Raw genomic sequence first — 44,340 nt, 5'->3', positions numbered from 1 at the left:
GAACGACAGGCCGGAGACCCGGCTGCCGCGCATGCCCGGGGTGAGGGCGCGCGGCAGCCGGTGCAGGCCGCCCGGCGGCAGCTGCTCGGGGTCGAGCAGCAGTACGGAGTGGCTTCGTGGGCCGGTCGAGGTGGCCGTGCGGGCATACATGACGAAGGCGTCGGCCCGGTCGGCGTTGATGACGACGTCTTTGCGTCCGTCGAGTACGAAGCCTCCGCCGGGGGCGGAGCGTGCGGTGAACTCGTCGCGCAGGATGGCGTTGGCGTGGGCGAGTTCGTGGTGGAGGATCGGGGTGCGGCCGCCGGCCAGGAGCACGCGGGCGGCCTGCCGGCGCTGGTGTTCGTCGCCCGCGGCCCATACGGCGGAGGCGCCGAACAGCGAGGTGATGCCGTGACCGAAGCCGAGGGCGACGTCGCGCCGGAAGACGGGGCGCAGGACGCGGGCGAGGATGTCGGGGCGTACCAGGCGGCCGCCGAGTTCCTGGGGCACGAATTCGGCGGTCAGGCCTGCCTCGGTGAGCAGCGCCTCGGTGGCGGCGGGTACCTCGCGGCGGTCGTCGGCGGCCAGCAGGGCGCCGTAGCCGTGCGGGTTGTGCAGGTCGTCGGGGTCGCCGAGGAGCTTTTCGAGCCAGTCGGCGCGTTCGGCGGCGCCGGGCGGGGCGCCGCCGTCGGGGCCGGCCGGGTGCGGCGCGGGTGCCGGCCGGGCGGCCCGCGGGCCGGGCCCGGCCGGTGCCGTGCCCGGGGCGGGCGCGGTCAGGGGCGTGGTCACAGGACGCGGACCGCGCTTTCTGCGTGCTTCTTGGCGAGGTTGAGGGTGGCGGAGCTGTTGCGGCCCAGTGCTTCGCGCACGTAGCGGCGGGCCGTCTGCACGTCGGCGTCCGCGCCGAGGACGGACTCGATGTTCTCCGGGCGCAGCACGACGCTGTGCTGCGAGGTGACGGTGACGCCCGTCTCGTCGGGGACGACCGACCATTCGCCGGTGTGGGCCGACATGAGCAGCGGGGTGGCGGTCTGCTTGTAGACGATGCGGCCGGCGTGCGGGAAGCAGATGCGCACGGACTCGGTGGTGTGGGTGGAGCCGTCGGAGGTGACGGTGTCCATGGCCATGATCTGCACGCCGGGCTGGTCCTCGGTGAGGTCCAGGCGGGAGACGTGCGGGACGAGTTCGGGCCAGTCGCCGACCCGGTAGAGGAAGTCGTAGACGAGTTCGGCGGGGCCGTTGACGCGGACGGAGTCCTCGAAGGACAGGACGAGGTCGTCGAGCTGGGACCAGCGTTCGGCGAGCTGCTGCAGGTTGGCGAGTTCGGCGCGGCTGTTGGTGTCGGTGGCGCGCTCGACCCAGGCGACGTCGTCGGGTGCGTCGTCGGCGACGGTGAAGTCGTGCAGCAGGGTCAGCTTGGACCGGTTGGCGCCCAGGGATTCGACGATCCAGGTGCCGCCCATGGACTTGACGGGGGTGGCGGGCAGTTCCTGGCGGAATTCGACGCGGCGCTGCTCGGGGTCGAGGACACGGCGGGAGGTCCAGGACTTGACCTGTCCGTTGGCGGTGGCCCACATGCGCAGGCGCTCGCCGGCGCCGTCGAACTCGAGCCGTTCCACGTGGACGTTGGGCGGGAAGAACAGCGGCCACTGGACGGCGTCGGAGATCAGGCCGTAGACCACGCCGGCGGGCGCGGCCACGTTCACCTCGTGCGTCGTTGCGTGCACTCGCTCAGCGGACATGTCTCATCCTCTTTCGGAAAGGTCACTGTTCACGGGTCGGGGGCGGGTTTGCCCGGGCGGGTGTTCCCGGGCGGCGGGTCAGAAGTGGCCCAGGCCGCCGCAGACGTTGAGGGCCTGGGCGGTGATGGAGGCGGCGTGTTCGGTGGTGAGGTAGCCGACGAGGGCGGCGACTTCTTCGGGGGTGGTGTAGCGGCCGAGGGGGATCTTCGCCTCGAACTGCTCCTGTACGTATTCCTCCGTGGTGTCCCAGGCGGCGGCGTAGCCCTGGCGGACCCGTTCGGCCAGCGGGGTCTCGACGTAGCCGGGGCAGACCGCGTTGACGGTGATGCCGGCGGGCGCGAGTTCCTTGCCGAGGGCTTTGGTGAAGCCGACGACGCCGTGTTTGGAGGCGGTGTAGGGGGCGCCGAGCAGGACGCCCTGTTTGCCCGCGGTGGAGGCGATGTTGATGATGCGGCCCCAGGAGGCGTCGGCGAGGCCGCCGTTCTTGAGGACTTCGCGGGTCAGCAGGAAGACGCTGTTGAGGTTGGTGTCGATGACGTCGTACCAGAGGTCGTCGGCGATGTCGGCGGTCGGGCCGCCGCCGCTGCGTCCGACGTTGTTGACGAGGACGGTGATGGGCCCGTAGGTGTCCACGGCGGTGCGCACCAGGGCGGCGACGGACTCGCGGCTGCGCACGTCGGCGGCGGTGCCCTCGGCCTCCACGCCTTCCTCGCGCAGGTCCTCGACGGTCTGTTTGACCTCCAGTGCGGTGCGGGCGCAGATGAAGACGCGGTGTCCTCGGTTGCCGAGGTCGCGGGCCACGGCGAGGCCGATGCCGCTGGTGGCGCCGGTGACCAGGGCGACCGGCGACGGTGCCGGCTGTGCGCTCATCGGGTCGCCTCCTTCTGCGGTGCGCCGACGGTGGTGTGAAGGTTGTCCCGGTCCGCTCGACGGCCGGAAGAGGCCCGCTCGAGGACGGCCTCAGGTGCGCTGTGGGGCGGCTGTCCGGGGGGTGGGGAAAGGGGGCGCAGCGCCTCGTCGAGGGCGCGGGGGGTGAGCAGGCCGCCGTGGGCGGCGAGGTAGCCGTCGGGGCGGATCAGGGCCCAGGCGCCGGCCGGGAGGCCCAGGGCGCGGCGCAGTGTGCCGTCGGGGTCGGGCAGCGGGCGGGGGCCGGGGGTGCGGGTGTCGCCGACGGTGCGGACGGACAGCCAGGCGCCGTGGCGGGCGGCCGCGTCGGTGGCGGTGCGTACGGGGGTGCCGGTGGTGTCGTGTGCGCCGGGTGCCACGAGCAGGGTCCAGCGCACGTCGCGCAGTTCGGCGGCGAGGGCGCGGGGGCCGGGCGAGTCGGGCCGGTGGGCGGTGGCGGTGGCGACGCGTTCGCCGGGGGCTGGCACGTGGCGGCGCCGGGGCACGAAGACGGGTGCGGCGACGGGGGCGGCGACCGGGACGGGTTCGGGTCCGGCGCCGGTGGTCAGCGGGCTTGCGGCGTAGTCGATGCGCAGTCCGGACATGCCGCCGAGGACCTTGCGCTGGATGGCGCGGCGCAGCGCCGGCACGGCGCGTACGACGGTGAAGACGGCGGGCAGGGCGAGGGAGGCGAGGGCGTTCTTGAGCGCCACGAGGAAGGTGGCGGTGCGGGTGGAGCCGAGGAGCGCCTTGCCGATGGGGACGCGTTCGGTGCTGTAGGTGTCCAGGAGCTGTGCGGGGGCGTGGCCGTGGTGGACCATGGCGAGTTTCCAGGCGAGGTTGTACGCCTCCTGGATGCCGGTGTTCATGCCCTGCCCGGAGGCGGGGCTGTGCACATGGGCGGCGTCGCCGGCGACGAAGACGCGGCCGTCGTGCATGCGGGGCACCATGCGCTGCTGGAAGGTGAACACGGAGGTCCACTCGGGGTCGCCGACGTGGACCGGGTGGCCGAGGCCGGCGGTGAGGCGGGCGGCGATGCGGTCGGCGGCGCCGGCCGCGTCCGCGGTGGCGGGGGCGGTGTCCAGCAGCCGCCAGTGGCCGGGGCGGGCGTAGGGCACCATCATCAGGGCCTGTTTGCCGGTGTGGACCCAGTAGATGCTGTCGGGTTCGAGGTCGGTGCGTACGGGGGCGTCGGCGAGGATCCAGGTGTCGCGGCTCTCGCCGATCAGCGGCAGGCCGAGCTGTTTGCGTACGGCGCTGTGGCCGCCGTCGCAGCCCACGAGCCAGGGTGTCTCGCAGATCTCGTCGGTGCCGTCGGCGTGCCGCAGGGTTGCTCGTACCGTGCTCCGGTCCTGCTCGAAGCCGGTCAGCCGTACGCCCCATTCGATCTCGACGCCGAGCCGGGCGACGGCCTCGCGCAGGACGGCCTCGGTCCGGGTCTGTTCGATGATCACGGTGTAGGGGTGGCGGGTCGGCATGCTGCTGTAGTCCGCGTCCAGGCGCACCAGCCGGCGGCCCGACGCGAACATGGTGAACGCCCGGTTCTTGCGGCCGCCTTCGATGACGGGGCCGACGGTGCCCATCTGGTCGAGGGTTTCCAGGGTGCGCGGGTGGACGGCGACGGCCCTGCTGGTGCGGGCGGGGCCGGGGGCGGCGTCGACGAGGCGTACGGCGAGCCCCCGGCGGGCCAGTTCGTGGGCGGCGGTCAGACCGACCGGGCCGGCGCCGGCGACCAGGACGTGGGGCCGCAGGTCATCGGACACCGGCCGCCTCCAGCGGGGTGTCGGCGCTCTCGTCGACATACATGGCCGGCTCGGCGGTCACCAGCGGCTTGAGGTCGGCGACGATGGCGGCGAAGCCGTCGCTGCTGACGGCGGCGCGGTGGTCGGCGGCGCTGTTCCACACGGCGATCTCCAGGTGCACGTTGTCGGCCCCGAGAGCGCGCAGGTTCTGGTGGCTGATGTAGCCGGGCTGGGCGGACATGTAGGCGGTGAGGCGGGCGCGGACGGCCAGGAAGGCGTCGTGGTCGCCGTGCACGGTCAGCTTGTTGACGAAGGTCACCATGGGTCTGCCTCCTGCGACAGGGATAGGGAAGGGGACGGGGCAAGGCGGGCGGGTGCGGCGGGCCGCGGGTCAGGCGGCGGCTTCCGCGGCGGCGCGGGTGCGCAGTCGGCTTCGCAGTTCCTGGCGGCGGGGTTTGCCGGTGGGGGTGCGCGGGACGGCGTCGAGGGCTTCGACGCGGCGGATGCGTTCGAAGTGGGCGAGGCGGGAGTTGGCCTTCTCGGTGATCGAGTCGAGGACGTCCAGGACGGCGTGTGCGGCGTGCTGCGGGGGGCCGGGTGTCTCGCGCAGCACGATGCCAGCCCATACAACGGCGCCGTGCACGGCGTCGGGCCAGCCGACGACGACGCATTCGGCGACTCTGGGGTCGTCGGCGAGGACGCGTTCGACGGCGGTCGGCGAGACGAGTTCGTTGTCGTACTTGAAGACGTCGCCGAGCCGGTCGACGAGGTACAGGACGCCGTCGGCGTCCTCGTAGCCGATGTCGCCGGTGGAGAACCAGCCGTCGGCGTCGATGCGGGCGGGTTCGTCGTCGTCGAGGTAGCCGGCCATCACCTGCGGGCCGCGGACCTGGACCTCGCCGGTGGCCCACACGTCGACCGCCTCGCGCGAGTCGAGGCCGACGATGCGGCTCTCGGTGCCGGGCAGGGGGCGGCCGACGGCTCCTTTGCGGGAGTGGTCCTCGATGCTCTGGTTGTGGCACAGCGGGGAGAGTTCGGCCATTCCGTAGCCCTGGATGACGGGGACGCCGAGGGCCTCATGGAGTCTGCGGGCGGCGGCGGGCGCGAGGGCGGTGCCGCCGGACATGACGGCCGTCAGCCGCGGGGCTGCGGGGATGCCCTCGCGGGATGTGGTCAGCCGCGGGTCGGCGGCGAGCCGGTGCAGGCGGGCGGGCAGCCCGTAGTAGTGGGTGGCGCCGGTGCGGGCGGCCAGGGCGAGGGAGGCGATGGGGTCGCCGTCTTGGCACAAAACTTGTGAAGCGCCCGCGTACACCGCCGAGTTGAGGTGCATCACATGGAACAGCGGCAGGTGATTGAGGGTGACGGACGCCGGTGTGAGGCGGTGGGCGAGGGCGATCTGCGCCGCATTGGCGACCAGGTTGCGATGGGTGAGCCGCACGCCCTTGGGGCGGCCGGTGGTGCCGGTGGTGAACTGCAGGCACACGACCGCGTCGAGGTCGGCGGGTCCGGTGCCGAGGCCGGCCGGGCCGTCGGGGACGCCGTCGAGGGCGACGTGCAGGGGCAGCGCGTCGGCGGGGACGACGCCGTCGTCGGCGTCGGTGACGACGATGGTGTGCAGGTCGGGCAGCCGCTCGCGCATCTTGGTGAGCAGTTCGGCGGTGGCCGAGGGCACGAACGCGATCTCGATCGCGGCGGCGGTGAACACGTGGTGCAGGGCGCCCTCCCCCACGAGCGGGTTGACCAGGGCGATGGTGTGGCCGCTGCGGCTGGTGCCGTAGTAGGTGGCGGCGAAGACGGCGTCGAGGGTGTTGGCGACGCCGACGGTGGTGCCCCGGCGGCCGGTGGCGTGCTGCAGGTAGTGGGCGACGCGGTCGGCGCGGGCGTCGAGTTCGGCGTAGGTGAGCGTCTTCTGCCCGCAGGTCAGTGCGGTGCCGTCGGGGTCCCGGACGGCGGCCCGGCGCAGCAGTGCATCCAGGGGCAGTTCCGGATGGGTGAATCGCGGCACGGCGGGCCTCCTCCGGGTGGCTTTGCGCTGGCGGGCCGATCGGGTTGTCGGGTGCCACGCTGTGCGGCCGTGCTCGAGAAACCGTCGAAGTCCGCTCGACGGGTCCTCGGCGCGGCGCGGAGCGCCGGCCCCGGGCGGCGTGGTGGGCCGTCGGGGGCGAGCACGGCTCCAGCGGGATGCGGGTGCGCCTCCATCGGAGGCGGCCACGTTGGGCCGCGTTACTCACTGCCTGCGCACGGAGCTGGGTCGTGTCCCGAGCCCTGCGTTGGACCGAATCGTCACCCGATGGGGGTTTCACCAATGACGCAGACGACGATCGACCGGCCGGGGGTCTCGGCCCTTCAGCAGGCCGTGCAGGGCGCAGCGGACCGGCTGGTCGCGGCCGGGGCCGCCGGCGTGCAGTTCCGGGTCGCCCGGGGGGACAACTCGTTCGTCGTCACCTCCGGGATCGCCGAGCTGGGCTCGGACCGGCCGGTGCCGGAGGACGGCCGTTTCCGCATCTCGTGCATCACCAAGCCGTTCGTGGCCGTGGTGGTGCTGCAACTGGTCGCCGAGGGGCGGCTGGAGCTGGACCGGACGGTCGAGAGCTACCTGCCGGGGCTGCTGCCGTACGGCGAGAAGATCACCATCCGGAATCTGATGCAGCACACCAGCGGCCTGTACAACTACATGGACTCGTTCCAGAAGCCGGGCGACCGTTTCCTGCGCGACCGCTACAAGCACTACGAGCCCGAGGACCTGATCGCGATCGCGGCCGCCAAGCCGCTGGAGTTCGAGCCGGGCACGAAGTTCGCGTACTGCAACACGAACTACTTCATCGTCGGCCTGCTCATCAAGAAGATCACCGGTCGCTCGTACCGCGAGGAGATCACCGAGCGGGTGCTCCAGCCGCTGGGTCTGTCGGAGACGACGCTGCCGGGCGACGACCCGAACATCCCCGGGCCGCACGCCCGCGGCTACATGCAGATCGGCGGCGAGCCGGTCGACGTGACGCTGATGAACCCGTCGGAGGCGGGCTGCGCGGGTGAGATCATCTCCACGACCGCGGACCTGGACCGGTTCTTCTGCGCGCTGTTCGGCGGAGAGCTGCTGAACGAGCCGGAGTTCACCGAGATGACCACTCCGCTGCCGCCCGAGATGATCGAGAACCTGCCGATGGGCATCGGCTACGGGCTCGGCATCATGAAGCTGGAGAACGACGACGACCTGGACCTGTGGGGTCACGGTGCCGGCATCCCGGGCTACGCCACGTTCGCGGCCACCACCCGCGACCGGTCCGCGCGGGTGCAGCTGTCGTTCACGATCGGTGACAAGGACTTCGGCCCGGAGGCCGAGCAGGCCGTCATCCGCGGTGTGAACACCGCCCTGTGCTCGTGAGGCCCGGATGACGAATACGACGCCCGCCGGGGCAGTTCGCAAGGCCGTCGTCGTCACCGGCGGCGGCACGGGAATCGGCGCGGCGACCGCCCGCGCTTTCGCCGACGACGGTGCGCATGTTCTCGTCGTGGGGCGCAGTGAATCGACGCTGAAGGAAACCGCGGACGGTCACGAACGGATTCATGTTCTGACCTCCGACGTTCACGACCATGACGCCCCGAATGTCATTGTCGAAACGGCGCTCGAGAAATTCGGCCGGCTTGATGTGCTGGTGAACAATGCGGCCGTCACCTCCTTCTGCGGGCTCGAGGGTCTCGAGCGGGAATCGGTCCGTGCCCAGCTGGGCACGAACCTGCTCGCGCCGCTGTTCTTGACCCAGCGGGCGCTGGACGCGCTCGAGGCCACGGGCGGTGTCGTGGTGAACGTCAGCTCGGCGGGTTCGCTGGGCCTGCGCGCCTGGCCGGAGAACTCCGTGTACGGGATGGCGAAGGTGGCGCTCGACTTCCTGACCCGCACCTGGGCGGTCGAGCTGGCGCCGCGCGGGATCCGGTCGGTCGGTGTCGCGCCCGGTGTCGTGTACACCGGTGTGGGGGTGCGGGCCGGGATGCCGGCCGAGGCCTACGAGGCGTTCCTGGCGCAGATGGCGGAGCGCATTCCGTCGGGCCGGGTCGGCCGGCCCGAGGACATCGCCTGGTGGATCGTGCAGTTGACCCGGCCGGAGGCCGCTTACGCCAACGGCACGGTCGTGGCGGTGGACGGCGCGCTGTCGGTCACCTGACCGGGTCCGCGTGCACATGGCTGCGGCCCCTGGGGAATCCTCCCGGGGGCCGCAGCCATGTGTGCGATCGGGGCGTCAGCGGGCGACGGTGGCGGTGACGTAGCGGACGGGGACGTCGATACGGATCGGGCCGTCCTGCTCGCGCAGCGCGTCGAGTTCGGCGATCAGGCGGGCACGCAGGGCGGCGGCCTCGTCGGCCGGCAGGTGCTGCCACAGCAGCCGCATGCCCTGGGTGTGTGACCAGTCGACCCAGGCCTCGCCGCTCTCGGCGGTCATCTCGACGCTTTCGTCGGCGATGTCGACCGCCTCGAAACCCGCCTGGTGGAGGGCGGCTTCGAGGTCGGCGGGGTCCTCCAGCCAGGAGTGGAGCTGCCGGTGGAGCTGCTCGGGGTGCCAGGCGGGTGGCAGGTGCTGCAGCAGCGACATGGGGATCCAGCGGCTGAACAGCGGAGGCAGGAAGGGGAAGGTGTCGCGGCTGAAGACGGGGCTGGTGAAGGCGATACGGCCGCCGTCGCGCAGCAGGTCGGCGTAGCGGGCGAGGGCGGCGCGGGCGTCGGGCAGGAAGATCACGCTGTAGCTGCCGAGGACGAGGTCGAAGGTGCGGGCGGGCAGGTCGGGGTGCTCGCCGTCCATCACGCGCAGTTCGACGTTGCCGATGCCCTGGCGCTCGGCCTCGCGGCCGGCCTGGTCGATCATGGCCTCCGCGATGTCGATGCCGAGCGCGTGGCCACTCGGGCCGATCCGGGTGGCGGCGGGCAGCAGGGTGGCGCCCAGGCCGCACCCGACGTCGAGCACACGCTGCCCGGGCCGGGGCTCTGCGCGCTGCACGAGCCGGCGGCCCATGGGGGTGAAGAACTCGACCCCGAGCCGGTCGTAGGTCGCTGCGGCCCCGTTGAAGGCGGCGGTGACTTTCGTCTTGTAGGTGGTCGCGGTATCCACGGGTCAGCTCCGAGGGTGGTGGCGGCGGTGGGGATGCTCGGCTCATGCTGCGGCGCGTTCCACGGGCCGTGGTGGAGGACCGTTCGAGAGCCGGTCGACGGCCGCAATTCGCTGCTTGCCCGGCCTCTTTCGTCACCGCACACTTATCGCCAGTGTCCTGAATTCTGCTGGGCCCCCCGCGTGAAAGGGAATGCGATGAGCAGTCATATAGCGGCGGTACGCCGCATGGTGGAGGCGTACAACACGGGAAAGACCGATGACGTCGCGGAATTCATCCACCCGGATTATCTGAATCCGGCGACGATGGAGCACATGGACCTGCGCGGTCCCGACTCGTTCGCGATGGCCGTGAAGTGGCTGAAGATGACGTTCTCCGAGGAGGCGTACCTGGAGGAGGTCCTCATCGAGGAGCGCGGCGACTGGGTGCGCGCCAATCTTGTCCTGTACGGCCGTCACGTGGGCAACCTGGTGGGCATGGCGCCGACCGGCCGCCGCTTCTCGGGTGAGCAGATCCATCTGATCCGCCTGGTCGACGGCAAGATCCGCGACCACCGGGACTGGCCGGACTACCAGGGCACGTACCGCCAGCTCGGGTCGCCGTGGCCGGAGCCCAACGGCTGGAGGGACTGACATGATTCTTGTCACCGGAGCGACCGGCAAGGTGGGCCGGGAGGCTGCTACGCAGCTCGCTGCCGCGGGCCGGCGGGTGCGTGCTTTGAGCCGCACCCCCGAGGAGGCCGGTCTGCCCGGCGGTGTGGAGGTCGTGGCGGGCAGCCCGGCCGATGCCGCGTCGCTGGCCGCAGCCTTCCAGGGCGTCACCTCGGCGCTGGTGGTGCTGTCCGGCGATGTGGCCGGCGAGGCCCGCAACATCGCTGCGGCCGCCGCCGCGTCGGACGTCGAGCACCTGGTGTTCCTGTCGTCGGCGAGCGTGCTGCACCCGGTGCCGCACGGCATCGCGGACGAGCACCGGGCCGCCGAGGAGGCCATCACGGGCAGCGGCGTCGCCACGACGTTCCTGCGTCCGGGCCCCTTCCACGCCAACACCTCGTGGTGGATCAAGACCGTGCGCGAGAGCGGCGCGGTGCGCTGCTGGATCGGCAACAACCCCGGTGCGCCGATCGACGAGTACGACATCGCCTCCGCCGCGGTCGCCGCGCTCACCGACGAGCGTCACCGCGGCATGGCGTATGTGCTCACCGGCTCCGAGGTGCTCACCTCCAAGGAGCAGGCCCGCATCCTGGGCGAGGTGCTCGGCAGGGAGCTGGACTTCTCGGTGGCGCCGCAGGAGGAGGTCGTGGACGTCTTCACGGGCATCACCGGCGACCGCCCGGCCGCGGAGACCAATGTGGCCGCGCTGCACAGCCCCGAGGTGCCGTGGGCGAAGCCCACGAGTGCTGTGCGGGAGCTGACGGGCCGCGAGCCGCGCACCTACCGGCAGTGGGCCGCCGCCAACGCGGCGCTGTTCGCCGCCCAGGAGGTGGCGGTATGACCGCGGCGATCGACGGCACGATCCTGGTGACCGGTGCGACGGGCCTGCAGGGCGGGGCCACCGCACGTGAACTCCTGCGCCGCGGGCACACGGTGGCGGCACTGGTGCGCGACCCGGACGCGCAGGCGGCACGGGCGCTGGCGGACCTCGGGGTGACGCCGGTGCGCGGCGACCTGGACGACGAGGCGTCGCTGCGCTCCGCCATGGAGGGCGTGCACGGCGTGTTCTCCGTGCAGACGTTCATGACCCCCAAGGGGCTGGGCGGCGAGGTCCGCCAGGGCCGCGCGGTGGCGCGGGCGGCGAAGGCGGCCGGCGTGGCGCACGTGGTGTACAGCTCGGTGGGCGGCGCGGAACGGCACAGCGGTGTACCGCACTTCGAGTCGAAGCGGCACATCGAGCGGTACCTGCAGGAGCTGGGTGTGCCGGTGACGGTGCTGCGTCCGTCGTTCTTCATGGACAACTTCGCCGCGCACGGCCCGCAGAACGTGGACGGGACGCTGGTGGTGCAGCTGGCGCTGAAGCCGGACACCCGTGTGCAGTTCATCGCCGTGGAGGACATCGGCTTCTTCGCCGCCGAGGCCTTCGAGCAGCCCGCGAAGTACCTGGGCCGGTCGGTGGAGCTGGCGGGCGACGAGCTGAGCGCGACGCAGGTCGCCGAGGCGTTCGCTGCGCGTACGGGCCTGCCGGCCAGGTTCGAGGAACTGCCGCTGGACGCGGTGGCGGGCAACCCGTACATCCCCAACGCGCCGGAGATCTCGCTGATGTTCGAGTGGTTCCAGGAGCACGGCTACCGGGCGGACATCGCGGCGCTGCGCGCCGAGCATCCGGGGCTGCTGTCGTTCGCGGCGTACCTGAAGTCGCTGGAGCTCTGAGCGGCCTCTGGGTCGTACGGCAGAAGGGGCCCGGACCGTATCGACGGTCCGGGCTCTGCACTGCCCAAACGTTGGGGTCTCCTCCGGGCTCGAGGCCCCGCTCTTCCACCACGGGCGAAGACGAGCGGGGCCGGCCTGGTGCTACCAGCGGAGGGTCTGACCCCGCGGGGTGAGGTGCACGGTGAGGTCCTCGGCCACCGGCCTGCCCGCGGCGTGCCAGCGGCCGAGCATCTCCTCGACAGTGTCCCAGAGGGTGCCGGGACCGTCCTGTCGCACGATCCAGCGGCCGTCATCCTGGTAAAGGGCGGCCCATGACCCGGATTCGACGTCGATCAGAACGTCCTCGGTGTGCCCGTCGCGTTCCATCGTCAGGCGCTGCGCGTGCGGTGCGGCGAACTGGACGATGAAGCGGGCCGTCCAGTCGCTCAGGACCTCGGCCCCGATGAGCGTCTCGCGTTCCTTGCCCGCGCCGAGGTCGGGAAGCAGGCCCAGCGGGGGCGGTGTGTGCGGACGGGCGAGCATGAAGCCGACCTGCCCGCTGAGCAGAGGCCCGGACGCGGTGCCGTCGTCGTGGACGGTCAGGCGTGCGAGCTCCGAAGAGCCGAGCCATCCACCGACGGTGGTGAGGATCATCCCACCGGGCCGGGTCTGTTCGATCCAGGCCACCGGCACGGTGTGGACACCGCACGTTGCGATGATCCTGTCGTACAGAGCCCCGTCGGCGTAGCCGAGCAGTCCGTCGCCGCTGATGAGCGTCGGGTGCAGGCCCAGCCGGGCGAGGGCTGTTCGTGCCCGTGAGGCCACGTCCTCGTCGTACTCGATCGAGGTGACGTTCTGCTCGCCCAGTCGCCTGGTGAGCAGCCCGGTTGAGTATCCGGTGCCGGTGCCGATCTCGAGCACCTTCATTCCCGGCTCGACGTGGAGGTCTTCCAGCATGCGCAGGACGAGGGAGGGAAGGGTGCTGGAGCTGGTGGGCTGGCGCATGATCTGGCCGCGGATGTCGGCCGGCACGATGGTTCCCGCGATCTGGGTCACGAGCGACTCGTCCCGGTAGCAGGCCTCGAGCCAGTCGTCCTCGCCCTCCATGACGGGCGCCCATGCCGTGGGCCCGGCTCCGTCCACCCGGCGGAAGAACCCGCCGCGGAGGAAGCCGTGCCGCGGGATCGCCTCCGCGGCCTGCTTCCACGGCGCCGTGCGCACGCTGCCGTTGGCCGTCAGCGTGTCGACGAGCTGATTGCGGAGCTGCTGGGCTTGGTCGGTCACGACTTCTTCCTCTCCAACAGGTCGGCCAGGGCTGCGCACATCGGCAGACCGGTTTCTGGCTCCAGCCAGTACCACTGGCCGGAGGGGTTGCACTCCAGGAACCACCATCGCCCGTCTTCGCCTACGCAGAAGTCGAAAGCCCCGAAGACGAGTCCGAAGTGGTCCATGTAGTGGTGGAGTGGCCGTTCGATGTCCGGAGGTGCCTCCACGGGGGTGTACGTCAGGCGGCTGTAGTCGGTGCGCCAGTCCAGGAGGTCGGAGTCGATCCGGACGCAGAACAGTTTGGAGCCGATGACGGTCACGCGTACGTCGCCGGTCTTGGGGACGCGCTTTTGGAACAGGTGCGCCGTACCGGTCACGCTGTCGTCGATGTCCTCTGCGGCGACCTCGGCGACCTTGACAACGGACGAGACGCCATCGACCAGGTACACGGGATTGTGCAGCGGTTTGTAGACGACAGAGCCATGCTGCTTCACGAACGCCCTGGCCGCGTCCGGGTTCGAGGTGATGAGTGTGGGCGGCACCAGAAAGCCGACCGCAACTGCTGCGGCCAGTCCGGAGGGCTTGAATTCCGCGTCCGCGATCCGGTGCGGATGGTTGACGTAGAGGCAGCCGGGCAGCGACGCCAGCACCCCGCCGAGGCCGTACCGGGCCTGGGTGACGGCGAACCGCGCGTCCTGCCCGCTGAGATGCGGAAAGGCGAACCCGGTCGGGCGGCGGTAGTACAGGGACCGGATGTTGGCGAGATCGGCGGTACGGGACGGGGTGACAAGGCGGCCCTGAAGGCCCTGCGAGCTGATCTCTGCCTCCACCGACAGTGATGCGGGGAAGTCCCCCGAGTCGAGCCGCACGACCGGGACACCCCGGTCGTGCAGCTCGCTGATCACCACGTCGGCGGTGGGGTCGTGCAGGCTGGTGACGACCGACACCGGACGTGGGTCGATCACTGGTCCCCGTCGCTCCCCTGGTCGGTGTCGCTGCTTCCCGCTTGACCATCAGGGCTGGTGCCCGTGGACGGAGAGGTTCCGGTGCTGGTGCCGTGGCCGGGCATCTCCATGACCTGGTCGGAGCGGTCGTAGAAGACGGCGGTCTGGGTGGCCGGGTCGAGCGCCACCCTGGCGTACTCCGGCGCGGCGGTGGGGTACGGCGCCATACGGCTCACGCCCCACGGGCGCGGGGTGACGGTTGCCTGCGGGACCGGGCCGCTGGCGGGCAGGCGGTCGGAGTGAACGAACATGGGTCTCCTTCGTTTCGTTGTGACGCACTCCGCCCGTTCGGCGGAGTGGCGCTGAAGCTGCCGGCTCCGATCGACGCAACAGTCCTGCCGCGTCGCGCGCCGTTCTGGATGCCGGAGCCGGGGGTTCAGGTGGCGTCGACCGGGTCGCGCGGGGGCACGAGCAGCCCCAGCAGGGCCGGAACCAGGCCCGGCCGTGAATGGGGTGCGGCCCGGCTCACCACCGGCTCCGCTGCTGGGCGGCGGCCGCGTAGCGGGACAGGTGGTCGACGGACTTTGCGAGCAGCCGCAGGTTCGCGGCCAGGTCGTGCGCCTCGTCCTGGGCAACCGCGCGAGCGTGCCGGACGGTGTTCGTCGCAATGTCGCGGGCGCGGAGGTCGGTAAGGCCGGCCGCGTGAAGGTCGGCCCCATCCGCCAGGGCGACGATGTAGGTCCGTAGCCGGGCGCGGACCGCGTCGGCGGCCTCGCCCGTGGCACGGCCGTTCGCGAGGTCGAGCGCGAGGCGGACGTCAGCGGCCATGACGGCCGGGGTAAGGGGCTCTTGGGACAAGCGTGTTGGGAAAGCCTGGATGCTTTCGGTGGGGTACACGGGGTGGCCACCTTTTCCGTTCGATGCCGTCGAGTCTTCGGTGTGGTGTTGAGTCAACGGCCAAGCACGGACGGTGAGGAGGTGCCAGGCTGTAGACCAGCTGTAGGCCCGTGTAGGCCAGCCGTGAGGGCCCGCACGTCCTCCGGCTACGGAGGAGGGGGCGGAGGTGCCCGAGATCCCGGAGATCGGCGAGCTGATCCGGCAGGCGTGCAAGGCACGCGGCTGGGGACCGACCAAGCTCGCGCGCGAGTTAGGGATCGCCGAAGGGCGGGGCCCGCACGGGCTGGACCGGCAGTCGGCCCGGCGGTGGATGGCTGGCCGCCGCACCCCGGTTTACTGGCTGCCGTACATCGTCGATGTCCTCGGCCTGGACGCGGAGTCGGTGCAGGCCGTGCAATCTGTCGGGCCCACGGGCGCGGACGTGGATACCGTGGCGTCAGTCCTCGAGTTGGGAAGGAGCGACGTGCTTCGGCGGAACTTCCTCGCCGCGACGAGCGCATACGCCCTCGCCGCTCTGAACTTGCCGGACCCGGAGAGCATCACGCGGCGGGTCAACCGGACCGGTGCCGTGCGGGTCGGGATCGGCGAAGTGGCCGCAATCCGGCAGATGACGAAGACTCTCGGCGATGCGGCGGCCGAGCTGGGTGGTGGCCACGCGCGGCACCTGGCCGTGCGCTACCTGACTGAGGACGTCGGCCCGTGGCTGGAAGGCGCGTACACGGAGAGGATCGGCCGGGCCCTGTTCGCCGAGACGTCCCAACTCGTGCACCTCGCGGGTTGGATGGCTCAAGACGAGGGCAACGAAGGCCTGGCTCAGCGGTACTACGCACACGCCTACCGGCTCGCGGCGGAAGCCGGCGAGTCCGAGCTTGCCGCGACGGCTCTGCGCGGTCTGGCGGTGCAGGCGATCGAGCTGGGTCCGAGGTACCACGCAGTGGCGCTGCGGCTGTCCGAGCGGTGCGTGGAGGAGGCCCAGACGCTCGACGACCCTCGAGCTGTGTCCTACTACCAGACGACGTTGGCGGACGCGGCCGCGCTGGACGGCGACCGGCGGCTTGCCACCCGGGCGCTGGCGGCCTCTCAGACTGCGATCGAGAAGATGCCGGACGCCCCGCCCGGTGACTCCTGGGCGTCGCACTTCAGCATCGGCCGGTGGGCCCACCACTCGGGGATGATCCTGTCCCGACTCGGCGATATGGACGGTGCGACGGTGCATTTGCACCAGGCGCTGGAGATCCACGGGCTCGATCGTCGTCGCAGCCGGGCGATCGTCCTCGCCGACCTGGGTCAGGTTCAGCTACGGCAAGGCGACCTCGACGCGGCGCTGTCCACGTGGACGGCGTTCTTGGACTGCGCGGAGGGCATCCGATCCGTGAAGATCACGGAAGCCACGAACGGCATGCACGTCCGGCTGGACCGGTACCGGCATGTGCCCGAGGTCCAGGAAGTGAGGCAGCGGGCGGAGGTGCTCCTGCCCGCCCAGGACGTCTGACGGAACACCGCCTTCGGGGGTGGACCCGCCGCGAAGGACCGGACCGTGTCGGCGCCCGGTCCGGCCCCCTCCGTGGTGCGGGCGGGGTCAGCCGCCCAGGACGCTCTGGTCGACGAAGCCCAGCTCCTTGAGCATGGGCAGGTAGTTGAACACGTCGTAGTGCTCGATGATCTTTCCGGCGTCGTCGAAGCGCAGTTCCTCGAGCATGAACCAGGTGACCTTCTTGCCGGTCGCGGCCTTGCCGAAGAAGTCGCCGAGGTGGGTGGCGGTCACGGTGATGCGCAGGATGACGCGGTCGCCTTCGGAGACGGCGCTCTTGACGTCCAGGTGCAGGTCGGGGAAGGCGGCGAGGCCGCCGCGCATCGCGGCCTTCATGAGCTCGGAGTCGACCGGGCGGTCCTCGGAGAAGTGCCTGATGTCCGGCGACCAGTGCGTGAAGATGCCGTCCAGGTCCCAGCGGTTCCAGGCGGCGGCGCAGTCGAGCGCGATCTGCTTGTTGCGCTCCTGGACGCTGAGGGCGGGCTGCTCGGCGAGTGTTGCGGTCATGGGATGCGGATCCTTACCGGGTGTCAGGGAATCAGGACGTGCTTGCCGACGGTGGTGCCGTCCAGCAGGGCGCGTACGGCGGCCGGGGCCTCGGTCAGCGGGTGACGGCCGGCGATCTCGGGCCGCAGGACGCCCTCGTCGACCAGCCGGTACAGGGCGGCGAGGTCGGCCCGGAAGTCGTCGCCGGGCTTGACGTAGTACATGGTCTGGCGGCGGCCGCGGGTGAGGCGGAGCTTGGCCGCGATCCAGCGGGCGGCGGTGCGGCGCAGCGCGGGCACGTGCGGCCGGAACCACTGGCCGGGCCGGTAGCCGGCCACCGAGGAGTCGAAGGAGACCAGGGTGCCGCCGTCGGCGAGCATCGCCCAGCCGGCGTCGAGGCCGCGGCCGCCGATGTGGTCGAAGACGGCGTCGACGCCGTCGGGCGCCGACTCCCGTACCGCGGCGGGCAGATCGGGGGTGCGGTAGTCGAGCGGCTCGGCGCCCAGCGCGCGGACGGCGTCGTGCTTGGCGGGCGAGGCGGTGCCGATGACACGCAGCCCGGCGTGGACGGCGAGCTGGGTGAGCAGGGTGCCCACGCCGCCGCTGGCGCCGTGCACCAGGACGGTGGATCCGGGGGCCAGGGCGGTGAGCCGGTGCAGCATCTGGTAGGCCGTGACCCCGTTGGTGATCAGGGAGACGGCGACGGCCGCGTCGAGGTGCTCGGGTACCGCGGCGAGGGCCTTGGCGGGCACCTCGACGTACTCCTGCCAGGCGCCGTGCCGGGGCATGGCGGCCACCCGGTCGCCACTCTGCCATCCGGTGACGCCCTCGCCGGTCTCGACGACGCGGCCGACCAGGTCGTAGCCGGGCACGAAGGGGAACTTGGGCGGGAAGGGGTGCAGGTGCTGGAGCATCTGCACCTCGGCGAAGGACACGCCGGCGGCCTCGACCCGGACGACGACCTTGCCGCGGCCGGCGACGGGGCGCGTGCCCCGGCCGGCGACGACGTGGTCCTCGGGCCGGCCGCTGCCGGTGAGCTGCACGTGCGCGTTGCCGTGGGAGGCGGAGCCGGTGGCGGCGGTGGCGGCGGGCTTGGTGTCCGCCGCGGTCCGCTCGTCGGTGGCGGCGGGGCCGGTGGCGGTGCTCACGCCGCCACCGTCTCGCGCTGGGGGGCGAAGTCGCCGGCGTGGTCGGCCGCCCACTGGGCGAAGGTGCGGGCCGGGCGGCCGGTGACGCGCTCGACGGTGTCGACGGGGACGGGCGGGTTGTCCATCGCGTCGGCGAGATAGCCGAGGATCATCTCGACGACCGGCGGCGGCATGAAGTGGCCCATCTGCTCGCGTGCCTGGTCGGGGGTGATCTCCTCGAAGGTGATCGGGGCGCCGGTGGCGGCGGCGATCGCCTTCACCTGGTCGGCCTGGGTGATGGCCTGCGGTCCGGTCAGGACGTACGCCCGGCCGGCGTGGCCGTCCTCGACGAGCGCGGCGGCGGCCACGGCGGCGACGTCGGCCTCGTGGATCAGGACGCGCGGCGCGCCGCCGTAAGGGGTGCGCACGACGCCCTCGGTGCGGATGGAGTGGCCCCACTTCCACAGCAGGTTGGTGGCGAACTCGTCGGGCCGTACGAAGGTCCACGCGATGCCGGACTCCTCGACGGCGCGCTCCACGGCGCGGTGGTGCTCACCGCTGTGGTTGTCACCGGAGGTGTCGAGCACGGAGGACGAGGAGAGCACGACGATGCGCCGCACACCGGCCTCCTTGGCGAGGGCGACGACCTCCTGTGCGGTCTCGGGAACGGGGAAGAGGTAGAGGCGCTCGACGCCGTCGAGGGCCGCGCGCAGCGTCTGCGGCTGCTCGAGGTCGCCTGCGAACACCTCGACGCCGTCGGGAAGCCCCGCGGTCGCCGGGTTGCGTGTCAGGGCCCGCACCTGCTGCCCCGCCGCCACGAGGTGGTCGACCACATGCCGGCCGACGGATCCTGTCGCTCCTGTCACCAGAACTGTCACGCCTGCTCCACCCTGTCGGTCTCGGCTTCCCCGAGACTCCTCGGACCTTGGTGGTGCAAGGCTGAACAGACCGGCTGGAGGGCCCTTGGAGACTGGCTGGAACGTGTCCGGAGGCGGGAGGCGGGCGGGAGGGCGCTCGAGTCGTTCTCGAGCGGCGGCGGGGATGCTGCCGGCGGAGGGCCTCGCCTGCATGCGTCCGTGCGCGCGCCGGACCTGTCCCGGCGGCTGCGGAGCCTTCGTGCGGGCCCCGGCCCACCGGGCCGCCCCACTCCCCCTCGTCCCCCCTTCGTCCCCCACGAAAGGTCGCCGCCTTGTCCGCCACCGCAGTAGGCCAGTCCCCCACCAAGCGGGGCAGGACCAAGAAGAAGTTCGAACTCTCCCGCAGAGCACGCAAGTTGACGCTCGCCATCCACGTCGTCACCTCCGTGGGCTGGGTCGGTCTGTCCCTGGCGATGGCGGTGCTGGCCGTGATGGGCTACACCACCGAGGACGCCGCGGTCGCCAAGGGCGTCTACTACGCGATGTATGTCTTCGACGACACCTGCGTCACGGTGTTCAGCATCACCGCCGCGCTGTCCGGCATCCTGCTGTCGTGCGGTACCAAGTGGGGCCTGCTGCTGCACTGGTGGATCGTCGTCAAGTGGGTGATCACGCTGTTCATGACGATCTTCGCGTGGTTCGTGATCCACCCGATCGTCATGCAGGCCACCGAGAACACCGCGAAGGCGGGCGGCGCGCCGCCGAAGCCGGGCTGGCCGGCGGACTTCCTGCTGTGGAGCGTGCCGGTGCTGTTCGCGCTGCTGACGGTCGCCGCGGTGGTCTCCGTCTACAAGCCGTGGGGCCGCACCGCGCGCGGCCGCCGCACCACGCCGCGCGGCGGGCGGGCCTGACAGCTTGCAGAACCTCACGCGTTGCAGCGCCCCGGAGCCGGAGGTGAACCGGCACGGGGCGCTCGCGTGTGTGGTGTCGGGCCTGCCCGAGGGGGCTCGGTCAGGGGCCGCAGATTCGCTGGGCCTGGGAGGCTATGGCGTTGCGCTGCGCTTCGGCGTCCGCGAGCGCTTGCAACTCGGAGGCGTCCGGGTTCCCGCCTTGCGCGATGCGGTCCCGGAGGTCCTTCATCAGCGCGTCGTAGTCGCTTTCCGCCCTCTCGGCGGCCGCCAGCGCTACGGCGCAGGCGTCTTGCGTGGGGAGGGGCGCGGCGTAGGCCGCTGAGGAGAGCGCCAGGATCACCGCGGTACCGGCCGCGACCGCCGGCAGACGAATGGACACCATGCGAGACCTCCAGGTGTGGATAGGGAAGGGTCAGGACGTGAGTGTGACCCGCTGACCGCTGTCACGTGTGTTGACGCATGCCTGATAGGGGTTGGGGTCGCCCTGGAGCTCCTGACAGCTCCACGTGGCTCCCTGCGCGTGGACGGTCGTGGCTGCGCCCCCTGTGCTGTGCCAGACCTGGGTGTAGGCGCCCGCCACCTGCAGCGCGGTGGCACACGTCTCGGCCCGGTCGGCCGACACCGTGAGTCCGGAGGCGCTGTCCGTTCCGCAGACCGTGGTGGGCGCCACCGTCACGCTCTCGGCGGCGGTCGTTGCCGGGGCCGAGAGGCCCAGCGCGGCGAGACCCATCAGGCCTGCCGCCAGTCCCGTCCTGATCGTGTGCATGGTCGACCTCCCGTGGCCGTGGCAGACGACGGCGTTCCTGCGCGGTCCGTGCCGGGCGCGGGGCACCGGTGAAGTGGCAGGGGTGGCGGACCGGCCGAAGGCTCAGGACGGCGGACCGGGGACGGCTCAACGGCCTGCTCGCAGCGGAGACGCTGTCTCGAGTCCTGGCCCCTGTCTGCAAGGAGTCCGCCCCTCGGACCGGCCGGTGTCTCGCCGGTACCAAGGCCTTCGCACCCCCCACCATGACCCCGGGGGGCTGACGCTGCCACTGGAGGGGCTGCCGCCCCGGGTTCGCCGTGATGCCGCGCCGGAGCAGACGGTCCGGTCCGCTTCCGCGGGGTGGGGCCGCAGCGGAGGGGGAAGCGCGCGAGCGGGTCGGGCCGGTCCGGGGCGGGACGACGGTCGGTCTTCGCGCGTGCGCGACAGTGAGGAGGCCGGGCGGCAGGCCCGTGGGCCGCCGGGTGGCCGGCGGTTCAGGGGCGCCAGGCGCGGGTGACGGCCGTCGCGCGGGGCGCGTTGAGCAGGCCGTCGTCGCCGCGGGCGGCGGAGTCGACGTCGATGCCGTGGAAGCGGGGATGGGCCGTGGTGGCGGGGAAGTCGCCGTGGTTGTCGGGGCCGAGGCCGCCGGCGAGGAGGAACGGCAGGCCGGTGGCGTCCGCCAGCTTCGTGACGGTGGTGTCGTCGAGGCGCTGGGCGGTGGATCCGACGCGGCCGTCGCCTGTGACGGCGTCGAACAGGAAGCAGTCGGCCCCGGCCCGCTCGTAGGCGGCGGTGAGCCGGCCTTCCAGGCAGGTGTCGTCGCGTACGTGCAGCACTTTGGCGATCTTCAGGCCGTCGGGGCATTTCGCGCGCAGGGCGCGCAGCACGCCGGGGGGCTGGAAGCCGTGCAGTTGGACCCAGGGAACGTCGGCCGCGTGCACGGCCGCCGCCAGTTGCTCGGAGTCGGCGGAGAAGGTGACCAGGACCGGCGCCAGGCCCGCGCTCAGGGCCCGGGCCGACAGCGCGGCGAGCTGGTCGAGGGTCAGGTCGGCGTGGCCGCCCGGCACCTGGTGCCACAGGCCGATCAGGTCGGCGCCGGAGGCGGCGACGGCGTCGACCTCCGCGGTGGTGGTGGCGCCGCAGAACTTGACGAGCATCAGGCGGCCGCCGTCCGGTCGGCGTCGCGTACCAGGGAGCCGGCGGCGAAGCGGTCGTCGCCGCCTCGGAACAGGCCGGGGTGTGCGGCCCGCAGGTCGGCGAGGACGGCTTCGTAGGGAAGGTCGTCGAACTCGCCGTGGAAGCGCAGGAACTCCATCTGGCGGCGGCCCTTCAAATCGAAGGGGTGGTGCACGCTGTCGGTGGTGCCGTCGAAGTCGAGCGGCGCCATCCGGTACAGCCTGCACAGGGTCTTGTTGAACACCGGTGTGGCCCGCACCCATTGGCCCTCGAGGCGCAGCGAGGTCAGGCAGTGCTGGTGGAACACGTCGCCGCCCAGCAGGCTGACGAGTTTGTCGGAGGCGAGGTGGTTGCGTACGTCGGTGAGCACGAGCCGGGCGGGGATGCCCAGGGAGCGCAGGCCGGCCGCGTAGAGGACCGACTTGTGCAGGCACATGCCCGAGCCGGTGGCGGCGACGGCGGAGGCGCGCAGTCCTTCGCGGGTCAGGTCGGCGCCGTAGACCTCGTAGCGGACCTGGTCGCGGACGGCGTAGTAGAGGGCGACGGCCTGTTCGGTGGGGGTGGTGGCGCCGGGCGGCAGCGCGTCGGCGACGAAGGCGCGCACCTGGTCGCTGGTGTGGTCGAGGAATTCGGTGGCCGCGAGGGCACCGGTGCTCAGGGAGGTCGTCGTCAAGGCAGCTTCCAATGGTCGGGCGGGTCACAGGCCGAGGAGTGCGGCGATGCGGTTGCGCTGGGTCTCCGAGGTGCCCGAGTAGATCGTTCCGGCGACGGCGTTGCGCAGCTGGCTCTCGATGCCGTACTCGGCCATGTAGCCGTTGCCGCCGAAGATCTGCACGGCGGCGAGGGCGGAGGCGACGTTGGCCTCGCTGGTGACGAGTTTGGTCATGGCGATGTCGCGGGTGACGTTCTCGCCGGCACTCATCCGACGGGCGGTCTCGTACAGCCAGCGGCGGGAGGTCTCCACGTCGGTGGCCATGTCGACGATTTTGTGGGAGACGGCCTGGTAGGAGCCGATGGCCTGGCCGAACTGGGTGCGGGTGGTGGCGTATTGGACGCAGGCGTCCAGGCGGCTTTTCATCTCGCCCGCGTTGATGACGAAGGAGCACAGGATCTCCCAGCGCATCACGTGGTCCAGGACGAGGAACCCGCCGCCGGGCCGGCCGATCACCCGGTCCGCCGGGACGCGGCAGTCGTCGAGGAACAGTTCGCACAGCGGGGAGGTGCGCAGCCCCATCTTGGCCAGTGGCCGGCCGCGGGTCAGGCCCGGGGTGTCGGCGTCGACGAGGAAGGCGGTGATGCTCAGCGGCCCGGGGCGGTCGCTCGTGCGGGCGTAGACGGTGAACACGTCGGCGACGGGTCCGTTGCTGACGAACGCCTTGCTTCCGTTCAGGACGTAGGCGTCGCCGTCGCGTACCGCGCGGGTGCGCATCGCCAGCGCGTCGGAACCGCTGTCGGGTTCGCTGATGGCGTGCGCGCCGATCAGTTCGCCGGTGCAGACGCCGGGCAGGAAGCGCTCCTTGAGCGCCTCGGAGCCGAAGCGGTGCAACGGTACGCCGACGGAGACCAGGTGGGTGCAGGCGGAGAAGTTCAGTCCGGCGTCGCGGCAGCCCTCCCCCAGGCCCTCCAGGACGTACATGGTGGTCGTCAGGGACTGGCCGAGGCCGCCGTACTGTTCGTCGAAGGGCAGCCCGAACAGGCCCGCGGCGGCCAGCCGCCGCCACGCGTCGCGTGGGAACTCGGCCGCCGCGTCCCGTTCGATGTGCCCTGCGTCGAGGTCGGCGAGCAGGGGCGCGAGGCCGTCGCGCAGGGCCTGCTGGTCCTTCGTGACGTCGATCATCAGTAGTGGGAGAACTCGGGCGAGTCGAGGTTGTGGCTCTCGTCGCCGCGCAGCGCGGGCGTGAACATGCACACCAGCCGCAGGTCCTCGTGCGGGCTCGCCACCAGCCAGTGGGCGTCGTGCCGGTCGAGGGCGTACAGGGTGCCGGGGGTGATGGGGTGGGCGACGCCGTCGCTGTCGATCACCTCTCCGCTGCCCTCGATGCAGTAGCAGCTCTCGAGGTGGTTGCGGTACTCCAGGCGGGACTTGGTGCCCGCCCGGACGATGGTGTCGGTGACGGTGTAGCCGACACCGTCGGCCTGGGTGAGGAATCTGCGGCTGAGGCCGTTGCCCCAGTCGACACAGGTGACCTCGTCGAGCTTGCGGACGATCATGCTGGTTCTCCCTTCGAACGGTGGTGTTCGCTCCGGTCGTTCACCGGCCGCGCAGCTCCCTCACGAAGGAGCCGAACTCCTCGACGGGGTCGCGGCCCTGGGCCAGGGCGTCTGCGATGCGGGCCACGCCGACGCTGCCGACGACGGCGGCATCGGCGCCGAGCTCCTCCAACAGCGCGATGTCGGCGCGGGACTTGACGCCGAAGCCGACGGCGACGGGCACGGAGGCGGTGGCGTGCAGGTCGGCGATGGAGCGGGCGAGCCGGTCGCGGTCGAGGGCGGCGGCGGTGCCGCTGCGGCCGTAGTGGGCGACCAGGTACAGGTAGGCGGAGGCGTGTGCGGCGGCCTCTGCGACGGCGTCGGGTTTGGAGACGGCGTAGCAGGTGGTGACCAGCGGCAGCCCTGCGGTGTGCGCGGCCTCGTAGTGGGCGCCTCGTAGCCTGGGCGGCACGCCGTGCAGCAGCAGCCCGTCGCAGCCCGCGTCGCGCACGGCGGCGGCGAAGTCGCCGGGGGCGGTGCCCTTGACGGTGTGGCTGAAGTCGGCGAGCAGCGCGATGCGCAGGTTTTTCAGGCCGGGGCGGATGCGGGCGACTGTGGCGAGGACGGCGGGCAGGTCGGTGCCGGCGGCCAGTGCCCGGTCGGCGGAGGCGCGGATGACGGGCCCGTCGGTGACGGAGCCGGGGAACGGGACGGCCAGTTCGAGGCAGTCGACGTCGCTCTCGTCGAGCAGGGCGGCCAGGTCGGGCAGCCGCTCCAGCGGCGGGTCACCGGCGTTGAGGAACAGGGCCAGGCCGGGCCGGCCGGGCCGTACGCGGGTGAAGAAGCCGTCGGCGTCGGGGCCCGGGCCGCCGGGGGCGGGGCGGCGGTCGCCGGTGCCGGGGGCGGGGCGGGGGTCGCCGGTGCCGGGGGCGGGGCGGGGGTCAGACATGGGCCACCTCCGTGGCGCGTCGCAGCCGGTCGACCAGGGCGAGGGCCGAGCCGTCGGTCACCACCGCGCGGGCGCCGCGCAGGGCCTGGTGCCAGTCGCCGGTGAGACGGCCGGCGACGGCGAGGGCCGCCGCGTTGAGGCAGACGGCGTCCTCGGCGGCCGGCCGGCCGCGGCCGGCGAGCAGATCCAGGACGTCCTGGACGGGGTCGTCGCCCGGCCGTAGGTCCGAGAGGGCGCCGGGGCGCAGGCCGAGTGCGGCGCCCGCGAGGGTGAACTCGTCCTCGCCGCCGCCCTCGTAGGTGCGCACCAGGTTGGTGGTGAAGCCGATCAGTTCGTCGGCGCCGGTGTCGTTGGTGGCGAGCCACACGGACCGGCCGGTGCGGCGGGCGGTGTGCTCGGCGGCGTGCCGCAGACCGGTGACGAGCCGGGGATCGGAGATGCCGGTGAGCTGGGCGGCCACCGGCATGTCGGCGAGGAACGGGCCGACGGCGTTGACGAAACGGCCCAGCCGGCGGATGTCGAGCGGCAGCACGCTGCGGGCGAGCAGGCCCAGTTCGGCCGGGTAGACGAACGGGCCGGCGAACGCGATACCGCACCGCTCGAGCATGTCGTGGGTCTGCTCGTAGGACGACGTCGTCTCGATGCCCAGGCGTTCGAGGAGGTCGAGGGAGCCGAGCCGGGAGGTGTAGGCGCGGGAGCCGGTCTTGACGACGCGGGTGCCCATCGCGGCGGCGGTCAGAGCTGCGGCGGTGGAGATGTTGAGGGTGCTCGGGCCGCCGCCGGTGCCGACGATGTTGACGACGCCGTCGAAATGGGGGCGTCCGGCGCCCTGTTCGGGGCGGCGTTCGGCGAGCGAGTCGAGCAGCGCGGTCAGGGTGGCGCGGCCGGGCATCTGCGTGGACAGGGACGCGAGCAGCGCCACGCTCTCGCCCCGGCGCAGCGCGCCGTCGCCCAGCCGGTCCCAGAACGAGTGCCACTGGGGCGCTTCGACGGGCCGGTCCTGGGCGATCAGGGCGGCGACGGCGTCGTGCATGACTACGCGGCCTCCGCCCGGGCGCGGGTGGCCTCGGCGACGAACGCCTCGATGGCCGCGACGGAGTGGAAGGACTCCGGGTCCAGGTCCACGTTGTCGGTGTTGATGCCGTAGCGGTCCTCCAGCCAGGCGATCACCTTGAGCAGGCCGAGGCTGTCGATGACGCCGCCCTCCAGCAGGTCGTGGTGGTCGTCCAGTTCCTGTGCGGGCGTGTCGGGCAGGAACTCCTCGACGAGGAACTCCTTGATGGCCTGGGCCTGAGCCTGGGCGTGGGGCATGTCAGTTCTCCTTGGTGAAGTGGTCCTTCACGACACGGTCGCGGTCGACCTTGCCGGTGGAGGTCCTGGGCAGCGGCTCGTCGGTGAAGCGCAGCGCCGAGGGAATGGCGGCTCTCGGCAGGCCGCGTGCCAGATATCCGCGCAGTGTCAGGCTGTTGAGCGTGCTGCCCGGGGTGCGGCGCGCCACGGCGTGCAGCAGCCGGCCGGCCACCGGGTCGGGCAGGGCCAGGACGGCGGCCTCACTGACGTCGGGGTGGGCGAGCAGGACGTGCTCGACCTCCTGGACGTTGATGCGCACGCCGCGGACCTTGACCTGGAAGTCGGTGCGGCCGGCGAGGGTCAGGACGCCGTCGGTGCTGCGGTGCACCAGGTCGCCGGTGCGGTACCAGCGCCGGTTGTCGGCGCCGGTGGGGTGGGGCACGAACACGGGCCGGGCGGCGGCCGCGCCGAGGTAGCCGTCGGTCTGGAACGGTGTGGTGACCCACAACTCGCCGCTGCCGGGGCCTTCCAGGACTTCGCCGCCGTCGGTGACGACGAGCGCGTCGGCGCCGGGCAGCGGACGGCCCAGCGGCAGCGGCGCGCCGGATTCGGCCTGCGCGTCAGTGATCTCGTGTACGAAGCTGTCGTTGGTTTCGGTGCAGCCGTAGATGTTGTGCAGCCGCGCGTTCGGGAACAGGGCCGGCAGTTCGGCCAGGACCGGCCCGGGCAGGGCGTCGCCGGTCGTCATCGCGTGGCGCACGGCGGGCAGGGCGGTGATGCCCTGTTCGCGGGCGGCGTCGGTGACCAGGCGGTGGAACATGGGCACGGCCTGGACGACGTGGATGTCGTGGCGGTCCAGCGTCTCCAGCAGATGCCGGCCGCTCATGGCCTGGTCGGGGTCGACGAGGACGACACGTCCGCCGTGGGCGAGGGTGGTCCACACGTCGAGCAGACACAGGTCGAAGTTGAGCGGCGCGTAGTTGAGGACGTTCGTGCCGGGCACGATCCCGAACGCGCCGGCGGCCCAGGCGCTGAACCGGTCGATCGCGCCGGTGGAGATGGGCACGATCTTGGGCAGCCCGGTCGACCCGGAGGTGGTCAGCAGCAGCGCGGGCGCGGCGGGGTCGGGGGCCGGCGTGTCGCTCCGGCCGACGGGGGTGACGTCCGGCGTGTCGTCGGCCGTGTCGTACGTCTTGCCGTACGCCGTGGCAGCAGGCCGGTCGTCCGGCTTGTCGGGCAGGGGGACGGCACCGGCCTGCTCGTACAGCTGCTCCGTCACGTCCTTGCCGAGCGTCGCCGACGGCAGCAGCACCGGGCGGCGCTCCAGCAGGCAGGCGAGGACCACGGCGATCGTGTCGGGCGACTTGACGGCCGGGACGCCGACGGGCCCCCGGCCGGGCGTGTCCGCGACGCGGGCCCTCTCCCGCTCGGCGCGCCGCCACAGGGCGCCGTAGCTGATCTCGTCGCCGTGCCACACGAGCGCCGCCGCCTGCGGTGCGCGGCGCGCCTGATCCCGGATTCCCTCGACGAGCGTGCCGCCACTCATGGGCCGCGCCCCCTCCCGCTCCTCGCACTGGCGAAAACCTGTCGGCCTCGATGGTGGTTTCGCGCGCTGGAGGATCGCCGGAGCCGTGGGGCATGAGGGACACGCGGGCGTCCCGCAGGGTCACTCGCGGCCGTGGACGGGTACGGGCCTGTCCTGGCGAGCGGGTGCACCCGGCCGCGGGCCACCCCTGACGGTTGAGACCCGGGGCGCCGCCGCCCGGTGCGGGAACAGCAGGGTCACGGGGGAAGTTGACGGGGCATGGCTGTCATCCACAACACCACCATGACGCCCGGCAAGCTGGAGCTTCTCGCGGCCTGGCTTCCCTCGCAGTCGTGGTACCGCGGCTCGACGCGTGAGCCGGCACTGACCAAGGCCGGCGGTTTCCGGCTGGACGACCCGCAGGGCGAGGTGGGCATCGAGTTCATGGTCGTCACGGACACGTCCGGCGATCGCCCGGTGGCGTATCACATACCGCTCACCTACCGCGGCGCACCGCTCGACGGAGCCGACGAAGCGCTGATCGGCACGTCCGAGCACGGAGTGCTGGGCAAGCGGTGGCTGTACGACGGGACGCACGACCCGGTCCTCGTCGCCGAGTTGCTCGCCTGCCTCCAGGGCCGCGCCGAGCCACAGGCCCAGAGCGTCACCGACACCCCCGACCCGTCCGTCACCTCTCGCTTCACCGGTCCCGGCTTCTCGACCACGGTCAGGTCGGCGGTCGTCGCCGACGGGAGGCACGGCACCGACGTCGTCGTGGAAACCACCGCGCGAGGCATGGAGCCGGCGGGCGCGGTGACGCTCACGGTCACGCGCGTCCTGCGACCGGACCCGCAGCCCCAGGCCGGTACGGCCGAGGCCCGCGGCCACCTCACGGCCGGCTGGCGCTCGCCGGACGGCACCGAGAACCGGGGCTCGTTCGCCGTCCTGCGGGACACGCCGCGCTGAACGGGCCGGCAGGCCGGTCGCGGCCGGCCCGGCAGGGCTGCGACAGGCAGCGATTCCCGTTTTCCTGCGGACCGCGTCCGTCATCGGCCAAAGCTCGACGCTCGCGGTGGCCGGCCGCCGAAGTTCGACGAGACCGACTACCGCGAGCGCCCTGGGGTCGAATGCGGCATCAATCAACTCAAGCGCCACAGCGCGATCGCCATGAGTAACGACATGTCTGCCGCCCGCTACGAGGCGGCCGTGCTGGTCGCAGTCCTCGACGAGTGGCTGTGACCAGCACTTTCACACCATGCCCTAGGCGGCTCAGCCTTGCTGCTGCTGCTGCTGTTGCTGCTGTTGCTGTTGCTGTTGCTGTTGCTGTTGCTGCTGCTGTTGTTGTTGCTGTTGCTGCTGCTGCTGCTGCTGTTGCTGTTGCTGTTGCTGTTGCTGTTGCTGCTGCTGCTGTTGCTGCTGCTGCTGCTGCTGCTGCTGCTGCTGACCCTGGCGGCCACCCTGCTGCTGTTGCTGTTGCTGTTGCTGCTGTTGCTGCTGTTGCTGCTGTTGTTGTTGTTGTTGTTGTTGCTGCTGCTGCTGCTGCTGCTGTTGTTGCTGTTGCTGCTGCTGCTGCTGTTGCTGTTGCTGCTGCTGCTGCTGCTGCCGACCCTGGCGGCCACCCTGCTGCTGTTGCTGCTGTTGCTGCTGCTGCCGCCGTGGCGGACAAGGCTGCATCGGGTCGGAGGTCGTGGCCGTGGATGCCTTCTCAGGGGCCGCTGCCACCACAGCAGCTGGGGGTGAAGCACCGTACGTTTCCCCGACGAAACCCGCCGGGAACGCCAGAGCAGCGATGAGCGCTGGGGTGAGCCGGATGAGGTACCGCTTGCCACGCATAACCTTTCTCCCTTCGACCACCAAACGAAAGACAGTCGTTCTTCATTACCGGCGCCCTTTGTCAGCACCACGTAACGGTCGAACGCCGCAGCAGCAGGATCACACGCGGCACAACACGCATCAAGAAACCGACTATCATAGGAGTAGAGGTCATCGGCAACAACCGTCCGCAATAGCCGTCGACAGCGATAACGGCGCTCGATGACCACCAACGGCTGTCGAGAGCTGCGTACTTCATCTCAGCGGCCACGGAATTATAAGTCCAGGAAACGTGGTTCACCACTCCAGCATGTGTCCCCACTCATTGGGGGACATGAGCGCTGCCGGGGAGGCCCGCCTGTCGGATCTGATGGGGACAGGGCGCACAGACATGGCGCACAGAACCTCCTCGCCGGCCGCCTGGCGGCCTGGCGAGGAGGTCCCACCAATCTTTACCCGCACAAGCTGGAAACGGCCTCTCAGCGCCGCGCGTGGGCACGAATTGCTCGACGCTCCCAGCTGACAGCTGACAGCTGACAGCTGACAGCTGACAGCCGACCGGACGGTTACCTTGCACGTCCGTCAGTGGTTGTTCTTTCCCGCTGTCCCATCGAGCCCGGTCCCGACGAGCGGCAAGGTCGGAGCCTGCACGCGGTGGTACCGCAGGGAAAGCGCCATCAGCTTGTTCTCGGTGCCGGTGCCCGGTTGGGGGATCTCCAGAATGACCCGTCGGCCTGAGCGGTCGTCGACCACGAGCACGGTCTCCTCGAGCATCATGCGACCGACGAAGGGATGCTTAACCTCCCGGGTGGTGACGCGATGCCTTTCGATTTCATGCTGCCGCCACCATGTGCGGAAGTCCTCGCTGTTCTGGCTCAGTTCGCCGACCAGCGTGGTGAACCACGATTCGTGGACGTAGAGTCCGGTTGCCGCGCGGAACTCGGCCAGTACCGAGCGGGCGCTCGGCTCCCAGTTCTGAATCAGTTCGCGCATGTGATCGCCGAAGAAGAGCCACAGCAAATGGCGTTGCTCCGGGGGCATTTGGGCAAGGTCGCCGTAGACATCGGTTCTTGCCTGGTTCCAGGCGAGAATATTGAACCGGGGGCCGAGGGCGAATGCCGGATGCGGAAGCTGGCTGTCCAGGATGCGCTGGAGCGCGGGAGGTACACCATCCGCGGGTATGTTCGCGCTGGAACGCGCATCCTCGTTCGCCAGGGCCAGAAGGTAGTCGCGCTCTTCGGCGTTGAGGCGAAGGGCCACGGCCAGTGAGTTGAGGACGTGGTCGGAGACCCTGATGTTCCGAGCCTGTTCGAGCCAGGAGTACCACGATGAGCTGATGCCCGCCAGGTCGGCGACGTCTTCCCGGCGCAGGCCGGGCGTTCTCCGCGAAGTTCGTGGCGGAAGGCCGACCTCTTCCGGCTGAAGGGCCAGCCGGCGCGTTTTCAGGAAGTCTGCGAGCTCCGCTCGCCGTTGGTCGTAATTCATCCGTCGTTCCCTCTGCGACTGGTGCGGATGGTTATTACCGAAGACCCCTACTCATAGGATAGTCGGTTTCCTGATGCGTGCCTTGCCACGGAGGCTCCCTCCGGAGGCGGCATTCGACCCGTTCCCAGCGGGATTTGCCGGGCGAGCGTGCTGCGCCCCGGGGTTCAGTAGCGGCCGGATCGTCGGCTGGGCGTGCCTGAGCAAGACCGGCAACTGCCGCCTGTGTGACCTGATTCCGGGCGACTGGCTCGTCGCCGGCGCTGAGGGTGTCGCATGGGCGCAGGGCAGCCCCCACGACGGCAGTCGTGGGGGCTGCTGCCGGTCCCCCGCCGTCGGTGGCGCTGCCCTGCCCTCGGCGGCGACGTCGCCGAGGTCGCGGTTGCTCACACGCGGCGGTGGACGGGCTCGGTCTGTTTCTCGGTTATCAGCTGTACGGGTCTCAGGCCCCGCGTCCACTGCACGGCGTGTTTCACGCGGTCGACCAGCCAGTGCAGTACAGCGGTCGGCAGGAAGAACGCATCCGCCGTGATCATCGCCAGTGCGAAGAACGGCAGGCCGAGCAGAACCCCGATACCCACGTGCATGAACATCATGATCGCGACCATCACGGTCCGCGCACGGCTGTTGAAAAGCATGAAGGGGAAGGCGACTTCGGCGATCACCGTGCCGTAGGTCATCAGCAGGACGATCAGGCTGCTGCTCGCGAGGGCGTGGGACAGCGCGGGCCACGGCGTGACGTTGTCGAGGTGCAGGATGTAGTGCATCGCCGTGCCGTCCTGCCATTGGAGCCCCTGGATCTTGTACCAGCCGGAGACCGCGTAGATCAGGCACACTTGGATCGCGACCGTGAGCAGCGCACCGGCGTGCACCACGTTGCCGACCATCTCCATCACGGTGCGCGGTTCCCCGGGGGCGTAGCGCCGCACCGCCCACCAGGCCAGCTGCGCGAGGACGAAGCCCCAGAGCAGCAACGCCCAGCCCGTGCTCAGTTGGCCCAGTGCGGTGACCAGGACGAGCACGGCGGTGAAGAAGGCCCACAGGGCGATCTCGACCACGTCCCGGCCGTCGTCGCGGCTGTCCGCGGAGCGCCGGGCGTCCAGGGACCAGACCCGGCCGCAGCGGGCGAACACCAGGTAGATCGCCATGATGTGGAGGACGTTGTCGCCGCCGTTGCCCACGAAGGAGTTCCGGTTCTGGATCGCCAGCACACCGAGCATGAACAGCAGCGAGGCGGTACGGGTCCGCCAGCCGACGAGCATCATCACCGCCGCGGCGATCGCCGCCAGGTAGACGATCTCGAACCACAGCCGGCCGTCGTGCCACATGAGCACGCTGAAGCCACCGTTCGAGGCATTCCATTCCCGGGCCATGTCCCAGCTCCACGGGCTGCCGGGCCCGTAGAGCTCGTGGCGGTGCACCCACTCACGCAGCAGCAGGGCGAGCCAGGTGAGCGAGAAGCCGATCCGGATGACGGCCGCCTGGTAGGGCGCGACGGGACCGCTGGTGATACGCACGACGCCCTGCCGGCCTGCGGCGCCGATGCGGTCCCACAGGCTGGCACGAGGGGGCCGTGCGGATTCACGGCCGGAGGTCGCCGGAGAGTAGTCGGTCACAGGAAGTCCTCCCCCTTGACGGTCCACCACGGCTCGACCAGATAGCCGGTCTGGGTGTTGACGTACTGATCGCTCCACGGAGGCGCCGCGATGGGCGTGCTGGCCGAGCGCAGCTGTATGGCCTGGACGGTTCCACCGCTGACGTACGGTCCGAAACGATGGGCAGCGATCCGCAACAGGTACTGCTGCATCAGTTCTCCGTACAGGCCCGTCGGGCGGCCCTTGTCATCGAGCGTGGAGACGAAACCGTCCCATGCGGAGCGGAGTTGGTTCTGTTGCGTTTGGCTGGGGAGAGGATTGTGTTTGATCCACGCCTCGTCCAGCGCGGTCAGGTCGACCCATCCGGTGGTGAACGGTTCCCCGTTGGGCCGCATGACCTTCACGCGCGCCTGCACGTGGATGTTGGTCGACATCGGGTCGGGGGCGAAGAGCTGCCAGTTCTGTGTGAATTCGGGGTTGATGTACTTGCCGATGCCGACGACGTGCTGTCGGGAGAGCGAATTGGAGGGGGCGGAATTGAGGAAGAGCATCGCCGAGTGCACGGCGACCGCGATCAGGACACCCACCACCGAGAGTGTGATGACGATGAGCGACACCGGTGAGAGGCCTGACATCCCGCTCGGTCCGCCGGCATGGTCCGCCGGCGATCCTTCGGGCTGAGCCGCGTCTTCCGGAGCTTGTCCGGTGGGCGTCCAGTGGTCCGGTGGTGCCTCGCCCGTGGTCCTCACATCGGGCGGTCGCATGGCGTTCCCGGTCCGACGCTCTGCCATATCTGCTTCTTCATGATCATCCTCGCGAGAAATATCGAGTGACCCTGATGGGGAAGCCGTGCACGATTCGTGGTCGCCACCGTCGATTCGGTGACGTGAAACTGCACGTGGGCGCGCTGGCGCGCGGCCGTTGTACGACGCGACTCCATGCCCTTGGCGTACCCGGAAGAATGACCGGTCCTTCGTGCACCGGACCGGCTCGCAGGGAACTGCCTCCGGGACTTCTCGATCGAGTCGGTTGCCGGTCGAGCCGTAGCACCGCGCGAGCTGGGCCAGATCTTCCCTTCGGTGAGATCTACTCCTTCTGCGCAGGCAGTCCAAATACGAATTTACTGTGTTCTCAGTGATGTTCAACTCGGCGGCGGGCTCTGCCGCCGAGTTGGGAGCATCACGGAGAGCTCCGGGATCTCGCAGCCGGTGACGACGAGGCCGTGCGGTCCGGCGGCGGCCCCCTCAGGACCGGGCGGGCACCGGCCACCCGGTGCGTACCGCTTCCGGCAGGGCGTTCAGCGCTGCCCGGAGCGAGGCCACCGCTTCCGCATGACGTCGGGGATCGTCATGCCCCCAGGAGTTCGGTGAGGGCGACGGCCGGGTCGGTGTCCGGGGGGCCGGCGGGCCACCAGATGCCGGAGCGGTCGCGGTAGGGGTACCAGCGGCCGTCGCGGCCCTGGCGGAGCTGGAGGCCGCGGCCGGTCAGGGTCCAGTGGTTGCCGTCCACCGCCAGGGGTGGCAGGTCGTCGTCCCAGCCGGCGGCGAGGGCGGTGCGGGCGCGGGCGGTGTCCTGTTCGGAGGGGGTCCAGGGGTGTTCGAGGACCTCCAGGCCGGCCGGGCCGCCGGTGCGCCAGGCCTCGGCGGCGCGGTCCAGGTCGTCGGGGCGGGTGCAGGCCTCGCGCAGCCGGGCCGGGACGCGCGGGTCGGGGTGGGTGGCGGCGATGCGGACCGTGTCGTGCCACTCGTCGAGCGGCGGGGCCGGTGCCTCGCCGAACCCGGCGATGTGGGCGAGCAGTTCACGCGCGCGCACGGCGGCGTCGGCGACGAGCCGTTCCAGTGGGTCGGCCTCGATGCCGGTGACCGGTTCGCCGCCGGAGGCCGGCGGTTCGGGCAGCGGTGGGAGGGCGGGCAGCGCGACGGCGGGGCGGGTGTAGGCCTCGCGGTTGCTCTCGTAGGTCTCCTGGGGTTCCTGGTCCTGCGTCTCGGGCTCGTCGGAGTCCGCGTCGATGTCGTTGTCGTCGTCCGTGGCGGTCATCGCCCGCAGCAGCAGGACCGACTTCAGTTCGTCGAGGGCCTGTGCGGTGTCCCGGCCGCGGATCAGGAGCAGCAGCCAGGGGTCTTCGTCGAGGAGCCAGGACAGCTGGTAGCTCAGTGCCGTGGCGTGCGGGCAGGGGTGGTCGAGCGCGTCGCAGTCGCAGTCCGCGTCCAGGTCGCCGTATCCGGGCAGCAGCCGCAGGCGGGCGTCCTCGACCGCTTCGAGGAGGTCCTCGGGCAGTTCGCCCTCGAGCAGCGCCTCGGTCTCCGCGGGCCGGTCGGCGGTCCTCTCCCACAAGAGGTCCCACTCGTCGTCGTCCCAGGCCTTGAGGGTGAGGGTGGTGGTGTGGGCGGCGTCGCCGCCGTAGACCTCGGCGGCGACGCGGCCGGCGCTGACGGTGATGGGGCCGATGCGGCCGGTGCGGGAGAAGGCGCGGCCCTTCTTCAGAGGCTCCTCCTCCGGCCAGGTGTCCTCGACGGCCTGGGTCCACTGGGCGGCCCAGAACGACTGGCCGCGGGCGCGGCCGCCCTTGCGGGCCGGGAAGGCGGGAAAGCCGCGGGCGCCGCTCGCCTCGGGATCACGCATCAGATGCTCCTCAGTTCGACCAGGTTGGCCAGCTCGTCGTTGGTCAGTTCCGTCAGGGCCTGTTCGCCGGAGCCGAGGACGGCGTCCGCGAGTTCCTTCTTGGACTCGAGGAGGGCGGCGATACGGTCCTCGATGGTGCCTTCGGCGATCATCTTGTGGACCTGGACGGTTCTGGTCTGGCCGATGCGGTAGGCGCGGTCGGTGGCCTGGGCCTCCACGGCCGGGTTCCACCAGCGGTCGTAGTGGACGACGTGGTCGGCGCGGGTGAGGTTGAGTCCGGTGCCGGCGGCCTTCAGCGACAGCAGGAAGACGGGGATGTCGCCGTCCTGGAAGCGTTGGACGAGTTCCTCGCGGCGGGGCACGGGGGTGCCGCCGTGCAGCAGCTGGGCGCCGATGCCGCGGGTGCGCAGGTGCCGCTCGAGGAGTTTGGCCATGGCGACGTACTGGGTGAACACCAGTGCCGCGCCGCCCTCGGCGGTGATGGTGTCGAGGAGTTCGTCGAGGAGTTCGAGCTTCCCGGAGCGGCCGGACAAGGCCGTGGTGCCCGGCCCCTGGGCGTCTTCCTTCAGGAAGTGGGCGGGGTGGTTGCAGATCTGCTTCAGGCCGGTGAGGAGTTTGAGGACCAGGCCGCTGCGGGCGATGCCCTGGCTGGCGCGGATCTGGGCCATGACGTCGTCGACGTGTTTGCGGTAGAGGGTGGACTGTTCGGCGGTGAGGGCGACGGGCCGGTCGGTCTCGGTCTTGGGCGGCAGTTCGGGTGCGATGCCCGGGTCGGACTTGCGGCGGCGCAGCAGGAACGGCTTCACCAGGCCGGCCAGGCGGCGGGCGGTGGGGTGCTCGCCGGCGGCGTCGGCGCGTTCGGCGTCGATGGGGGCGATCCAGCGGCGGCGGAAGTGGCCGTGGGTGCCGAGCAGTCCGGGGGTGGTCCAGTCCAGGACGGCCCACAGTTCGGAGAGGCTGTTCTCCACGGGGGTGCCGGTCAGGGCGATCTTCGCGTCGGCGGGGATCAGGCGCAGGGCCTTGGCGGTGCCGGAGAGCGGGTTCTTGACGTGCTGGGCCTCGTCGGCGACGACCATGCTCCATCGGTGGGCGCCCAGGTGTTCGGCGTCCAGGCGCATGGTGCCGTAGGTGGTCAGGACGAAGCCGTCGTCGGCGCCCTCGAGGGTGCGGCCGGTGCCGTGGTAGCGGCGCACGGGTGTGCCGGGGGCGAATCTGCCGATCTCGCGCTGCCAGTTACCCAGCAGGGAGGCGGGGCACACGACGAGGGTCGGGCCGCGGGTGTCGTCGTGTTCCTGGCGCAGCAGGTGGAGGGCGATGAGCTGGATGGTCTTGCCCAGGCCCATGTCGTCGGCGAGGCAGCCGCCGAGGCCGAGGGAGGTCATGCGTTCGAGCCAGCGCAGGCCGCGCAGTTGGTAGTCGCGCAGGGTCGCGGCCAGCGCTTCGGGCTGGTGCAGGGGTTCGGTTCCGCCGTCGGGGTCGGCGAGGCGGGCGCGCAGGGCCAGCAGCCAGTCGCTGGGGGCGACCGGGACCTGTTCGGTGCCGATGCGGGTGTGGCCGGTGAGGGCGACGGCGAGGGCTTCGATGGCGGTCAGCGGTCCGAGGTCGCGTTCGCGGGCCTTGCGGGCGAGGTCGGCGCCGACGAGGGTCCAGCGGCCGCGGAGGTGGACGACGGGGCGGCCCGCGTCGGCGACGTGGGCCGTCTCGTCCTCGGTGAGCGGCTCGCCGTCGAGGGCGAGCTGCCAGCGCAGGTCGACGGTGCCGTCGCCGCCGAGGAAGGAACGCAGGTCGGCGGGCGGGACACGGTCGGCGCCGACGATCGCGCGGGCGGTCAGGGACCGGGCGGCGCCTTCGGGCCAGTGGACGTCGATGCCGTGGGCGCGCAGGCGGGCCGCGCCGGTGCCGATCAGGTCGGTCGTCTCCCGGTCGGTCAGCGCCAGGGCGGACGGTACGGGCAGCAGTCGCTCCAGCGGCTCCCACACGCCGGCGGCCCGGCGCAGGGCGAGGACGGTGTCGCTCTGGGCGCGCGGGCCCAGCGCGTGGTCGGCGCTGGCGAACAGTTCGCCCGCGTCCAGCGCGAGGGTGGGGTCGGCGAGGCTGTGGGCGCGCGGGACGAGGTGCAGGGCGGGCGGTCCGTCGGCGGTGTCGGCGAGGTCGACGTGCAGGGACACCCGTACGCCGGAGTCGAGTCCGGCGGAGATCTCCTCGGCCCAGGCGCGCAGTTGCGGCACGTGCTGGGGTGCGGTGGCGGAGAACGCGGCCCGCCCGGTGGCGGCCGGGGCGGCGGCGGTGCGCGGCAGCGTGTCGGCGACGGCGTCGAGGAAGGCGCGCAGCAGGCCGGTCGTGTCGCTGCCTGGGGCGGCGACGGCCTCGCCGGGGGCGGCCCGGGCGAGCTCGCGCAGCCGCAGGACGTCCTCGGAGTCGAGCGGCCCGGCGCGCCAGGTGTCGTAGCCGCCGGCGGACACGCCGGGCAGCAGCCGTTCCCGGGCGGCCAGGTGCAGTCCGAGGGCGGCGGCTGCCCCCCAGAACGCGGCGGCCCGGTGCACGCCGGCGCCGTCGTGGCCGTAGCGGCGGCGTGCCTCGATCAGGGCCGGGAGCGCTGCGGCGAGGGGCAGGCGCACGGCGGGCAGGGTGCGCAGGGCGACGCCGCCGTCGTGCGGGACGACGAGAGTGACCTCGCCCGCCTCGCCGGCCTCCCCCGCCGCCTCGTGAGGCGGCGGGGCGCCGTCCGGGTTCCAGAAGACGAGGCGGCCCGTGCGCGCCGGGTCCCCCGCCTCGAAGACCACCGCGCACTGCGCCAGCAGTCCGGCCTGCTCAGGCGCCAACCACACCATGCGTCCTGCTCTCTCTTGCTGTTCTCTTGTGTCTCGTCGTTGGTGCTGCGGGTTCGTCGTGACGTCGGTGATCAGCTTGTCAGGTTGCGGAAGCGGCGCACCGACAAAGGGAAGAAGATCGCGCACAGGATGACGGGCCACACCACGGCCATCAGCAGCGCGTGCTGCGCGATCCAGGAGTCTCCGCCGAAGCCCGGGTTGCCGAACAGTTCCCGCACCGCGAGCACCGTGGAGGACAACGGATTCCACTCGGCGATCGTGCCCAGCCAGCCCGGCATCGTCGACGGTGCGACGAACGCGCTGGTGAGGAAGCCGATCGGGAACTCCAGGGTCTGCACCATGGTGATGCCCTCGGGGCCCTTCATCAGCAGTCCGAGGTAGATGCCCGCCCACACCAGGGCGAAGCGCAGCAGCAGCAACAGGCCCACGGCGAGGGTGGTTTCGCCGAGGGTGCCGTGTGCGTCCCAGCCGATGGCGAGGCCGGTGGCGAACAGGACGGCCAGGGCCAGCAGGGAGGAGAGCATGTCGGTCACGGCGCGTCCGACGACCACGGCGGAGGGGGCCATGGGCATGGTGCGGAAGCGGGAGGTGACGCCCCGGTTCTTGTCGGCGGCGACGGCGGTGACCGTCTCGCCCATGCCGAAGACCATCGTCATGACGAACATGCCGGGCACCAGGAACTCGCGGTAGTTTCCGCCGCCGGGCACCTGCATGGCGCCGCCGAAGAAGTACCCGAACATCAGCACCATCATGACGGGGAAGGCCAACGACCCGATGAGGGTGCCCGGTTCGCGTACCCAGTGGGTCAGGCCGCGCAGGGTGACGGTCCAGCCGTCGGCGACCGCCCAGCGCAGCCGGGCGAGCGGGGTGCGCGCGATGACCGGGGCGAGGCCCTGGCCCAGCGGGCGGGGTGCGGTGATGCTCATGCCGCCACCGCCTCTCGGCCGGCCGCCGGCGCGTCCGTGCCGGTGCCGGTCAGGTGCAGGAACACCTCGTCGAGGGTGGGGCGGCGCAGCGCGATGTCCTCGGCGGCCACGCCGGCCGCGTCCAGGGCGCGGACGATCTCGGCGAGCGCGGCGGCGCGGTCCGTGACGGGTGCGCTGACGCGGCGGGTGTCGGGGTCGGTGTCCGGCTCGCCGGCGCCCACGCGCGCCAGCGCGGCCGCGGCGGCGGGCAGTTGGTCGGCGCGGCGCACGACGACGTCGATGCGGTCGCCGCCGATGCGGCTCTTGAGCTCGTCGGGCGTGCCCTCGGCGATGACCTTGCCGGAGTCGATGACGGAGACGGAGTGGGCGAGCTGGTCGGCCTCCTCCAGGTACTGGGTGGTCAGCAGCACGGTGGTGCCGACCTCGACGAGGCTGCGGACCGCCTCCCACACCTCGCCGCGGCTGCGCGGGTCGAGGCCGGTGGTCGGCTCGTCCAGGAACAGCACCGGCGGGGCGAGCACCATGCTGGCCGCGAGGTCCAGGCGGCGGCGCATGCCTCCCGAGTACTCCTTCAGCGGCTTCTTGCCGGTGTCGGCGAGGCGGAAGTGCTCGAGCAGTTCGTCGGCGCGGCGGCGGGCGGCGGCCGGGGACAGGTGGTGCAGGCGGCCGAACATGACGAGGTTCTGCCGTCCGCTGAGGACCTCGTCCACGGCGGCGTACTGGCCGACGAGGCCGATGCTCGCCCGCACGTCCGCTGCCTGCCGGGCGACGTCGTAGCCGGCCACCTCGGCGTGTCCGCCGTCGGCCTTCAGCAGGGTCGACAGGATGCCGACCGAGGTGGTCTTGCCCGCACCGTTGGGGCCCAGCAGGCCGTGGACGGTGCCGGCGGGCACGCGCAGGTCGAATCCGTCGAGGGCGTCACGGTCGCCGTAGCGTTTGCGCAGTCCTTCGGCGAGGACTGCCGGGCTGGTCGGATCCACGTCGGCTTCCTTACGGGTAGCGGGTATCCGGCCGAGGGTCCCAAAGCGCGCCGGAGCGCGGGCGGAGCGCCGGTCGTGCACCGGTCGACGTCCGCTCGGCATCGGGCCGAGGAGTGTTCGGGGACCGCTCGAAGGCCCGGGCGCGGACGCGGGGCGGGCGGGGTGGTTCGACGGCTGCTCTAGCGGTGGGCGGGACCGTGGCGTGCACACGAGCACGGACACGGACCCGGACTGCGGAGAAGACTGTGATCACTTTCATCAACCGGTTCAACGTCACCGGCCCCGCCGAGGAGTTCGAGGCGGCCTTCGACGAGACGTCGGCGTTCTTCGCCGCCCAGCCCGGGTTCTTGAACCACCGGCTGCTGCAGCACGTCGAGGAGCCGCACCTGTACGTGAACATCGCCGACTGGAAGGACGAGGAGTCCTTCCGTGCCGCGCTGGCCCGCCCCGAGTTCGCCGTGCACCGCACCAGGCTGCGCACGCTCAGCAGCAGCGACCCGAACCTGTACGTGCCGCTGCTGGAGCGGGTCGCGCGCTGAGCGGCCGGGGCCGTCCGAGCCGCGGCACGGCCGCGGTGCGGGCCGGGTGCGGGCCTGGTGCCGGGCCGGACGGTTCGTCGACCGGCCCTCGAGGGCCGTCGGCCAGCATGGGGCGCCGCTTGCGAAGGCAGTTCCCCTCAGGAGGACAGAGAACATGAAGATCGACGCGTGCCGTATCTGTGGCAACCGTGCGCTGCTGCCGGTGCTGGATCTGGGCTCCCAGGCCCTGACCGGTGTCTTCCCGAAGAACCGGGAGGAGACGGTGGCGTCGGTTCCGCTGGAGCTGGTCAAGTGCTCGCAGCCGGAGGGGTGCGGGCTGGTGCAGCTGCTGCACACGGCCGACTTCGACCTGATGTACGGGGACCACTACGGCTACCGTTCCGGGCTGGGCGAGTTCATGATCCGCCACCTGCAGGACAAGGTCGCCTCCCTCCTGAGGACGGTCGAGGTGCGGCCCGGCGACATCGTCGTCGACATCGGCAGCAACGACTCGACCCTGCTGCGCGGTTACCCCACGGATCCGGCGCTGCGCCCGCAGCTGGTGGGCATCGACCCGACCGGCGGCAAGTTCCGGCACCTGTATCCCGAGGATGCGGAGCTGATCACCGAGTACTTCTCGCAGAAGGTGTTCGCCGAGCGGTTCGGCAGCCGCCGCGCCAAGGTCGTCACCTCGGTCGCGATGTTCTACGACCTGCCGCGTCCCATGGAGTTCATGCAGGACGTGCACGACATCCTCGCCGACGACGGTGTCTGGCTGATGGAGCAGAGCTACATGCCGGCGATGCTCGAGGCCACCGCGTACGACGTGGTGTGCCACGAGCACCTGGAGTACTACGCGCTGGGCCAGATCGAGTGGATGGCCGAGCGGGTGGGGCTGAAGGTTGTGCGGGCGGAGCTGAACGACGTGTACGGCGGCAGTCTGTGCGCCGTGCTGGCCCGGCGGGACGCGCCCGTCGCGGTGGACGAGGCGTCGCTGGCCCGGGTGCGTGCGCACGAGACGTCGCTGGCGCTGGACACCGCGGCCCCCTACGAGGCGTTCGCCGCGCGGACCGTGCGTTTCCGTGAGGAGCTGGTGGCCTTCCTCGACGATTCACGGCGGGCGGGGAAGCTGACGCTCGGATACGGCGCGTCGACGAAGGGCAACGTGATCCTGCAGTACTGCGGGCTGAGCGAGAAGGACCTGCCGGTCATCGGCGAGGTGAACCCGGAGAAGCACGGCGCGTTCACCCCCGGCACGCACATCCCGATCGTCTCCCAGGAGGAGGCCAAGTCGCGCCGCCCCGACCAGCTGCTGGTCCTGCCGTGGATCTACCGCGACGGTTTCGTCGAGCGGGAGCGCGACTATGTGGCCGGCGGCGGCACGCTGGTCTTCCCGCTGCCCGTGCTCGACGTGGTGGGCGCAGCGCGATGACGAGCAGCACGGTGCGCACCTTTGAGACGTCCACGGCCACGGTGCGGGAGCTGGCGGTCGCCGGCGCCTTCGAGTTCACGCCGCGCGTGCACCGCGACGAGCGGGGGCTGTTCGTGTCCCCGCTGCAGGAGGAGGCGTTCCTCGCCGCGGTGGGCCACCCGTTCACGGTGGCGCAGACCAACCACAGCCGCTCGGCCCGCGGTGTGATGCGCGGGGTGCACTTCACCACGACGCCGCCCGGGCAGGCCAAATACGTGCACTGCGCGCGCGGCCGGGCCATGGACGTGGTCGTCGACATCCGTCTCGGCTCTCCGACGTTCGGGGCGTGGGACACCGTGGAGATGGACACCGAGTCGTTCCGCGCGGTGTACCTCCCCGACGGGGTGGGGCACGCGTTCTTGGCCCTGGAGGACGACACGGTGATGTCGTACCTGGTGTCCACCCCCTACCGGGCGGACCTGGAGCAGGCCGTCGACCCGCTCGACCCGGAGCTCGGCCTGCCCTGGCCCAAGGACATGTCGTTCACGCTGTCGCGGCGCGACACGGAGGCGGTCGCTCTGGCCGAGGCGCGGGCGGGCGGCATGCTGCCGCGCTACGAGGACTGCCTGGCGGCCGCGGCTGCCGCACGCCGGTGACCGGCCGGGCCGTGCCGTCGGGCGGGCGGGTGGCGGTCCTGGGCGCGACCGGCTGTGTGGGGCGGCACCTGTGTGCCGCCTTCGCGGCCGGCGGCAGCGAGGTGGTCGCCGTGGCCCGCCGCTACGCCCCGCACATCGGCGCGCACCGGTTCGTGCCCCTGGACGTCGCGGGCTGCTCGCCCGAGCAGTTGGCGGAGTTCGTGGCGGCGGAGGCGGTCGACGTCGTGGTGAACGCGACGCTCGGCTGGGGCGAGGAGGCGCACCGGGTGAACGTGGAGTTGGTGGAGCGGCTGATCGGCGCGCTGCGGCTGCTGCCGGCGGCCCGCCGCCCACGTCTGGTGCAGCTCGGCACGGTCCACGAATACGGTCCGGTGCCGCGGGGCACGCCGGTGACCGAGCGGACGGAGCCGGCGCCGGGCACGCAGTACGCGCGGGAGAAGCTGGCCGCGTCCAGGATGGTCCTGGGCGCGGCGGGCATCGACGCGGTGGTGCTGCGGATGGCGAACACGATCGGCCCGTATCCGGCGCCGGGCAGCTTCCTGGGCTCGCTGGCGGGCCGGTTCACCGCGGCGGCGGTGTCGCCGGGTGAGCGTATCGAGCTGACCGTCGCGGGCGGCGCCCGGCGCGACTACGTGGACGTGCGCGATGCGGCGGACGCGGTCGTACGGGCGGCGTTCGCCGGGCGTCTTCCGCCGGATCAGCGGCTGTTCAACATCGGCAGCGGCACCGCCCGGAGCATCGACACCCTCGTCCTGGCGCTCGCCGAGGCCTGCGCGCTGCCCGTGTCGGCGCTCGTCCTGCGGACGGGCGAGGTGGCGGCGCAGGGTGCGTCGACGGGCACCGACTGGACCTGTTTGGACGCCTCCCGGGCGCGGGCGGTGCTGGGGTGGCGGGCACGCCGGGGACCGGCGGAGTCGATGCGGGCCATGGCGGAAACGGCGGCTCGGGCGAGCTGGGCGGCGGCCTGACGCTTCGCCTCCCCCGGCCCCCGCCCGGCGGCGCGCGCGAGAAGGTGTCCAGCGCGGCTCCAGCAGCAGCCGGGATGCTTCGGCGGTGTGACGACGATTCAACGGGCACACGACGACATCCTGAAGCTGATCCTCGCCGCCGAGGGCGGCACCGAGCAGGTCGACGCCGCGATCCGCGCGGTCGGCGCCGAGCGCACCGCGGCGATGCTCGCCGACGAACTGGTGAACCGGGCCGATCTGCACGAGATCCCCGGGCCGGGCACGGCCGCGGTCGAGGTCCAGCTCGCGCTGGCCTTCGACGGCGGCACCGTGCATCACGTCGTGCGGGTCGGCAAGAGCGCCGAACACGACGCGGGCCGGGCAACGGCGCCGCACGCCACCATCGAGTCGGACCTGGCCGAGCTGCTGCGTTCGGTGCTGGGGCCGTGGCGCGGCACGGAGGCGCAGACGCTGCGGATCGTGTGGCACGACCTGGAGAACGTGGAGCGCCTCGGCGGCACCATGCATGTCTTCCCGGTCGTGCGACGGCTGGTGCGCGGTACCACCGGCCGGCACGAGGATCTGGGCGAGCTGTCGCTGCGCAACGGTTCCGACAAGTGGGGGCTGCACTTCTACACCCCGCACTACGACCGGCATTTCGGGCCGCTGCGGGACAGGCCGCTGAAGATTCTGGAGCTCGGCATCGGCGGCTACGGCAATCCCGCCTCCGGTGGCGGGTCGCTGCGCATGTGGAAGCGTTTCTTCCCGCGTGCGGTCATCTACGGTGTCGACGTGTTCGACAAGGCGCCGCTGCGTGAGCAGCGCATCCACACCGTGGAGGGCGATCTGTCGAGCGAGGAGTTCTTGCAGTCGCTGGGC

44 protein-coding genes and 1 pseudogene are annotated in these 44,340 nt (G+C 71.5%); 14 read left to right on the top strand and 31 right to left on the bottom strand.

Annotation, left to right across the window (positions count from 1 at the left end):
- The 6 genes and pseudogenes from ABZ070_RS11540 to ABZ070_RS11515 form a co-directional block, all read right to left on the bottom strand.
- Positions 1-768: pseudogene (locus ABZ070_RS11540) on the bottom strand (acyl-CoA dehydrogenase); the annotation flags it as partial.
- Complete coding sequence (locus ABZ070_RS11535; RefSeq protein ID WP_356632439.1) at positions 765-1,721, bottom strand: aromatase/cyclase; 957 nt, start codon at positions 1,719-1,721, stop codon at positions 765-767. The gene ABZ070_RS11535 and the pseudogene ABZ070_RS11540, both read right to left, overlap by 4 nt.
- A gap of 78 nt (positions 1,722-1,799) precedes the next feature.
- A complete protein-coding gene (fabG, locus tag ABZ070_RS11530; RefSeq protein WP_356632437.1) occupies positions 1,800-2,591 on the bottom strand; it encodes a 3-oxoacyl-ACP reductase FabG in 792 nt (263 codons plus the stop codon).
- Entirely contained in the window at positions 2,588-4,369 is a 1,782-nt protein-coding gene (locus tag ABZ070_RS11525) for an FAD-dependent oxidoreductase (RefSeq protein WP_356632435.1), read from the bottom strand. Before ABZ070_RS11525 ends, fabG begins: the two co-directional genes overlap by 4 nt.
- The gene (locus ABZ070_RS11520; protein ID WP_356632433.1) at positions 4,359-4,670 is read right to left on the bottom strand and encodes an antibiotic biosynthesis monooxygenase family protein; all 312 of its coding nucleotides are present in this window, start codon (positions 4,668-4,670) and stop codon (positions 4,359-4,361) included. Before ABZ070_RS11520 ends, ABZ070_RS11525 begins: the two co-directional genes overlap by 11 nt.
- 69 nt (positions 4,671-4,739) lie before the next feature.
- Positions 4,740-6,353 (bottom strand): class I adenylate-forming enzyme family protein, encoded by a 1,614-nt coding sequence (locus ABZ070_RS11515; RefSeq protein ID WP_356632431.1) that lies wholly within the window; start codon positions 6,351-6,353, stop codon positions 4,740-4,742.
- A gap of 300 nt (positions 6,354-6,653) precedes the next feature.
- Between ABZ070_RS11515 and ABZ070_RS11510 the strand changes: the two genes are divergently transcribed.
- Positions 6,654-7,730, top strand: a complete 1,077-nt coding sequence (locus ABZ070_RS11510; RefSeq protein ID WP_356632429.1) for a serine hydrolase domain-containing protein — start codon at positions 6,654-6,656, stop codon at positions 7,728-7,730.
- 7 nt (positions 7,731-7,737) lie between these two features.
- Entirely contained in the window at positions 7,738-8,508 is a 771-nt protein-coding gene (locus ABZ070_RS11505) for an SDR family oxidoreductase (protein ID WP_356632427.1), read from the top strand.
- Positions 8,509-8,583: 75 nt separating this feature from the next.
- Here ABZ070_RS11505 and ABZ070_RS11500 read toward each other — a convergent pair whose 3' ends face one another.
- Complete coding sequence (locus ABZ070_RS11500; RefSeq protein ID WP_356632425.1) at positions 8,584-9,447, bottom strand: methyltransferase domain-containing protein; 864 nt, start codon at positions 9,445-9,447, stop codon at positions 8,584-8,586.
- A 195-nt stretch (positions 9,448-9,642) separates the two neighbouring features.
- On the opposite strand from ABZ070_RS11500, the gene ABZ070_RS11495 reads away from it, so the two are divergent.
- From ABZ070_RS11495 to ABZ070_RS11485, 3 genes are read left to right on the top strand one after another with little or no spacing between them, the layout of a single operon-like run.
- Positions 9,643-10,077, top strand: a complete 435-nt coding sequence (locus tag ABZ070_RS11495; RefSeq protein ID WP_005321817.1) for an ester cyclase — start codon at positions 9,643-9,645, stop codon at positions 10,075-10,077.
- 1 nt (position 10,078) lies between these two features.
- Positions 10,079-10,936 (top strand): NAD(P)H-binding protein, encoded by an 858-nt coding sequence (locus ABZ070_RS11490; protein ID WP_356632423.1) that lies wholly within the window; start codon positions 10,079-10,081, stop codon positions 10,934-10,936.
- The gene (locus tag ABZ070_RS11485) at positions 10,933-11,808 is read left to right on the top strand and encodes an NmrA/HSCARG family protein (RefSeq protein WP_356632421.1); all 876 of its coding nucleotides are present in this window, start codon (positions 10,933-10,935) and stop codon (positions 11,806-11,808) included. Before ABZ070_RS11490 ends, ABZ070_RS11485 begins: the two co-directional genes overlap by 4 nt.
- Positions 11,809-11,949: 141 nt before the next feature.
- Here the strand turns inward: ABZ070_RS11485 and tgmC are convergent, their stop codons facing one another.
- From tgmC to ABZ070_RS11465, 4 genes are all read right to left on the bottom strand, one after another.
- A complete protein-coding gene (gene tgmC, locus ABZ070_RS11480) occupies positions 11,950-13,071 on the bottom strand; it encodes an ATP-grasp peptide maturase system methyltransferase (protein WP_356632419.1) in 1,122 nt (373 codons plus the stop codon).
- Positions 13,068-14,018, bottom strand: a complete 951-nt coding sequence (tgmB, locus tag ABZ070_RS11475; protein WP_356632417.1) for an ATP-grasp ribosomal peptide maturase — start codon at positions 14,016-14,018, stop codon at positions 13,068-13,070. The genes tgmC and tgmB overlap by 4 nt, the downstream gene beginning before the upstream one ends.
- Positions 14,015-14,308 (bottom strand): putative ATP-grasp-modified RiPP, encoded by a 294-nt coding sequence (gene tgmA / locus ABZ070_RS11470; RefSeq protein ID WP_356632415.1) that lies wholly within the window; start codon positions 14,306-14,308, stop codon positions 14,015-14,017. Before tgmA ends, tgmB begins: the two co-directional genes overlap by 4 nt.
- A 214-nt stretch (positions 14,309-14,522) precedes the next feature.
- Positions 14,523-14,825 carry a hypothetical protein gene (locus ABZ070_RS11465; protein WP_356632413.1) on the bottom strand — a complete coding sequence of 101 codons (303 nt, stop codon included), beginning with the start codon at positions 14,823-14,825 and terminating at the stop codon, positions 14,523-14,525.
- A gap of 235 nt (positions 14,826-15,060) precedes the next feature.
- On the opposite strand from ABZ070_RS11465, the gene ABZ070_RS11460 reads away from it, so the two are divergent.
- Positions 15,061-16,386, top strand: coding sequence for a tetratricopeptide repeat protein (locus tag ABZ070_RS11460; RefSeq protein ID WP_356632411.1), 1,326 nt, complete (start codon positions 15,061-15,063; stop codon positions 16,384-16,386).
- Between the two features lie 87 nt (positions 16,387-16,473).
- Here ABZ070_RS11460 and ABZ070_RS11455 read toward each other — a convergent pair whose 3' ends face one another.
- Genes ABZ070_RS11455 through ABZ070_RS11445 form a run of 3 tightly spaced genes read right to left on the bottom strand, consistent with a single transcriptional unit; the run spans position 16,474 to position 18,916 of the window.
- Complete coding sequence (locus tag ABZ070_RS11455) at positions 16,474-16,932, bottom strand: ester cyclase (RefSeq protein ID WP_356632409.1); 459 nt, start codon at positions 16,930-16,932, stop codon at positions 16,474-16,476.
- Between the two features lie 23 nt (positions 16,933-16,955).
- Positions 16,956-18,059 carry a zinc-binding dehydrogenase gene (locus ABZ070_RS11450; RefSeq protein WP_356632407.1) on the bottom strand — a complete coding sequence of 368 codons (1,104 nt, stop codon included), beginning with the start codon at positions 18,057-18,059 and terminating at the stop codon, positions 16,956-16,958.
- Positions 18,056-18,916, bottom strand: coding sequence for an NAD(P)H-binding protein (locus ABZ070_RS11445; RefSeq protein ID WP_356632405.1), 861 nt, complete (start codon positions 18,914-18,916; stop codon positions 18,056-18,058). The genes ABZ070_RS11450 and ABZ070_RS11445 overlap by 4 nt, the downstream gene beginning before the upstream one ends.
- A 311-nt stretch (positions 18,917-19,227) precedes the next feature.
- On the opposite strand from ABZ070_RS11445, the gene ABZ070_RS11440 reads away from it, so the two are divergent.
- A complete protein-coding gene (locus ABZ070_RS11440; protein WP_356632403.1) occupies positions 19,228-19,806 on the top strand; it encodes a hypothetical protein in 579 nt (192 codons plus the stop codon).
- A 100-nt stretch (positions 19,807-19,906) separates the two neighbouring features.
- Here ABZ070_RS11440 and ABZ070_RS11435 read toward each other — a convergent pair whose 3' ends face one another.
- From ABZ070_RS11435 to ABZ070_RS11390, 10 genes are all read right to left on the bottom strand, one after another.
- Positions 19,907-20,188, bottom strand: coding sequence for a hypothetical protein (locus ABZ070_RS11435; protein WP_356632401.1), 282 nt, complete (start codon positions 20,186-20,188; stop codon positions 19,907-19,909).
- Between the two features lie 30 nt (positions 20,189-20,218).
- Positions 20,219-20,572: a hypothetical protein gene (locus ABZ070_RS11430; RefSeq protein WP_356632399.1), complete on the bottom strand. Its 354-nt coding sequence runs from the start codon at positions 20,570-20,572 to the stop codon at positions 20,219-20,221.
- A 473-nt stretch (positions 20,573-21,045) separates the two neighbouring features.
- Positions 21,046-21,708, bottom strand: coding sequence for an N-(5'-phosphoribosyl)anthranilate isomerase (locus tag ABZ070_RS11425; protein WP_356632397.1), 663 nt, complete (start codon positions 21,706-21,708; stop codon positions 21,046-21,048).
- Complete coding sequence (locus ABZ070_RS11420) at positions 21,708-22,400, bottom strand: transglutaminase-like domain-containing protein (protein ID WP_356632395.1); 693 nt, start codon at positions 22,398-22,400, stop codon at positions 21,708-21,710. The genes ABZ070_RS11425 and ABZ070_RS11420 overlap by 1 nt, the downstream gene beginning before the upstream one ends.
- 24 nt (positions 22,401-22,424) lie before the next feature.
- Positions 22,425-23,564 carry an acyl-CoA dehydrogenase family protein gene (locus tag ABZ070_RS11415; RefSeq protein WP_356632393.1) on the bottom strand — a complete coding sequence of 380 codons (1,140 nt, stop codon included), beginning with the start codon at positions 23,562-23,564 and terminating at the stop codon, positions 22,425-22,427.
- On the bottom strand, positions 23,564-23,938 hold the full coding sequence (locus tag ABZ070_RS11410) for an ectoine synthase (RefSeq protein WP_356632391.1): 375 nt from the start codon (positions 23,936-23,938) through the stop codon (positions 23,564-23,566). Before ABZ070_RS11410 ends, ABZ070_RS11415 begins: the two co-directional genes overlap by 1 nt.
- Positions 23,939-23,978: 40 nt before the next feature.
- A complete protein-coding gene (trpA, locus tag ABZ070_RS11405; RefSeq protein ID WP_356632386.1) occupies positions 23,979-24,866 on the bottom strand; it encodes a tryptophan synthase subunit alpha in 888 nt (295 codons plus the stop codon).
- The gene (locus ABZ070_RS11400; RefSeq protein WP_356632384.1) at positions 24,859-25,899 is read right to left on the bottom strand and encodes a hypothetical protein; all 1,041 of its coding nucleotides are present in this window, start codon (positions 25,897-25,899) and stop codon (positions 24,859-24,861) included. The genes trpA and ABZ070_RS11400 overlap by 8 nt, the downstream gene beginning before the upstream one ends.
- Positions 25,900-25,901: 2 nt before the next feature.
- Entirely contained in the window at positions 25,902-26,177 is a 276-nt protein-coding gene (locus ABZ070_RS11395; protein WP_356632382.1) for an acyl carrier protein, read from the bottom strand.
- 1 nt (position 26,178) lies between these two features.
- Positions 26,179-27,702 (bottom strand): AMP-binding protein, encoded by a 1,524-nt coding sequence (locus ABZ070_RS11390; RefSeq protein WP_356632380.1) that lies wholly within the window; start codon positions 27,700-27,702, stop codon positions 26,179-26,181.
- A 258-nt stretch (positions 27,703-27,960) separates the two neighbouring features.
- Here ABZ070_RS11390 and ABZ070_RS11385 point away from each other — a divergent pair, with 258 nt between their 5' ends.
- Both ABZ070_RS11385 and ABZ070_RS11380 read left to right on the top strand, forming a co-directional pair.
- A complete protein-coding gene (locus ABZ070_RS11385; RefSeq protein ID WP_356632378.1) occupies positions 27,961-28,647 on the top strand; it encodes a 1,4-alpha-glucan branching protein in 687 nt (228 codons plus the stop codon).
- Positions 28,648-28,956: 309 nt separating this feature from the next.
- On the top strand, positions 28,957-29,421 hold the full coding sequence (locus ABZ070_RS11380) for a hypothetical protein (RefSeq protein WP_356632376.1): 465 nt from the start codon (positions 28,957-28,959) through the stop codon (positions 29,419-29,421).
- A gap of 654 nt (positions 29,422-30,075) precedes the next feature.
- On the opposite strand, the gene ABZ070_RS11375 is transcribed toward ABZ070_RS11380, so the two are convergent.
- The 7 genes from ABZ070_RS11375 to ABZ070_RS11345 form a co-directional block, all read right to left on the bottom strand.
- Entirely contained in the window at positions 30,076-30,978 is a 903-nt protein-coding gene (locus ABZ070_RS11375; RefSeq protein WP_356632374.1) for a helix-turn-helix transcriptional regulator, read from the bottom strand.
- Positions 30,979-31,361: 383 nt separating this feature from the next.
- Positions 31,362-32,591, bottom strand: coding sequence for an HTTM domain-containing protein (locus ABZ070_RS11370; protein ID WP_356632373.1), 1,230 nt, complete (start codon positions 32,589-32,591; stop codon positions 31,362-31,364).
- Entirely contained in the window at positions 32,588-33,205 is a 618-nt protein-coding gene (locus ABZ070_RS11365) for a DUF5819 family protein (RefSeq protein ID WP_356632371.1), read from the bottom strand. Before ABZ070_RS11365 ends, ABZ070_RS11370 begins: the two co-directional genes overlap by 4 nt.
- Before the next feature lie 712 nt (positions 33,206-33,917).
- Positions 33,918-35,192, bottom strand: a complete 1,275-nt coding sequence (locus ABZ070_RS11360) for a hypothetical protein (RefSeq protein WP_356632369.1) — start codon at positions 35,190-35,192, stop codon at positions 33,918-33,920.
- Positions 35,192-38,023 (bottom strand): DEAD/DEAH box helicase, encoded by a 2,832-nt coding sequence (locus ABZ070_RS11355; protein WP_356632367.1) that lies wholly within the window; start codon positions 38,021-38,023, stop codon positions 35,192-35,194. Before ABZ070_RS11355 ends, ABZ070_RS11360 begins: the two co-directional genes overlap by 1 nt.
- A 71-nt stretch (positions 38,024-38,094) precedes the next feature.
- A complete protein-coding gene (locus ABZ070_RS11350; RefSeq protein WP_356632365.1) occupies positions 38,095-38,949 on the bottom strand; it encodes an ABC transporter permease in 855 nt (284 codons plus the stop codon).
- Positions 38,946-39,929, bottom strand: a complete 984-nt coding sequence (locus ABZ070_RS11345; protein WP_356632363.1) for an ATP-binding cassette domain-containing protein — start codon at positions 39,927-39,929, stop codon at positions 38,946-38,948. Before ABZ070_RS11345 ends, ABZ070_RS11350 begins: the two co-directional genes overlap by 4 nt.
- A gap of 245 nt (positions 39,930-40,174) precedes the next feature.
- Here ABZ070_RS11345 and ABZ070_RS11340 point away from each other — a divergent pair, with 245 nt between their 5' ends.
- The 5 genes from ABZ070_RS11340 to ABZ070_RS11320 all read left to right on the top strand — a co-directional run.
- Positions 40,175-40,468, top strand: a complete 294-nt coding sequence (locus tag ABZ070_RS11340) for an antibiotic biosynthesis monooxygenase family protein (protein WP_356632361.1) — start codon at positions 40,175-40,177, stop codon at positions 40,466-40,468.
- A 154-nt stretch (positions 40,469-40,622) separates the two neighbouring features.
- Positions 40,623-41,879 carry a class I SAM-dependent methyltransferase gene (locus ABZ070_RS11335; protein WP_356632359.1) on the top strand — a complete coding sequence of 419 codons (1,257 nt, stop codon included), beginning with the start codon at positions 40,623-40,625 and terminating at the stop codon, positions 41,877-41,879.
- Complete coding sequence (locus ABZ070_RS11330; protein ID WP_356632357.1) at positions 41,876-42,514, top strand: dTDP-4-dehydrorhamnose 3,5-epimerase family protein; 639 nt, start codon at positions 41,876-41,878, stop codon at positions 42,512-42,514. Before ABZ070_RS11335 ends, ABZ070_RS11330 begins: the two co-directional genes overlap by 4 nt.
- On the top strand, positions 42,511-43,482 hold the full coding sequence (locus ABZ070_RS11325; RefSeq protein ID WP_356632355.1) for an NAD(P)-dependent oxidoreductase: 972 nt from the start codon (positions 42,511-42,513) through the stop codon (positions 43,480-43,482). Before ABZ070_RS11330 ends, ABZ070_RS11325 begins: the two co-directional genes overlap by 4 nt.
- A gap of 87 nt (positions 43,483-43,569) precedes the next feature.
- On the top strand, positions 43,570-44,340 hold a 771-nt coding region (locus ABZ070_RS11320; RefSeq protein WP_356632353.1), incomplete at its 3' end, for a hypothetical protein.

The sequence above is a fragment of the Streptomyces sp. NPDC006283 genome, assembly GCF_040613325.1.
In the GTDB taxonomy this organism is placed as follows: Bacteria; Actinomycetota; Actinomycetes; order Streptomycetales; family Streptomycetaceae; genus Streptomyces.
This window is presented reverse-complemented; position numbering and strand designations above follow the sequence as displayed.

Coding starts and splice junctions, on each gene's coding strand:
- ABZ070_RS11360 (WP_356632369.1), bottom strand. CDS start 35,192: ATGCGTGATCCCGAGGCGAGCGGCGCCCGCGGCTTTCCCGCCTTCCCG.
- ABZ070_RS11505 (WP_356632427.1), top strand. CDS start 7,738: ATGACGAATACGACGCCCGCCGGGGCAGTTCGCAAGGCCGTCGTCGTC.
- ABZ070_RS11400 (WP_356632384.1), bottom strand. CDS start 25,899: ATGCACGACGCCGTCGCCGCCCTGATCGCCCAGGACCGGCCCGTCGAA.
- ABZ070_RS11385 (WP_356632378.1), top strand. CDS start 27,961: ATGGCTGTCATCCACAACACCACCATGACGCCCGGCAAGCTGGAGCTT.
- ABZ070_RS11355 (WP_356632367.1), bottom strand. CDS start 38,023: ATGGTGTGGTTGGCGCCTGAGCAGGCCGGACTGCTGGCGCAGTGCGCG.
- ABZ070_RS11330 (WP_356632357.1), top strand. CDS start 41,876: ATGACGAGCAGCACGGTGCGCACCTTTGAGACGTCCACGGCCACGGTG.
- ABZ070_RS11395 (WP_356632382.1), bottom strand. CDS start 26,177: ATGCCCCACGCCCAGGCTCAGGCCCAGGCCATCAAGGAGTTCCTCGTC.
- tgmA (WP_356632415.1), bottom strand. CDS start 14,308: ATGTTCGTTCACTCCGACCGCCTGCCCGCCAGCGGCCCGGTCCCGCAG.
- ABZ070_RS11465 (WP_356632413.1), bottom strand. CDS start 14,825: ATGGCCGCTGACGTCCGCCTCGCGCTCGACCTCGCGAACGGCCGTGCC.
- ABZ070_RS11520 (WP_356632433.1), bottom strand. CDS start 4,670: ATGGTGACCTTCGTCAACAAGCTGACCGTGCACGGCGACCACGACGCC.
- ABZ070_RS11495 (WP_005321817.1), top strand. CDS start 9,643: ATGAGCAGTCATATAGCGGCGGTACGCCGCATGGTGGAGGCGTACAAC.
- ABZ070_RS11365 (WP_356632371.1), bottom strand. CDS start 33,205: ATGTCAGGCCTCTCACCGGTGTCGCTCATCGTCATCACACTCTCGGTG.
- ABZ070_RS11375 (WP_356632374.1), bottom strand. CDS start 30,978: ATGAATTACGACCAACGGCGAGCGGAGCTCGCAGACTTCCTGAAAACG.
- ABZ070_RS11350 (WP_356632365.1), bottom strand. CDS start 38,949: ATGAGCATCACCGCACCCCGCCCGCTGGGCCAGGGCCTCGCCCCGGTC.
- ABZ070_RS11485 (WP_356632421.1), top strand. CDS start 10,933: ATGACCGCGGCGATCGACGGCACGATCCTGGTGACCGGTGCGACGGGC.
- ABZ070_RS11455 (WP_356632409.1), bottom strand. CDS start 16,932: ATGACCGCAACACTCGCCGAGCAGCCCGCCCTCAGCGTCCAGGAGCGC.
- ABZ070_RS11430 (WP_356632399.1), bottom strand. CDS start 20,572: ATGCACACGATCAGGACGGGACTGGCGGCAGGCCTGATGGGTCTCGCC.
- ABZ070_RS11510 (WP_356632429.1), top strand. CDS start 6,654: ATGACGCAGACGACGATCGACCGGCCGGGGGTCTCGGCCCTTCAGCAG.
- ABZ070_RS11435 (WP_356632401.1), bottom strand. CDS start 20,188: ATGGTGTCCATTCGTCTGCCGGCGGTCGCGGCCGGTACCGCGGTGATC.
- ABZ070_RS11335 (WP_356632359.1), top strand. CDS start 40,623: ATGAAGATCGACGCGTGCCGTATCTGTGGCAACCGTGCGCTGCTGCCG.
- ABZ070_RS11490 (WP_356632423.1), top strand. CDS start 10,079: ATGATTCTTGTCACCGGAGCGACCGGCAAGGTGGGCCGGGAGGCTGCT.
- ABZ070_RS11425 (WP_356632397.1), bottom strand. CDS start 21,708: ATGCTCGTCAAGTTCTGCGGCGCCACCACCACCGCGGAGGTCGACGCC.
- trpA (WP_356632386.1), bottom strand. CDS start 24,866: ATGTCTGACCCCCGCCCCGCCCCCGGCACCGGCGACCCCCGCCCCGCC.
- ABZ070_RS11410 (WP_356632391.1), bottom strand. CDS start 23,938: ATGATCGTCCGCAAGCTCGACGAGGTCACCTGTGTCGACTGGGGCAAC.
- ABZ070_RS11390 (WP_356632380.1), bottom strand. CDS start 27,702: ATGAGTGGCGGCACGCTCGTCGAGGGAATCCGGGATCAGGCGCGCCGC.
- fabG (WP_356632437.1), bottom strand. CDS start 2,591: ATGAGCGCACAGCCGGCACCGTCGCCGGTCGCCCTGGTCACCGGCGCC.
- ABZ070_RS11415 (WP_356632393.1), bottom strand. CDS start 23,564: ATGATCGACGTCACGAAGGACCAGCAGGCCCTGCGCGACGGCCTCGCG.
- ABZ070_RS11535 (WP_356632439.1), bottom strand. CDS start 1,721: ATGTCCGCTGAGCGAGTGCACGCAACGACGCACGAGGTGAACGTGGCC.